We start from the raw sequence: 57,671 nt of genomic DNA, 5'->3' as shown, positions 1-57,671 counted from the left end.
AATTTCAGGACTCCCCACTCGCCAACACCAGCAGGACGGTCCAAGCACTGAGGGCTCTTCCCGCTGTCGATACGAATCAAGAAGTCTTTCATCTTCATCCGCTGCCACCCATGAGGGTTGGCCACCGGATCACCGAACATGTCGAGGAAGATGGACCGGGCGAGGTCGTCGAGGAGGGCGATGGCCTCGCGGCGCTTGGACCTCAGGGTGTCCACCTGGTCCAGTACGGCGGCGACGCGGCGCTGCTGGCCTACCGGGGGCGCGAAAAACTTCGCCGCCAGCAGATCCCCCTTGTTCACATGCTTCATGGTCGCGCCATGCAAGTGACGCTCGGACTCTTTGAGCGTGCGATCGATCGCGTATCGCAGATACCTCTTGTCGACGCGGCCCAGGTCCGGCTCCACGCGAAAGATGTGCTGGTTGAGAACAGCGGTATCCGGCTCGCCCCATTCGAAAACACCCAGCGTGGCCGACCAGGAAACCAGGAGATCGCCAGGATGCACCTTCACGGCATCCGGCACAGCTCTCTGAGTTCGGTTGTAATTCTTCTTGGGATCGGTAAGGTTCTGAATTCTGATAATTCGAGACCCGGCCTCACTCCAGTCGGATTCCTTGAAGCAGACGCCATTGGTAAATGTCGCAACTTCGTTGAGGGTAACAAAATTCCCTGTCATGACAGCAGACCCTTGAGCTCTTCCGCGCCCTTGGAGATTTCGGCATCGAGGCGTTCCAGATCGGCCAGGATCTCCAGGGGCAGGCGTGTCTGGATCTCCTCGTGGACGACTTCCTTGTAGCGGTTCAGAGAGAGGTCGTACCCCTGTGCCGCAATGTCCGCCTTGGGGACGCAGAAGCTCTGCTCAGTCCTTGCACGGTCCCGCTCCGAGGTGTCCCGGTCGAACCAGCGGGTCAGGACGTCCGGCAGGTTGTTCTTCTCGTGCTCCTCCTCGCTCAGAGGCACGTCCGCAGGCATCGGTCGGACGCCGAGGCGGTCTTCCGGGAGAAGCTCATTGCGCTTGTCGTCCAGCGAGAGGCCATCGGCCTTGACGTCGTAGAACCAGACGTCATCCGTGCCACCACTGTCGGTACGTGTGAAGAAGAGGATGGCCGTCGAGACACCGGCGTACGGCTTGAAGACGCCGCTCGGGAGCTTGACCACTGCCTGGAGCTGCTGCTCCTCGACGAGCATGCGGCGCAACTCCTTATGCCCCTTCGTGGATCCGAAGAGGACGCCGTCGGGGACGATCACCGCCGCGCGGCCACCGGGCTTGAGGAGGCGCAGGAACAGAGCCAGGAAAAGCAGTTCCGTCTTCTTGGTCTTGACGATCGCCTGGAGGTCCTTCGCCGTCGACTCGTAGTCGAGGCTGCCCGCGAAGGGCGGGTTGGCGAGGATCAGGGAGTACTTCTCGGCCTCGCCGGCTGCCGACTCCGCGAGGGAGTCGCGGTATCGGATGTCCGGGTTCTCCACTCCGTGGAGCAGCATATTCATCGAGCCGATGCGGAGCATCGTGGAGTCGAAGTCGAAGCCGTGGAACATCGACTCGTTGAAGTGTTTGCTCTGCTCCACCCCGAGCAGGGCTTCTCTGTGCGTGCGCTTGACGTACGAGGCCGTCTGGACCAGGAAGCCCGCCGTGCCGCAGGCCGGGTCGCAGACCTCGTCCCCCGGGCCGGGCCGGGTCATCTCGACCATCAGGTCGATGATGTGCCGAGGCGTACGGAACTGGCCGTTCTGGCCGGCCGAGGCGATCTTCGCGAGGAGGTACTCGTAAACATCGCCCTTGGTGTCGCTCTTGTCCATGCCCAGGTCATCGAGGAGGTCGACGACCTTCGCGAGGAGGTTCGCGCTCGGGATGGTGAAGCGGGCGTCCTTCATGTGGTGCGAGTACGTCGAGTCGTCGCTGCCCATGCGGCGCAGGTACGGGAAGACGCCTTCGGCAACCAGTCCATACATGATCTCGGGGTCGCGGACCTTGAAGTTCTGCCAGCGCAGGTCCTGCTGGTCCGCGTCGAAGAACGGGTCGGGATCAGGCGTACCGGTGGCGTTCGCCTTGCGGTCCCTGACCGTCTGGAGCTCGTCCAGCCGCTTGGTGAAGAGCAGGTAGGTGATCTGCTCCATCACCTCCATCGGATTGGAGATGCCACCCGACCAGAACGCGTCCCAGACGCGCCCCACCTTGCTCTTCTGTTCACCGGTAATCACCCTGCGAGCTTACTTCCGCCCGCTGACACCGGGGATCACTTCACTCGGGCCCCGCCCCCGTAGGCCGCCCCACGCGAGGCACCGCAGGCGCCGTGAACGCCCGGAGGCCGGGTTCCCCGTGGGGGCCCGGCCTCCGGCGTACGTACGACTGTTACGCGGCCAGCTTCGCCAGCGCCGCGTCCACCCGGGCCAGGGTCTTCTCGCGGCCCAGGATCTCCAGGGACTCGAAGAGCGGCAGGCCGACCGTGCGGCCGGTGACGGCGACGCGGACCGGGGCCTGGGCCTTGCCGAGCTTCAGGCCGTGCTCCTCGCCGGCGGTGAGGATGGCGTTCTTCAGGGCGTCCGCGTTCCACTCGGCGTCGGCCAGCTTGGCGCGGGCCGTCATGAGCAGGGCGTCGGAGCCCTCCTTCATCGCCTTGGTCCAGGACGCCTCGTCGGTCGTCGGCTCGTCGAGGAAGAGGAAGTCGACGTTGGCCGTGATCTCGGAGAGGACCGTGAGCCGGGTCTGGGCGTGCGGGGCGATCGCGGCGAACACGTCCGCGTCGAAGGCCTCCGGGGCCCAGGGGGCGAACGGTGCCTGCAGCCAGGGGCCACAGGCCTCGGTGAAGGTCTTCACGTCGAGCCGGCGGATGTGCTCGGCGTTGACGTGCTCGCACTTCTTGAGGTCGAAGCGGGCCGGGTTGGCGTTGACGTCCTTGATGTCGAACGCGGCGACCATCTCGTCGATGTCGAAGATGTCGCGGTCCTCGGCGATCGACCAGCCGAGCAGCGAGAGGTAGTTGAGCAGCCCCTCGCGCAGGAAGCCGCGCTCGCGGTAGAGGTTGAGCGAAGCCTGCGGGTCGCGCTTGGAGAGCTTCTTGTTGCCCTCGCCCATGACGTACGGCAGGTGGCCGAACTCCGGGGTCTGCTTGGCGATGCCCAGCTCGATGAGCGCGCGGTACAGCGCGATCTGGCGCGGGGTGGAGGAGAGCAGGTCCTCGCCGCGCAGGACGTGGGTGATCTCCATCATCGCGTCGTCGACCGGGTTGACCAGCGTGTAGAGCGGGGCTCCGTTGGCGCGGACGATGCCGTAGTCCGGCACGTTCTCCGGCTGGACGGTGATGTCGCCGCGGACCAGGTCGGTGAAGGTGATGGCCTCGTCGGGCATCCGGAAGCGGACGATGGAGGCGCGTCCCTCGGCCTCGTACGCGGCCTTCTGCCCGTCGCTCAGGTCGCGGCAGTGGCCGTCGTAGCCGGACGGCTTGCCGGCGGCGCGGGCGGCGTCGCGGCGGGCGTCGAGCTCCTCGGTGGTGCAGTAGCAGTGGTACGCGTGGCCGGCGGCGAGGAGCTTCTCGGCGACGTCCTTGTAGATGTCCATGCGCTGCGACTGGCGGTACGGGGCGTGCGGGCCGCCGACCTCGGGGCCCTCGTCCCAGTCGAGGCCGAGCCAGCGCATCGCGTCGAGGAGCTGGTCGTACGACTCCTCGGAGTCGCGCGCCGCGTCGGTGTCCTCGATGCGGAAGACCAGGGTGCCCTGGTGGTGGCGGGCGAAGGCCCAGTTGAAGAGAGCTGTCCGGACCAGGCCCACGTGGGGGTTGCCGGTCGGGGAGGGACAGAAACGTACGCGAACCGCTGCGTTAACCACGCTTGATCACCTTGTTGGTGAGAGTGCCGATGCCTTCGATGGTGACGGCGACCTCGTCGCCGACATGGAGGGGTCCGACCCCCGCGGGAGTGCCGGTGAGGATCACATCGCCCGGGAGCAGCGTCATGGCTTCCGTGATGTGGACGACCAGGTCCTCGATGGAGCGGATCATCTCGCTCGTCCGGCCCAGCTGGCGTTGCTCGCCGTTGACCGTGGCCTGGATGGCGAGGTCGCCGGGGTCGAGGTCGGTCTCCACCCAGGGGCCCAGCGGGCAGGAGGTGTCGAAGCCCTTGGCCCGGGCCCACTGCTTCTCGCGCTTCTGGGCGTCGCGGGCGGTGACGTCGTTGGCGCAGGTGTAGCCGAAGATGACGTCCTTGACCCGCTCGCGCGGCACTTCGCGGCACATCCGGCCGATGACCACGGCCAGCTCTGCCTCGTAGTGCACCTCGTCGGAGAAGGAGGGGTACTCGATGGCGTCGCCGGAGCCGATCACCGAGGTGGTGGGCTTGAAGAAGGCGACGGGAACGTCGGGGACCTCGTTGCCGAGCTCCGCGGCGTGCTCCGCGTAGTTGCGGCCGATGGCCACGACCTTGTTGGGGAGCACGGGCGGCAGCAGCCGGACCTTGCTCAGCGGGACCTTGGTCCCGGAGAGCTCGAAGTCGGCGTACGGGATGCCCTTGATGATGTCGAGGACGAGACCATCGGGCCCGTCGCCCTCGACGGCGCCGAAGGCGACATTGCCGTCGATGGAGAACCTGGCGATGCGCACGGGAAGCTGTCGCCCCTCACTTGCTGGCTGACTGAAGACTGACGCTCCAGGCTAGCGCGGGTGAGGAGCCGGGCCGCGCGTATTACTCCGCGGCGGCCGTGGTGGCCGCGGGGGCGGTCATCAGGATCGTGCGGCGCGGGTTGGCCGTCTGCGTCGGCAGGTCGACTGCGTGTTCCGGCTGCTCCGGCGTGTGCAGCGCTTCGGCGTCCTTGAGGTGCGCCAGCGTGGTGCGCCGGGGGTTGGCAATGTTGCGGAACATCATCGTCGTCTTCATCTGCCGTACGGACCCTGTCTCTGGGGGCGCCACCCGAAGGGGCACCGGTTGTCGGTTTTGCCATCCCTGTAAAGCGTCAGGCTAAACATCCGATTCCCTCGGCAGACCTGGAAGAGACGGCGATCATCATGTGAGTTTGCTCACGAAGTGGTCGACAATTGCCCCAATTCGGGCCGCCCGTACGACTGAAGGAAACGGACATTGCATCTCTGAATGATCCATTCCGCTCCTGATCATGGCGACTGGGACACCCCTCACCCTCACCTGATTCACCATCAATAGTCCGTTATGTCACCGAACGGCCTCCACCGCTTGTTACGCCTCCATCACACCGCGTCACTCAGGTCACAGCCAGGTACCTGGCCCTTGTTGGAGATCCTGCACTGTGCTGGAATTCCACGCACCGCCGCGGGTTTCAAGACGGCGCGCAAGGGCGCAACGCAGCGCCGAGTGGCGGCGGGAAGGGGAAGTGCGCCGGTCACTCACGACCACCATGGGGAAGTACGACGCCCCACGACGCCGACACCGTTCCGTCCGTTCATGACGGAGGAGCGCCTGGTCCAGAGGTTGCGACGCTAGTGCAGGGACGTTTCAAGAGGGATGGCAGCGCTGCGGCGGAACAGGAGCCGCGCGGCGGGACCGGCCGCGGTTCCTCGCCCCAGCACGCCCAGAACCCCGGACCGGCCGCGGCCGGTGACCACAGCGACCGCACGCAGCGCTCCGGCGCGGCGGCGGGCAGCGGCTCCGATCCGATCACCTCGCTCAAGCCGCGGGGCCCGGTCAATACGGGATCGCGGGTAGCTCTTCGTAACTGGCGCATCAGCACGCGTCTGGTCTCCCTGCTCGCCCTCCCCGTGGTCGCCGCGACCACGCTGGGTGGTTTCCGTATCAACGACTCCATGAACGACATCCAGCAGCTGGAGCACATGCAGCTGCTGACCCAGATGACGAAGCAGGCGACCTCGCTGGCCCAGGCTCTCCAGGAGGAGCGCGACCGGTCGGCCGGACCGCTGTCCAACGGAACGCCGGCGACCGACTTCAAGGTCTCCGAGCCGCGCAAGAGGACCGACCGCGCCAAGAAGGCCTTCTTCGCGGCGACGAACGACATCGGTGACACCTCCGGTGACGAGGCCCTGGAGAGCATCCACTCCAGCGTCCAGCAGATCGCCGCGCAGCTCGGCTCCATCCGCGACATCCGCAAGCAGGCGTACGCCAAGGACAGTCCGAGTCTCCAGACCGTCGACGCGTACAGCCAGCTGATCACCTCGCTGCTGAGTCTCTCCCAGGACATGGCGCAGGCGACCAGCAGTCCGGAAATGATCAAGCGGACGCGCGCGCTGGCCGCCTTCTCCTCCGCCAAGGAGTACGCATCGGTCCAGCGGGCCATCATCGCCGCCTCGCTGCCGGCCGGCGACGACAAGCAGCCCGACCTCGACCGCAACGACCAGCAGTTCGGCCTGGCCGCCCAGCGCAAGGAGGAGGCAGCGCTCAACTCCTTCGAGGCGATCTACACGACCACGGGCAAGAGCCCCGATGAGCTGACCTCCTCGCTGAACGAGGGCCACCCGGACATCAAGGCCGCCGACACCTACGCGAGCAAGCTGCTCGAGAACCCGGCGGGCATGAGCGGTCCCGCGGTGCGGCGCTCGTACATGAACTGGTACGACCAGGACACCAACAAGATCCAGGCCATGAAGCTGATCGAGGAGACCCTCCTCAGCGACATGGAGAGCAAGGCGCGCGAGCTTCGCGACGAGTCCCAGCGCGAAGCGATCATCAGCGGTGCGCTCATCCTGCTGGTGCTCGGTGTCTCGCTGGTCGGCGCGTTCGTCGTCGCCCGGTCCATGATCCGCTCGCTGCGCCGGCTGCAGGACACCGCGACGCGCGTCGCCCAGGACCGGCTGCCCGAGCTCGTCAAGCAGCTCTCCGAGGCCGACCCGCAGGACGTCGACACCTCGGTCGAGTCGGTCGGTGTGCACTCCCGGGACGAGATCGGCAAGGTGGCCGCGGCCTTCGACGACGTGCACCGCGAGGCCGTCCGCCTCGCCGCCGAGCAGGCCCTCCTCCGGGGCAACGTCAACGCGATGTTCACCAACCTCTCGCGCCGTTCACAGGGCCTCATCCAGCGCCAGCTCTCGCTCATCTCCGAGCTGGAGTCGCGCGAGGCCGACCCGGACCAGCTGTCCTCGCTCTTCAAGCTCGACCACCTCGCGACCCGTATGCGCCGTAACGGCGAGAACCTCCTCGTCCTCGCGGGCGAGGAGCCGGGGCGCCGCTGGACCCGTCCGGTCCCGCTGGTCGACGTGCTCCGTGCCGCCGCCTCCGAGGTGGAGCAGTACGAGCGCATCGAACTGGCCGCGGTGCCCGCCACCGAGGTCGCAGGACGCGTCGTCAACGACCTCGTGCACCTCCTCGCCGAGCTGCTGGAGAACGCCACGTCGTTCTCCTCGCCGCAGACGAAGGTCCGGGTCACCGGTCACGCGCTGCCCGACGGCCGGGTGCTCGTCGAGATCCACGACACGGGTATCGGCCTCTCCCCCGAGGACCTCGCGGCGATCAACGAGCGGCTCGCCTCGCCGCCCACCGTGGACGTCTCGGTCTCGCGCCGCATGGGTCTGTTCGTGGTCGGCCGGCTGTCCCTGCGTCACGGCATCCGCATCCAGCTGCGTCCCTCCGACTCCGGTGGTACGACCGCGCTGGTCATGCTCCCGGTCGATGTCGCGCACGGCGGCAAGCAGCCGGTTCCCAAGCAGGCTCCGGGCCAGCAGTCCCCCGCTCCCGGGGGCCTGCTCGCCGGCGGCGGCGCCCCCCGCCCCGGTATCGACGCTGCGTCCTCGGCTCCGGCCGGGCGGCTCCCGGCGGGTCCGGGCAGCACGCGTGGCCAGGTCGGTGCGGGGTCCGGTCCCCGGGCCGCGCTGCCGGCCCGCGACACCGGCGCCGGCCGGCCGCAGAACCAGCCGGGCCAGCCCGGTCAGCCCGGCCAGCAGAACTCCGGTTTCCAGAGCACCGGGATGCCCGGCACCGGTCCGCAGGGCCGGCAGCCGCAGGACGGCTCGCGCCAGGAACCGCCGCGTCAGGGCGGCGGCCTCTCCGGTGCCTTCGGCGGCGGCGCCCGGCTGGGCGCGCGTGGCCAGGGCGACGGCGGCCGTACGGACTCGGGTCAGCCCAGCCTGTTCGACCAGCGGCGCCCGGAGCAGAACGGTCCCGGCCGCCAGGCCCCGCAGCCCCAGCAGGCCCGTCACAACCAGGGCGGCCCGGGCGGCTTCCAGCCCGGCGGCGCCGGTCAGAACGACCGCCAGCTGCCCCCGGTCGGCGGCCCGCGTGCCGAGCTGCCCGGTGGCAACCCCCAGCCGCAGCGCCCCCAGACCACCAGCTGGGGCACCGATGAGCCGTCCGCACCGCGCTACTCCCCGCTCGACGCGCCCCGCGGTCATGAGGAGCCCGACTCCACCGGCCAGTTCCAGCAGCCGCTGAACCCGCCGCCGCTCGGCCCCCGCCCGCCGATGGACGACCGGCAGGGCCCCGGCTCCACCGCCGAGTTCGCCCGCCCGGACTTCTCGGCACCCGCCCCCGCGCCGCAGTACGGGCCCGGGCAGCTGCCGCAGACCCCGGACCAGACGAGCACGTCGCAGTTCGCCCGTCCGGACTTCGGCCGCCCGCAGTCCGCACAGGACCAGGGTCAGCCCGCGCCGCGCCAGCGCGACCGCGACAACGGGGACTTCGGTGCCCCGCGTCCGCCCGTCGCGCCGGCCTCCGACGCTCAGTACCGGCCGGTACTGCCGCAGCAGTCGCAGCCCGAGGCGCTTCCGCCGGCCCCGGGACCGGGTGACGGCCGTACCCCGCTGTACGACACCCTGGAGACGAACTGGTTCCACGGTCCGCAGCAGGGCGGCCAGCAGCCGCCGGCCGCGCCGCAGGCGCCCGCCTTCCCCGAGCGGCCCGCCGAGGAGCGTCCCGCTCCCGCGGCACCGCGCCGCGGTGCGGGCGACGCCACCACGAGCTCCTGGCGCGCCTCGCCGAACGACGAACTCGTCCGGCAGGCGGAGCGGGTGAAGAAGCCCGCAGCAGGTGGAATTACCACGTCCGGTCTGCCTCGCCGGGTTCCTCGTGCCAATCTGGTGCCGGGTACCGCCCAGCAGCAGAACCACCAGTCCGGTCCCCAGGTGTCGCGTGCGCCCGATGATGTGCGCGGGCGGCTCACCAATCTCCGCCGGGGCATCCAGCAGGGACGTCAGGCCAACAGCGGCCCGTCGACCGGCAGTTTCCCACTCGGCCCCACTCACCAGCAGGAGCGTTAGTTGAGCCCGATGAGTCAGGCCGCGCAGAATCTGAACTGGTTGATCACCAACTTCGTGGACAACACCCCTGGGGTGTCGCACACGGTGGTGGTCTCCGCAGACGGCCTGCTGCTGGCGATGTCCGAAGGTTTCCCGCGTGATCGCGCCGACCAGCTGGCGGCTGTCGCCTCCGGTCTGACCTCGCTGACCGCGGGTGCCTCCCGGATCTTCGAAGGCGGCGCCGTCAGCCAGACCGTGGTGGAGATGGAACGCGGATTCCTCTTCCTCATGTCCATCTCGGACGGCTCCTCACTGGCCGTACTGGCCCATCCGGACGCCGATATCGGTCTGGTCGGGTACGAAATGGCTCTGCTGGTGGACCGGGCGGGCACTGTCCTCACCCCGGACCTCCGCGCCGAGCTCCAAGGCAGCCTGCTCCACTAGGCGGCCGTGAACCGGTGACACAGACAACTACACCAGGTATTGCACCCCGCCCTCGCCCGTCCGGCCGCTTACAGCCCCTCACCGGCCCCTTCAGACGGCAAGCCGACACCCTGCTGTCACGCCCGGAGGATTCATGACCCCGCCACCCGCCTCACCCGATCCGTACGGAGCGTTGAACCACGCGTCGTACGAAGGTGAAGGCGACCAGCCGCTGGTCCGTCCGTACGCCATGACCGGCGGCCGGACCCGACCGCGCTACCAGCTAGCGATAGAGGCGCTGGTCAGCACCACGGCTGACCCGGCGCATCTGGGAACACTGCTCCCCGAGCACCAGCGGATCTGCCACCTCTGCCGTGAGGTCAAGTCGGTGGCCGAGGTGTCGGCCCTGCTGTCGATGCCGCTCGGTGTGGCCCGGATTCTCGTCGCGGACCTGGCGGAAGCCGGCATGGTGGCCATCCACCAGCCGGGCAATGGAGAGGCCGGCGGCGCGCCGGATGTGACACTGCTCGAAAGGGTGCTCAGTGGACTTCGCAAGCTCTAGCGGCGGTGCCGCCCGGGCCACCACCTCGGCGAAGATCGTGGTGGCGGGCGGCTTCGGCGTGGGTAAGACCACGTTTGTCGGTGCCGTTTCGGAGATCAATCCGCTGCGTACCGAAGCCGTGATGACGTCCGCCTCCGCGGGCATCGACGACCTCACACACACCGGCGGCAAGACCACCACGACGGTGGCCATGGACTTCGGCCGCATCACCCTGGACCAGGACCTGATCCTGTACCTCTTCGGTACGCCGGGACAGGACCGTTTCTGGTTCATGTGGGACGACCTGGTACGCGGCGCCATCGGCGCCGTCGTCCTCGTCGACACCCGTCGCCTCGCCGACTGCTTCCCCGCCGTCGACTACTTCGAGAACAGCGGGCTCCCCTTCGTCATCGCCCTCAACGGCTTCGACGGACACCAGCCCTACACCCCCGACGAGGTCCGCGAAGCCCTTCAGATCGGACCCGACACCCCGATCATCACGACCGACGCGCGGCATCGTGGCGATGCCAAGAGCGGTCTGATCACGCTGGTGGAGCATGCTCTGATGGCGCGGCTCAAGTAGGCACAAGTCGGTATTGCCTTACGGCAGTTACAGTACTCACACGGGGGTGGACTGTGTCCTTTGACACGATCCACCCCCGTGTTCATAACGTTTCGAAAGAGAATTGCCCCACGGCCAACACCCGATGCGCACGCTCGGTACCACTGCGCTCACATGAGCCCCGCCTTTTGACGGGGCTCGTTCTTTATGCCCGTTTTATCTGAGGTGTGGGCCACTCGGAATGACTCATTCCGACTGTTTGGAACGCGACCGGTCCCCGTGCTGCAATTCGACGAACTCCCCAGTAGTACGGCCCTGAACAAACACGGCACAACGTAGGTGCCGACGCCGAGAGGTTGTTGGTCGAGTGAGGCGTAACAACGAGGGCTCCACGGCGCAGCCGGAGCGGGGCAACTTCACCCCGCCGCCGCGCTCCGCGGCGCCGTCCGCCGATGTGTCCGAAAGGACTCCGGCCGGTGGCAGCACCAGCAGGCTGTCCCCGCGCAACTGGCGGGTGCCCACCCGGCTGAACGCGATCCTCCTGATCCCGGTGCTGGTGGGCCTCGTCATGGGCGGCTTCCAGGTCAAGGGGTCGGTCGACACCTGGCAGGAGGCCCAGGACGCCGAGAAGACCGCACTGATCGTGCGCGCGGCGGCCGAGTACGGGCAGGCCCTGCTCAACGAGCGTGACCTCACCGCTCAGCCACTCCTGTCGAACAAGCGCGACGCCGAGGTCGTCACCCAGGTCCGGGCCACCACCGACGCCGCCGCGGAGAAGTTCGACGCGGCCGTGAAGAACATGCCCGCGAAGCAGGGTCTGGAGCGCCGCCTCAAGCTGTTCAAGCTGGAGGAGCCGAAACTCCCCGAGCTGCGCAAGGCCGCCTACACCGCCGCCATGGACCCGGTGAAGACCGAAGAGGGTTACGTCCAGGTCCAGCACTCCCTCATGGAGTTCTGCAACGAGCTCGGCCTCGGCACCGGCAACGTCACCAGCTACGGCCGTACCGTGTACGCGATCGAGCTGGCCAAGGCTGCAGAATCGCTTCAGCGCTCCATCGGCATGCACCTCCTGGTACGGCCCAGCCGCGAGGGCGGCAAGTTCAACGACCAGGTCAAGGCCTTCGGCTCGTACAACTATCTGGAGCAGATCGCCCTGGGCGAATTCGTCTCCGGTGGTACGGAGGCCGACGCCGCCCGGCTGAGGCAGGTCATGGCGGACAAGGCCGCCGAGGGCGCCGCCAAGCTCAAGTCCGCCAAGGAGCAGGCCGACGCGGCCGATGTGCCCTTCGTGGCGCCGCCGACCATCGACGGCTCCGTCTACGACGGCATGGCCCAGGCGATCGGCCAGGGCCTGCGCCCGGACCAGCTGAAGGCGAAGGGGATCACCCCGGAGACCTGGATGGCAGCGGCCACGGCGAAGTTCGACGGCTACACCACGGTCGAGGACGAGCTCGTCGACAAGGCGGTGACCGAGGCCGCGGACATCTCCTCCAGCGCCCGGACCGACGCCATCGTCAACGCCGCGATCGTGATCGTCGCCCTGCTGGCCGCCTTCGTCCTGGCCGGGCTCATGGCCCGCCAGATGAGCCGCTCGATGCGCCGGCTGCGTACCGCCGCCTTCTCCATCGCCGAGCAGCGGCTGCCCTCGCTGGTCGACCAGCTGTCCCGGGCCGACCCGGGCCGGGTGGACACCCGGGTCCAGCCGATCCCGATCAACAGCCAGGACGAGATCGGCGAGGTCGCCCGCGCCTTCGACCAGGTGCACCGCGAGGCGGTCCGGCTGGCGGCCGAGCAGGCCATGCTGCGGGGCAACGTCAACGCGATCTTCACCAACCTCTCGCGCCGCAACCAGTCGCTCATCGAGGGCCAGCTGACCCTCATCACCGACCTGGAGAACAACGAGGCCGACCCGGACCAGCTGGAGAGCCTCTTCCGGCTGGACCACCTCGCGACCCGCATGCGCCGCAACGGCGAGAACCTCCTCGTCCTCGCCGGCGAGGAGCCGGGCCGCCGCTGGAACCAGCCGGTGCCGCTGGTGGACGTCCTGCGGGCCGCCTCCTCCGAGGTGGAGTCCTACGAGCGCATCGAGCTCTCCGGCGTACCGGAGACCGAGATCCACGGCCAGTCCGTCACCGACCTCGTGCACCTGCTGGCCGAGCTGCTGGAGAACGCCACCACGTTCTCCTCCCCGCAGACCAAGGTGCGCGTCACCGCGACCCGGCTGCCCGACAGCCGCGTGATGATCGAGATCCACGACAAGGGCATCGGCCTCACCGCCGAGGACTTCGCCGACATCAACCACAAGCTGGCCAACCCGCCGACCGTGGACGCCGCGGTTTCCCAGCGCATGGGCCTGTTCGTGGTCGGCCGGCTCTCCGACCGGCACGGCATCCGGGTCCAGCTGCGCCCCTCGGGCGAGCAGGCCGGAACGACCTCCCTGGTCATGCTCCCGGACGCGATCACCCACGGTGGCGGCGGCGACAGCGCTCCCGCGCAGGACGACTTCACCGTCTCCTCGATCATTCCGGAGCAGCAGCAGTCCTTCGAACCGCTGCCGCAGCAGCCCCGGATGCGTACGGCGGCGGAGCTCGGTTTCGACGACTCGCGCTACGAGGAGCCGTCCGCGGACCCCGTCGAGCTCGACCCGGTCGGCCGCTCGCTGATACGCGAGGAGCGCCGTGCCGCGCTGGAGGCGCAGACCGGCGGCGAGCGCCCGCCGTTCCCGCAGCAGCAGGAGCAGCAGCAGTCCTACGGCGAGATCTCGTACGGCGAGGACACCTACGCCGCGAACCAGTACGCCCAGGACCCCCAGCAGGGCGGGCAGCAGGAACAGCAGTACGAGACGTCCTCGTACGAGGGCGCCTACGACCCGTACCGCGGTGGCGAGGGCTATGGCGAGCAGCCCGACTACAGCCGTCAGGGCGGCTATCCGGAGGCGGCATACGCGGCCCCCGAGATGGCTCAGCAGGGCTACGGCGAGCAGTACGCCACCCCGCCCCAGCAGCAGGAGTGGGCAGATCAGGCTGGGTACCAGAGCGCCTTCGAGCCAGTGGCCCAGGCCGAAACGGAATCTGCCGCGAGTGCTCCCGCCGAGCCGCAGGAACGCGTAGGCTTCGACCGTTCGGGCCCCGTCCCGAACGCCGGCCACGATCTGACCGAAGCCGGTCTGCCGCGCCGGGGCGGTCAGCAGCACTGGCAGCCCACGGGCAGCGGTAACGACCGGCCCGCCACCGCGCAGCAGCAGCCGCAGCAGGAAACGCCGCAGCAGCCGTCGCCCGCGCAGCAGGACGGGGACGGCAGCGAGGACTGGCGCTCGGCGAACGACGAGCGCTGGAAGCAGGCCGAGAAGCTCCGGGAGCCGAAGGCGGGCGGGGTCACCCCTTCCGGTCTTCCCCGGCGGGTGCCCAAGGCCAATCTGGTCGAGGGAACAGCCGAACAGACCCAGCAGGGCGGCCCCCAGGTCTCCCGCGCGCCGGAGGACATACGTGGCAGGTTGAGCAACCTGCGACGTGGCGTCCTGCGGGGACGTAACGCGGGTTCGGACACAAGTGATACCTACAACCAGGAGCGTTAGTGTGAGCCCGATGAGCCAGGCGGCGCAGAATCTGAACTGGTTGATCACCAACTTCGTGGACAACACCCCTGGGGTGTCGCACACGGTGGTGGTCTCCGCAGACGGACTCCTGCTGGCGATGTCCGAAGGATTTCCGCGCGACCGTGCCGACCAGCTGGCGGCCGTGGCCTCCGGTCTGACCTCGCTGACCGCGGGTGCTTCGCGGATCTTCGAGGGCGGAGCGGTGAATCAGACAGTTGTGGAGATGGAGCGAGGGTTCCTCTTCATCATGTCCGTTTCCGATGGATCTTCGTTGGCCGTTCTTGCACACCCGGATGCCGATATCGGTCTGGTTGGGTACGAAATGGCACTTCTGGTCGATCGCGCCGGCAGTGTCCTCACCCCGGACCTGCGCGCCGAACTTCAGGGAAGTCTTCTTAACTAGTAGACAGACAGTGCGTTTTGCGGCACCGCGCCATAAGGTGCGGTGGCGCGGACCCACTGGGATCGGGACCGGCAGGCGGAGGAGGAATCGTGGGTACACCCCCAGGCGGGCACCAGTTCAATGGTGGCCGGCAGGTACCGGGTGAGCACGGGGACGATCGCTTCAACTTCCCCTCCACACCCGGCAGACAGGGCGCGCAACAGCCTTATCAGCCTTATCAGCCATACCAGCCCTACCAGCAGCCGCAGCAGGCTCAGGGTTCGGACTGGCCGCAGCAGCCGCAGCAGCCGCACCGGCCGCAGCGCCCGCACCGGTACGACTCCCCGCAGCCGCCCCGCATTCAGCCGGTGCAGCCGCGGCGGGCGCCTGAACCGGCGCCGGTCGCACACAATCCGCTGGTTCGTCCGTACGCCATGACCGGTGGACGGACCCGACCGCGCTACCAACTCGCCATTGAGGCGTTGGTCAGTACCACGGCCGATCCGTCCCGGCTGCAAGGGCAGTTGCCCGAGCACCAGCGGATCTGCCGGCTGTGCTTCGAGATCAAGTCGGTGGCCGAGATTTCGGCCCTGCTCTCGATCCCCCTAGGCGTTGCCCGGATCCTCGTAGCCGACCTGGCAGAGGCCGGACTCGTCGCTATCCACCAGCCCGGCGGCGACGAGTCCGCCGGCGGCCAGCCAGATGTGACACTGCTCGAAAGGGTGCTCAGTGGACTTCGCAAGCTCTAGCGGCGGAGCGGCCCGCTCCACTACCTCGGCGAAGATCGTGGTGGCAGGGGGCTTCGGCGTGGGTAAGACCACGTTTGTCGGTGCCGTTTCGGAGATCAATCCGCTGCGTACCGAAGCCGTGATGACGTCCGCCTCCGCGGGCATCGACGACCTGACGCACACCGGGGACAAGACCACCACGACGGTGGCCATGGACTTCGGCCGCATCACCCTGGACCAGGACCTGATCCTGTACCTCTTCGGTACGCCGGGACAGGACCGTTTCTGGTTCATGTGGGACGACCTGGTACGCGGCGCCATCGGCGCGGTGGTACTGGTCGACACCCGACGTCTCGCCGACTGCTTCCCCGCCGTCGACTACTTCGAGAACAGCGGGCTCCCCTTCGTCATCGCCCTCAACGGCTTCGACGGACACCAGCCCTACACCCCCGACGAGGTCCGCGAAGCCCTTCAGATCGGACCCGACACCCCGATTCTGACGACGGACGCGCGGCATCGGGCGGACGCGAAGAGTGCGTTGATCACGTTGGTGGAGCATGCGCTGATGGCCCGACTGCGGTAGGGCCCTCCCGGGCTCAGGATGTACGTGAGGCCCCGCGCTCCCTTGCCTGGCATGGGAGTGCGGGGCCTTTCGTGTGTGCGCCCGGCCTTCGGCCGTGCTTTGTCCTCAATCGCCGGACGGGCTTGAAGTGCCGTGCCTACGGGGTCAGTGGGTGCTGACCTTGATCACGTAGCCGCGGCTTGCTGTCGGCTGGCCGGAGCCCTGGTACGCCGTGACCGTGAACCGCGCCGTTCCCGCCCTGGCCGGTGTCCCCACGATGCCGCCGGTGTCCGCGTTGAGTACGAGGCCCGCGGGCAAGCTCCCCGAGGTCACCGCGTACCGCGTGGTCGCCGGTGTGTTGGTCTTCACCGTCGCCTCGTACAGGGCTCCCTCGGCGGCCACGGGCAGCGGTCCGGCGTCGAGCTCCGGAGTCGGGGCGACGACGGCCTCGGGGGCGCCGACCGGCTTGCCGTCGGCGTCCAGCTCCTGCAGGGACCAGCGCTTGCCCGGCTCGACCACGCTCAGGTGCCAGTTCGTCTTCAGGTCGTGGAACTTCGCCCGCTGCTCCGCGGTGAACGCGCCCAGGTTGCGTGCCGTCTCCCACTGCTGGATGGCGTCGAGCAGCCGGGTGGTGTTCTCACCGCCCGCTTCGAGGCGGGACACCGAGCTCTGGAACCCCGTCCCGGCGTTCAGGCCGGCGCCCCGGGCCAGCTTCCACTCCATGGAGAGCAGACTGTCCGAGCCGTTGAGGCTGATCCAGCCGAGCATGCCGGGGAGGTAGTTCGCCTGGAGGTACTTGTTGTTGGCGAACACCTGCTCCATGGAGGTGCTGCCGACCTCACCCCAGCTGGCCCGGGTCAGCGCGTCCCAGGTGTTCGAGGTCATCCGGCTGGTCTCGGAGATGAATCCGTCCTTGGCGTCGACGCGCCGGAACGTCTTGTTGACCAGGTGAGCCATGCCGTAGGCGCCCCAGCCGGACTCCGATGCCGACTCCAGGCCGTCCCACGACATACCGGTGATGCCGGTGGTGTTCCAGGCGGTGGTCAGCCGGTCGCTGATCTCGTCGAGAACGGCGTGGCCGCCGATCGCGCCGCCGTAGCTGTTGGCCATGACGCGGGCGGTGTGGCCGCCCTCGGGGTGTGCGGCCGCGACCGAACCCCATCGCGCGCGCTGCACGCCGGTGAGCTTCCACTCCTTCCCCACCTGCTCGGCCGCTCCGTAGCTGACGAACTCGTCCCCGATGCGCAGGATGCTGTAGCTCGCTCCCGCGGCGAGCAGTGCGCCGTCGTCGAGGTACACGGTGGTGTCGCCGGCCGTCAGCGGACGGGTGAGCGAGGCGGTGCCTCCCGTCGCGAGCCGGTTGTCGGCAGGCGGCTCGAGGTAGTCGTCGCGCGGGAACCAGGCCCAGTCGTAGGGCTCGTCGCCGGTGCTGATGAAGTCCGACAGGGTGTGCACGCCGAGCTGCACACCGTTGGCCCGCGCACTGTTCACGGCCGCCGCGGCCCCGGCGTCGCTGCCGCCCAGGCTGGAGTCGAACTGGTAGTGGCCGCTCGACTTCCACGGGCCGTAGCTGCTGGTGAGTGAGTAGATGCGGTTCATGCCGGCCGCCTTGGCGAACCGGGCCGCCGCCGGAATGTTGCCGGTCTCCAGGTCCCCGAGCACCAGCCATGACTGGCTGCTCGCCTGGGAGGCCTTCTGCCACTGCCCGTTCAGCTTCGGGTAGGGCAGCTTCTCGCCCTTGGCGATGTTGGACAGGATCGTCGGCGTCGCCTCGGGGGATGCTCCGAAGAGTGCGATCTTGGAACCGGTGATCCCGCCGTCGCGGCCGGGCAGCGGTCCGACCGGGATCGGATAGCCGCGCACCTTGCGGTGGCGTTCCTTGGTGTAGTCGAAGGTGAAGGCGCGCAGTACGGAACCCCAGGGGGTCACGCCCGCCGCGCTCCACTGTTCCAGGGAGCCCACACTCACATGGTCCGGATCCTGGTTGACCTCGCTCTCCCAGCCCATGTCCTGGTCCTCCTGCGGCCAGGCGCCCTCGGTACGGTCGGTCAGCGGGCGGAGCCCGATGGCGAAGTCGTCGTCGCGGACCACGCCCACCGATGTGCCGACCGTCTCGGAGATCGACGTGGCCAGTGGCCCCCAGAGCAGGGTCTGCACGTCGACGCCCTTGGGCACATCGACGGCGACCGCCTCGAAGGTGGTGTAGCCGCCGGGCTGGGTGACCAGCCGCACCTCGACCTTCCAGTGCGCGGCCTTGTTCCGGAACGTGAGCGTCCGGCCCCCGGGTCCGGAGCGGCTGACCGAGGTCGGCCTCTGCTGCTTGCCGTCGACGACCAGGCTGACCAGGGATGCCGCACGGCCGGACGCGAGGTGGTCGACCCCGGTCCTGACGTCCTCCAGGCCCACGACCGTCCCGGTCCTGTCCAGCTCCAGATCCAGATAGCCGGCCCGGATCTCGATCGACGGGGTCGCTCCGCCGGGCCGTGCCTGCGCCGCCTGCGCGCCGGCCGCGGGCAGGACGCCGGCGGTCAGCATCACCAGCGCCACGGAACCGGCCGTCCGCCGATGCCGTTCGGACCTCCTGCGAGGGGGCTGCGATCTGACTACGCGTTCTGAGAACCGCATGATGTTGCTCCTGTCACTCTCGACGGAAACTTCGGTACCGGCCGCTCGTGCCGGTCATCCCTTCGTGGCGCCACCGGTCAGGCCACGGACGAACTGCTTCTGGAAGGCGAGATAGAAGGCCAGGACGGGCAGGGTGGCGAGCAGCATGAACGCGAACACCGCCCCGAAGTCCTGCTGGTAGGGGCCGATGGAGCGGAAGATCCCGACCGTCACGGTGTTGCCGGCCCCCGGGCCCAGGACGAGCAGCGGGGTGAGGAAGTCGTTCCAGACCCAGACCCCGAGGAAGATCAGCACACTGGCCGACGCGGGCCGCAGCAGCGGGAAGACGATCTGCCAGAAGATCCGGAACCGGCCGGCCCCGTCGACCGCCGCGGCCTCTTCGAGTTCGCGCGGGATCGAGCGGATGAAGCCCATGAAGACGAACACGGCGAACGGCAGGTAGTACCCGACGTCGACCAGCACGGCGCCCGGCATCGTGTGCAACAGACCGATGGCGTCCAGGATCCGGGTGATCGGCAGCATGATCACCGCGGGCGGGATCATCAGGCCTGACAGCATGACGCCGAGGACGACGCGGCTCCACCAGCGGCCCGACCGCACGAGGTGGTACGCGGACATCGCGGCCAGCACGGTGGTGATGAGGATCGTCGCCGCGGTCAGGCTGACGGAGTTGACCAGGCCGTACCAGAACAGCCCGTCCGGCCGGTTCAGCACGTGTTCGAGGTTGTCGAGGGTCGGCGGGAGCGGCAGCGCCAGCGGCGAGGTCACGACCTCCGAGCTGGGTTTGAAGACGTTGACCAGCGCCACGTAGAGCGGCAGGCAGAAGACGGCCGCCACGCCGGTGGCCAGCAGCGGCCGTATCCACGGCGTTCGGGAGTTCACAGATTCACCTCTCGGCGTTGCAGGAGCCTGAGCACGGTCACGCTCGCGACCGAGACGACGACGAGCATGATCCCGGCCATCGCGGACGCCATGCCCGGACGTTGCTCGGAGAAGGCGGTGCGGATCACCGTGAAGGCCACGGTGGCCGTGCCGTCGGTGCCGGGGCCGCCGTTGGTGAGAACGGCGATCTGGTCGTAGACCTTGAAGGAGCTGATCATCAGCATCACGGTGTTGATCGTCAGCGAGGGCGCGAGCAGCGGCCAGGTGATCGCGCGGAACTGCTGCCAGGGGCCGGCGCCGTCGAGGCTCGCGGCCTCGTCGAGCTCGGCGGGGATCCCCGCGAGCCCGGCGAGGTAGACCACGACGGCGAAGCCGAGCAGCTGCCAGACCATGATTCCGGAGACGGAGTAGATCGCGTACGACGGATCCGTGAGCCAGCCCGGCGGGTGGTCGACCCCCAGCGAGAGGAGCGCGCTGTTGAGCAGGCCGTCGTCCGCCAGGATCGAGCGTCCGATCACCGACACCACCACGGCGGAGAGGATCACCGGGGTGAAGTAGACACTGCGGAGCAGGCTGTAGAGCCGGCCCTGCCGCCGCAGCAGCAGGGCGATCGCGAGTCCGAGCACGTTGGTCAGCAGCACCACGATCACCGTGATCACCACGGTGTTCCACAGGGAGTGCCGGAACTCCTCGTTCCCGAGGAGGAATCCGTAGTTGTCCAGGCCTACGAACGAGGTCGTGGGGCGGGTGGCGCGCTCATCGGTCATCCCCGTGTAGAGGGTCCACAGGATGGGCGCCAGGACCATCGCGGTGAAGATCGCGAGGGTCGGCAGGACGAAGACGGCGCCGGTCCCCACCGACGACCAGGTCCACGTGCGGCGACGGTGCGGCCCGCCCGCGCGCCCGGACGGGGCCGCGGCGGCCTGCGGCCGGACGGGCCGCGAGGTCTTTTCGGCGGCTACGGTCCCCCTCCGGGCGAGCGAGGGGCGCGTCACTTCGAGAGCTCCTTGAACTTCGAGTTCAGCGTCGAGACGAACGTGTCCACGTCCGCACGGCCGTTGAGGAGATCGTTCAGTGCCGCGTCGACCTTGGGGATGAAGCCCGACGGCAGGGCCGGGACACCGCTCTCGTTCCCGAAGCTCGGCGTCACGGTGCCGTCGGCCTGGGCCTTCTCGTAGAGGTCGAGGGTGGTGTTGTACAGCGGCGGCAGGCCGGCCGGCGGCTTGTAGCCCTTGAGGGCGACGAACAGGCCGTCGTACTTGGCCCCGCCGTCGGCGTTCAGCTTCGAGAACTCGACGGCCCACTGCTTGGCCTTGGCGACGTCGGGGGACTTGGCGCTCACCGACACTCCCCCGCCGGTGTACACGGGCAGGACGAGCGAGCCGTCCTGTGTGGGCATCGGGAAGGCGCCGAACTCCTTCTGCTGCGCCTTGTCCGGGGACGCCGGGAACCACGAACCCATCGGGTACATGGCGCCCTTGCCCTTGAGGAAGTCCTCCTGCGCCTGGGCGTAGGTGGCCGACAGGTTGTCGACGTTCTCCTTGCCCGCCAGTGCCTTCATCTTGGTCGCCGCGTTGACGAACAGCGGGTCACTGAAGTCGGTCGCGCCCGCGGTCAGCTTGTCGAGCCACTTCGGGTCCTTGGCGTAGACCTCGTCGGCCACCAGCTGGGCGAAGGTCCATCGCGGGCCGAGGCCGTCCGGTGCGCCGCCGCCGATGACGAACGGCTTGATCTTCGCCGTCTTCAGCTTGCCGACCGCGGCCAGCAGGTCGTCCCACTTCTTCGGAGGGGTGGCGATGCCCGCCTTCTCGAAGTCCGCCTTGCGGTAGTAGATCTGCCAGGTCTGCGAGTTGGTGGGCAGCTGGTAGATCTTGCCGCCGAAGCTGTTCGCGGCCGGGCTGGTCCAGTCCGCGAGTTCCTTCTTGTCGAAGCGGGCGAGCTTGCCGCCCTCCGCCAGTCCGGCCGGGTCGATCGCGACCATGATGTCGGGCAGCGCGCCGGTCGAGTCGAGCTGGCGCGTGTACTCGTTGCGCTGCTCGGCACTGGGCGCGACGAGCTTCTTGATCTTCACCCCCGGCACCTTGGCGCTGGTCCTGGCGATGATGTCGTCCCAGTAGGAGGCGGTCAGGTTGGGTGTCTCGAAGGTGAGCAGGCTCAACGTCACGTCGTCGCCCGAACCGTCCCCGCCTTCGCTCCCGCCGCCGACGGCGCAGCCGGTCAGCGCGACCAGGCCCAACGAAACCGCTACTGCACCCCAGTTGGCCCGCTTGATCATGAGGCCCTCCTTGCTGGTCGAACCCACCGGGGGAGGTCGCTCGGCCAGAATTTAGATAAGTAAGTTTCTTTTCAATATTGCTGTTGCGGCGTCAATTTAGATACCGTGCCGCCGTGAGTCAAGACATCGGTGCAACCCGGGGCAGCACGGCTCCCGCCGGCCGTGCGGGCGATGCCCACCTCCTGCGCAAGCTCAATCTCTCGGCCGCGGTGCGGGCCTTCCTCGACACCGCGTCGCTGACGGTCAGCGACGTGCGCGCGATCGTCGGGGTCTCCCGCCCCACCGCCGAGGACCTGGTGGCGACGCTGCTGGACGAGGGCTTCGTCCGTGAGGCGCTCGACCGTCCGGACGGCGAACGGTCGGCGGGACGGCCGGCCCGGCGCTACGAGGTCGTGGCCGAGAACTTCGCCGTCGTCGGAGTCGACATCGGCGCCCACAAGGTGGCCGTGGTCGTCTGCGACCTGCTCGGGAACGTCCTGGCGGTACGCAGACGCGGCGTCGACTCCGGCATCGGGCCGGCCGGGCGCATCGGGGCGGCGGCGCGGCTGGCCGAGGCGACCCTCCGGCAGACCGGCACGGACCGGGAACACGTCCGGTCGGTGGCCTGCGGCATCACCGGCGTGGGCGCCAACGGCTCGGAGGTGATGGACATCCGCACCGTTCCCGCGGGCCAGGACCTGGACGTCTACTCACTCCCGGGCTTCGACCGGATCGACGTGGTGTCGGAGGTGTCGGCGCGCTTCGGGCGCGACGTGCTGGTCTCCAACGACATCCACCTCGCGGCGGTGGCCGAGCAGTGGCGGGGCGACGCCGGGGCGAGCGACCTGGTCTACATGCACGCCGGCCGCCGCCTCGGGGCCGCGATCGTCATCAACGGGCAGATCCACAACGGGCGGCACGGTCTGGCCGCGTCCGTCGGCTCCATGAAGATCCTGGGGTGGGCCGAGGCGATGGCGCAGCTCGACCGCGAGAGCCGCAAGCTCGCGGGCTCGGCCGCCGAGGAGTCCACCAGCGGCAATGTCCGGGCGCTCTTCGAAGCGGCCGCGAACGGCGACCGCACCGCGGTGCGCACCGTCGACCGCGTCGCCGAGGCCCTCGCCCTGGGCGCCTCCGTCCTGGTCCACGCCGTCGACCCCGATCTCGTCGTGCTCGGCGGCGGTCTGTCGCGCGCGGGGGACGTGCTCGCCGGCCCCTTCGAGCGGCACTTGGCCGCGACCTCCCTCAACAACCCGGAGTTCCGTGTGTCCCTGCTCGGCGACGAGTCCGTCGCCCTCGGCGCCGCGCGGCTGGCGCTCGACGACCTCAAGGAACGCCTGCTCGCCGTGCAGGCCTGATCCACCTTCCTCTCACCGCACCAGGAGTCACCGAATGATCGAGCCCGGACGCGTTGCCGTGCCCGCGCCCACCGCCCCCGTGTCCCTCTCCGGACGCGGCGGGACCGAGACCACGACGATGGTCCTGCTGCCGAGAGCGGACGGCCTGCCCGACATCGGGTGGGTGGGGGTTCCCCTGGCGGCGGCGGACGTCCGGTCCCTGACGGTCCCGGCCTCGGTCGAGACCACGGCCTGGAACTCCTGGCTGACCGGCTCGCCCGTCAGCGTGCTCCCGGAGCACGCGCGCGGCTACCTCGGACGGCCCGCGCTGCTCGGCCACCGGGTCGGCCCCGAAGGCCCCGGGAGCGACTGGTCCACCGCGTTCGGCCCCGGCTCGGTGCGGTGTGACGACGGCTCACTCGTCGTCCGGGCCACCGACGGGGCCGCGGGACTCGCACTGCGCTTCGAGGCCGAAGCCGTCCCGGGGGGAGGGCTGCGCCTCCGGCACCTGCTGACCAACACCGGTACCGGCCCCTACGTGGTCGACGCGCTCGATGTGGTCGTCCCCGTTCCGGCCGGCGCGGGCGAGATCCTCGACTTCACCGGGCGCTGGGCCCGCGAGCGGCAGCCCCAGCGCCGCGCCCTGGCGGACGGTCAGTGGGTCCGGGAGCACCGCCGCGGCATGCGTGTCCTGGACGGCACCGGCCTGGTCGTGGTCGGCACCCCCGGCTTCGGATACGGCGAGGGTGAGGTGCTCGGTGTCCACCTCGCCTGGAGCGGCAACCACCGGTACACGGTCGAGCGGCTCAGCTCCGGCACCGCCGTCGTCCGGGCCGGCGAGCTGCTGCACCCGGGCGAACTGGTGCTCGCCGAGGGCGAGACGTACGAGACTCCCTGGGTGCATGTGACCGCGTCCGCGCGCGGCCTCGACGGGCTGGCGGACGCGACCCATCAGTACGTCCGGTCGCTCGCGGCCCATCCGTCCTCGCCGGCACCCGTCATGTTCAACCCGTGGGAGGCGGTCTACCTCGACCACGACCTGGAGAGGCTGACCGCGCTGGCCGACATCGCGGCCGGACTGGGCGCCGAGCGTTTCGTGCTCGACGACGGGTGGTTCGCGGGCCGCGTCTCCCTCGACGACGGCCTGGGCGACTGGACCCCGGACCCTCAGGTGTGGCCGCACGGGCTGGCACCGCTGGTGGACCGGGTGCACGAGAAGGGGATGGAGTTCGGGCTCTGGTGGGAGCCGGAGGCCGTCAACCCGGACTCCGCGGTCCATCGCGACCATCCCGACTGGATCCTGCGCACGGGCGACCGGACGCCGGTGCTGGAACGCAACTGCCACCTGCTCGATCTCGGCCGGGAGGACGTACGGAACCATCTGCTCGACGCCTTCGGCCGGCTGGCGGCGGCGCACCGGATCGACTTCGTCAAGTGGGACCACAACCGCGACCAGATCGACGGCGGCGAGTCGCGCGGCTCCGGCCGGCCCGCGTCACGGCGCCAGACCCTCGCCTTCCGCGAGCTCCTCGACGAGCTGGCCCGCCGCCATCCCGGCATCTCGTGGGAGAGCTGTGCCTCGGGAGGCGGCAGGATCGATCTGGATGTACTCGAACGGGTCCAGAGCGTCTGGGCCTCCGACGTCACCGATCCGCTGTCCCGCCAGCCGATCCAGCACTGGAGTGCCCAGCTCGCCCCGCTGGAGTACCTCGGCGCTCATGTCGCCGCGCCGGTCTCCCACCAGACCGGCCGGGCCAGCAGCCTGGACCTCCGCGCGGCCACGGCCTTCTTCGGCCAGTTCGGCGTCCAGTGGGACCTCACGAAGGTGCCGGCCGGGGAGCTGGACCGTCTCGCGTGCTGGATAGGCCTCTACAAGCGCCACCGTGCGCTCCTGCACACGGGGCGGCTGACGCGTGTCGCGCTGCCCGACGGTCTGCTCGCGCACGGAGTGGTCGCCCCGGACCGGTCCCAGGCGCTGTTCTCCTATGCCCAGCTCGACGAGACCGTGCCCGTGCCGCCCCGGCTGCGCATTCCGGGACTCGACCCGGACCTGGCCTACCGCGCCTCGCTCGTCGCGCCGGCCGACCCGTCGGTGGCCTGGGAGGTCACGGGCGTCCAGGCCTCCGGCGCGGCGCTGGGAGCGCTGGGGCTGCCGGGTCCGGCGCGGGCACCTCAGAGCGCGGCGCTGGTGCACCTGCGCGCCGTCTGATCCGGCCGGCGCGGGCGCGAGGCGCCCGGGCCGGCCCCGGAGGTCAGCCCTGCCAGCTGTGGGGGGCGCGGAAGCCGGGGGTGCGCTCCAGCCGGCGCCAGCCGGCCGCGTTGCGGCCCCGGTGGGCGGGGGCGTCGGCGGGCTGGGCGGCCGCGCGGGCGAGCAGGACCGCGGTTATGGCGGCCAGCTCCTCGGGGTCGGCAAGACCCTTCTCGACGCGCAGCACGGACTCGGCGGCAGTACTCATGAATGTCTCTCCGTCTTCTCGGCAGGTCTTCGCGGGGCTTGCAGGGTTACTGCGGGGCCGCGGACTACTGCGGGGGGTTGCCGTGCTTGCGGGCCGGCAGGTCGGCGTGCTTGGTGCGGAGCATCGCGAGCGAGGAGATCAGGACCTCGCGGGTCTCGGCAGGGTCGATGACGTCGTCGACCAGGCCGCGCTCGGCCGCGTAGTACGGGTGCATCAGTTCGGCCTTGTACTCCTTGACCATGCGGGTGCGCATGGCCTCGGGGTCCTCGGCGTCGGCGATCTGCCGGCGGAAGATGACGTTGGCGGCACCTTCGGCGCCCATCACCGCGATCTCGTTGGTGGGCCAGGCGTAGGTGAGGTCGGCGCCGATGGACTGGCTGTCCATGACGATGTACGCCCCGCCGTAGGCCTTGCGCAGGATCAGCGAGATCCTCGGCACCGTCGCGTTGCAGTAGGCGTACAGCAGCTTCGCGCCGTGCCGGATGATTCCACCGTGCTCCTGATCGACGCCGGGCAGGAAGCCGGGTACGTCCAAAAGGGTGACGATCGGGATGTTGAATGCATCACACATCTGGACGAACCGGGCGGCCTTCTCGGATGCCTCGATGTCCAGGACACCGGCCAGCGCCTGCGGCTGGTTGGCGACGATGCCGACGACCGAGCCGTCCAGGCGGGCCAGGGCGCAGATGATGTTGCGGGCCCAGCGCTCGTGGATCTCGAGGTAGTCGCCTTCGTCGACGAGCTCCTCGATGACCTTGTGCATGTCGTACGGGCGGTTGCCGTCGGCCGGAACCAGGTCCAGCAGGACGTCGCCGCGCCGGTCGGCCGGGTCGTCGCTCGCGACCGTGGGCGGGTTCTCCCGGTTGTTGGAGGGGAGCATCCCGATCAGGTAGCGGACCTCGGCGATGCAGGTCTCCTCGTCGTCGTACGCGAAGTGCGCGACGCCCGAGGTCTCGGCGTGCACATCGGCGCCGCCGAGGCCGTTCTGGGTGATCTCCTCACCGGTGACCGCCTTCACGACGTCCGGTCCGGTGATGAACATCTGCGAGGTCTCACGGACCATGAAGACGAAGTCGGTGAGGGCGGGGCTGTAGGCCGCGCCGCCCGCGCACGGGCCGAGCATCACGCTGATCTGCGGGATGACACCGGAGGCCTTGGTGTTGCGCTGGAAGATTCCGCCGTAGCCGGCGAGCGCGGACACGCCCTCCTGGATACGGGCGCCGGCGCCGTCGTTCAGCGACACCAGCGGGGCACCGGCCGAGATGGCCATGTCCATGATCTTGTGGATCTTGGTGGCGTGGGCCTCACCCAGAGCGCCGCCGAAGATCCGGAAGTCGTGCGCGTAGACGAAGACCGTACGGCCCTCGACCGTGCCCCAGCCGGTGATGACACCGTCGGTGTACGGCTTCTTCTCCTCCAGGCCGAACCCGGTCGCCCGGTGCCGGCGCAGCTGCTCGACCTCCTTGAACGATCCCGGGTCCAGGAGCAGCTCGATGCGCTCACGCGCCGTCAGCTTGCCCTTGGCGTGCTGCGCCTCGGTCGCCCGGTCACTGGGGCCGCGCCGGGCCTGCTCGCGCAGTGCCAGCAGTTCGGCCACACGGCCACGGGTGTCGCTCGGCTCGCCCTGGGTTTCGTCCACAACGGTCATGTATCGACCCTACGAAGCCGGACAAGAAAATCCTGCCGTCGACTCCGCACAGTCTCCTGCCCGGTTTACTGGTGGAGCCTGACAGAAGCGCTGGGCCATGCAGGCGAAGTACCAGCCCGTACCCGTCGTCGTTTGTGGGAGTTCCACAAGGGTTCACTGTGGTCTGCCGCACACTCCGGTCAGCCGGGGGATGTTGTCGGGCTGGGCGTCCTGGACCTTCTGGATGCCCTCCAGGCGGCCTCGTACCGGGTCCCCCGGATGCGCGACCGTCAGCAGTACCGCTTCGTAGAACGCGTCCCGCACCGCGGCCGGCATGACATCGGACGCGTCCAGGCACAGCGGCACCCGCTGGTCCGTGAAGCGTCTGCTGATCTCCTTGTCGACCGCCCCCGGCTTGGCCGGGACCCCCGCGTTCGGGGAGAACACCCCGCCCTTGCGTCCCCAGTCCTCCTGGCCCTCGCGCGAGGCGAGGTGGCGGATCAGCTCGCGGGCCGCGCTGCCCCGGCCGAAGAGCGCGGCGAAGTCGGCCGAGACCTCGTGGGCCTTCACCGTATACGGGCCCCCGGGCAGCAGCCGCGACGAATCGGTGAAGGCCGCCTTCTCCCCGTCGTCCCCGTAGAAGGCGCGCGCGAAGGACCCCTGGTGTTCGAGTGCACAGCCGCCGCCGAAGAGCAGCCCGTGCCCCCCGTACGGCCCCCGGTGGTCGGCCAGCAGCGCACGTTCCGCCGCCTCCGGGTCCTGGGCGAGCAGGCCGGCCCAGGTGGTCCAGGCCTCGGCCACCGGGTCCGCGGTCCAGTCCAGGTCGCCGGTCGCCCAGCGCGCGTACAGCACCGGGCCGGCGCGCTGAAGGATCAGGTCCTCGATCCAGTCGCTGCCGGGCCAGCCGGACGAGCCGTCGTCGGCCATGCCCATGCACCACGCGCCCAGCGGCGCGGGGCGGGGCTGCGGAGCCTCGCCCTTGCGGTACCAGACGATGGACTTGAGGTCGGCCTTGAGCGGGACCCACAGATCGTCCGCTATGTCCTTGGCCCCGGGCTGCCAGGGATTGCCGTACTCCTCGGACTCGTACAGCCCCTTCAGTGAGCGCAGGCGCTTGTCGGCCGCGTACTCGACGAGCTCGCCGACGCCCGGCAGGATCGCGATGTCCGGCGGATTGCCCGCCTGGACCTCCGCGAGCAGTACCTCGCGGGTGGCGGCGGTGCCCTGGTAGGTGTACGGAATCCCGAACCCGTCCAGGACGTCCTTGAACCGCTGCTCCTGGCCGTCGGTCCACGGGCCGAGGATCGTCACCCTCGGTTCGGCGTCGCTGCCGCCGGGGGCCGCGAGTCCGCAGCCGGCCGCGGTCAGGAGCAGCCCGAGTACGAGCAGGAGTGGGCGGGGCGGCCAGATCATTCGGCCCTCCAGTAGTCGGCGTTGAGCCGGCGGCTGATGCCGGCGACCGGCAGCAGGACGATCAGCGCGCCGCCGCCCAGTGCCCCGTAGTAGGTCCAGCTCTGCCAGCTCTGGGCCGCCAGCCGGCCGCGCAGGTCGGCGGAGTTGACCGTGACGTACCGCTGGTCGTCGGCCAGGTCGGTGTGGGCATGGGCGCGCCTCTCGATCTCGACGAGCCGGCCGCGTGCGGTGTCGAGACGTTCCTGGGTGGCGGTGGTCGCCCACAACGGGACGACGGCCAGGGCGACGGTCGCCAGCAGCGACAGCAGCAGCCACGGGTCGAGGCTGCGTCCGCATCGGCGGCGCAGCACCCACAGCGCGCTGAGCGTGGTCAGGGCCATGAGCAGCAGGCCCAGTTCGGCGACGGCCCAGCCGGTGCGCTGGAGCGTGCCCATGGAGCTGATCCGGCTCATCCGCTGCATCTGGTGTCCCTGGAGGACATCCAGACGCGGGACGACTCCGGTGCCGGGCCGGCTGAGGAGACGGTAGGCCTCCTGCATCTTCTGCCGCTGCATCAGGTCGTCGTCCACGTACTTGACCGCCCCCGGGGTGATGGAGCTGCTGTACGAGGTCAGCACGCCGGTGACCGTCTCGAGCACGCCCCTGCCGCGTACCCCGTCGATCTGAACGTCGGAGAGCCGGGAGAGGCCCTGTCCGGCGGCGGACAGCTGGTTCTCGTAGCGGGCGCCGGGGCCGACCACCTTGTCGATGCCGGCGCGCACCGACTTCCGGGCCTCGTCGTGGGCTTGCAGCAGCGCCAGCTGGGTGGCGGCGGCCCCCTGGACGGCGGGTGCGGCGCGGGTGCGCATCTCCCCCGCGGCGTTCTGCACCTCCCGGTAGGAGACGACCAGGGCGGTCATCGAGACGAGCGCGGTCACCACCATGACGGCCAGGTGCAGTTCGAGCAGGCGCCTGGTGCGTGAGCCGCTCGGCCGACGGCTCCGCAACGAGCTCATCCCTCGGGTCGGCCGGGTCATCACAGGCTCCTCCCGCAGGCGATGCAGAACCGGGCGTGCGGTCCGGCGAGATGGCGGCAGTGCGGGCAGGCCACCGGCTTTCCGGTGGCCTGCCCGGGCAGTTCGAGCAGATGGCCCGATGCGATGTGCAGCCGGCCCCGGCGCACGGTGCCTCGGTCGACGGTCGGGCCGACCCGGACCAGTCCCCGGGGACCGTCGACGATGTCGGCCACCTTGCGGACGTCCTCCAGGACCCAGACGGCGCCGATCTCGGTGGCCAGCCTGACCGCGAGGCCGAACTGCTGCTCGGCCTCGGCCCGGCTCATCGGGTCGAGGGCGCCGTAGCCGCGGTTGAGAGCGGTGCGCATCTGGGTGGCGGCGTTCATCGCCTGGAGCGTGCCGCCCCCGTCGCCGGTCGCCCCCGCGCCCACGGCGACGCCGGGCGGCAGCCAGCGCGTCAGCAGCGGGGCGGTGGTGTCGCCGACGGAGACGGTGGCCAGTTGCAGCAGCACGCCGAGCGGGTCGGTGCTCGCGTCGACGTGGAGGGTGAGGAGGTAGTCCCGGGTGCCCGGTTCCCACTGGTGGGTGGGGAAGCCGATCCGGTGCGGCTCCTGCGGGCGCGGTTCGGGGGCGAGCCGTTGCTGGCGGGGTGCGGTCTCGGTCAGTTCGACAGCGCTCACGGCCGGGCGGGCGGTCACCACGACGGGCAGTTCGGGGCTGCGGACCCGGCGCAGGCGCCGCAGCGCCTCGGTGACGGCGGGGCCGAAGCGGTCGGGGGCGTGCTCGGCGGAGCCGTGCAGGGTCTCGGCGACGGCGAGCAGGGGCGCGGGGTCCCAGTCCGCGCCGACCGCGATCACGTCCGCGGTGAACGCGCCCGCGCAGACGGCGAGTTCCGTCCGCAGCGCGCCGCTGTCCGTATCGGTGTCGTCCGCCGGGTCGTGGCCGCTGCCGTCGGTGACCAGCAGCAGGTGGCGCAGCGGCAGCGGGCGTTGTGCGAAGAGTGCGCGGGCGGCGGCCAGCCAGGCCGGATAGCCGGGCGGCGGCCGGTCGTCCGCGGCCGGGGCGATCCGGCCCGCGCTGAACGCGGCCCGGCGCTTCTCCATGGTGTCGGCCAGCGCCCAGCGTCCGCGCAGCGGGTAGCAGCGGGTCGGCTCCCCGCCCGCGTCGGCGCCGCCCAGGACGGCGAAGGAGATCCCGTCGGGCAGGGCGCGCAGCGCGGTGGCGAGGGCCGCCGCCGCGGTCTCCCGGTGCGCCGCGGCGACGTCCAGTGCGATGACGACGGCGAGTTCGACGGCGGGTACCTCGTCGCGGGGTCCGATGCCGATGGCCCTGACCCGCAGGTGCGCGTCGATCCGGGCGTCGTGATGGGGCTGCTGATCACGCCGGACGTCGACGGACACCTTGAACTCCAGCCCGGACGACGGGGCGGTAGCGCCCATGGGACTTGCCTCCAGCGGTTACGGAGCGGGGGTGCGGGTGGGACCCGGCCCCGGTCTCCTCGGTCAGAGGCCGGCCGAAGGCCGGTTCAGAAGCGGGTCTGCGGGCGGACCGCGTGGGAGAGGTCGATCAGCCGCTCGTACTCGGCCGGTCTCTGCCGCTGCCGGGCCAGCCACCGGTAGCACTGTTCCAGCTCCACCCGCACGGCCCGCTCACCGGGCACGGGCGGGGGCGGCAGCCCGATCCGCAGCCATCCGCCGCGCCGCGCAGGCCCGCCGGCCGCCGCCCGTACGGCATCGAGCTTCCACTCGTACAGTTCGGTCCGCAGCAGCCAGGCGGGTTCGTCGCCGGCGACCACCGGGGCGGGCGAGCCCGGCCCCGGGGCGAGCACGGCGAGGCAGGCGTCGATCGCGGCCTCCTCGGGCAGCGGCCGCTCCCCTGCCGCGAGCCGCGCCGCCCGGATGCGCAGCGCGGCGATGCGGGCGACGGTGTGGTCCCGCGACTCGTCGGGCACCAGGTCGAGGACGTCGATCGCGGCGGCGCGGTCGCCGCGTGCCAGGGCGAGCCTGGCCAGCCCCAGTGCCGCGCCGACGTGCGAGGGGTTGCGGGCGTGCACGGCCCGCAGGAGTTCGTACGCGGAGGGGCCGGACGCGGGCCGGCGGTCCGGGCCGAGCTGCTCAACGCAGTACGCGAGCGCGAGCTTGGCCGCGTACTCGCCGGGCAGTGCCCGGTGCACGGCGGAGAAGTGCTCGAGGGCTGCTTCGAGCATCGGCTCCCGGTCGTCCTCGATCACATCGGCGCTGCGCAGCGCGACGAGCCCCCGGTGCCAGCTGAGCCGCCACTGCCGGACCGGCCCGGGTCCCGGTATGGCGGCGGCGGCCGCCACCTGTTCCCGGGCCGCCTCCAGTGGTCCGCGGCCCTCCTGTCCGAGCAGCAGCCGGGCGTTGTGCAGGCAGATCTCCACCGACCGCTCCCCCTCGGCGGGCTGGGCGAGCGGCTGCCCCGGGTCGTAGCTGCTGACCCCGAACCGGGCGGCCTGCGGGTCCCCCGGGTAGGGCCGCGGCACCGGCAGGCGGCGGGCGATCTCGGTCGCGGTGGGCCGGCCCGGGTCGAGCGCGGGTGCCTGGGGCGTCTCCCCGCGGCCGTAGAGCGGGCGGTGCAGCCAGTGCGCGTAGTCGGGCACCGATCCCAGGCGGGCGCCGAGCAGTTCGGTGGACGGGGTGAAGTAGGCGGACGGTTCGGGCTGGTCGCGCTTGCCGCGCAGGGCCCGGATCTCGCGCAGCACACCGCGCAGTTGCCCGGCCATGTCCTCGGCGGAGGCGAACCGGCGCTCCGGGTCGTGGGCCGTGGCCCGCTCGACCACCAGACGGAACGAGCTGATGCCCAGGCCCGGCACGTCGTCGCCGACCGCCCAGCCGGCGAGCTCGGCCAGGGTGACGCCGACCGTGTGCACGTCGTGGGCGACCGTGAGGGGTTTGGTGCCGTCCATCTCGGGGGCGGCGAACCACGGGGTGATCACGGGCGACGGGTCGGTGGCCCCGGCCTTGCGGACCCCGCCGAGGTCGATGACCTTGATGCCGTCGAGGTGGTGGATGACGTTGGACGGTTTCATGTCGCCGTACAGGAAGCCCATGCCGTGCAGATGGGCGAGGGCCTCCAGGATCTGGCAGCCGTACGTGATGACGTGCTCGATGTCGAGGACGAAGGCGCCCTGCCGGGTCGATTCGACGACGGCCGAAAGGGTCCGGTCGCCGACGTCCTCCATGACGATGTAGCCGCCGGACACGGTGCCGTCCGTGTTGCGGGTGGACACGAAGTCGCGGATCTGGACGATGCGTTCGTGCCGGATGGCGACCAGGCTGCGGCGCTCCTCACCGGCCTGGGCGGCGCCGCGTTCCGCGTAGCGGTTGAGGAGTCCCTTGACCGCGACGAAGTCCTCCAGGTGGGTGTCCTCCGCCAGGTAGACCCAGCCCTGGCCGCCGTGCGCGATGGGGCCGCGGATCCGGTACTGGTCCTGGAGCGGGGGCCCGTCCTTCGTGAGCTCGGGGCGGTAGGAGTACGGGGCTCCGCACCGGGGGCAGTGCCCCTCGTCGGGTGGCGGGGCGGCGGTGTGCGGGGGGACGAACGCGGTCCCGCAGGCCTTGGCCGAGCATGTCATCACGATGCGCACCGGCTGTTCGGCGGCGCCGAGGCGCTCGGCCGGGCTGCCCGGGTCCATCAGCGGCAGTTCGAGAAGTCCGGCGGGGCCGTACTCCTCGGGGGCGGCGGGCAGCGGCGGCAGTCCGGGGGCTGTCTCGTCGCGGCCGCAGGTGTCGCAGTAGCCCGTGGACTGGACGGCCCCGCCGCAGGGGGCGCCGGTGAAGCGGCGGTGCGGACAGGGGATCCTCATGGGCGCTCCCCCGGGCCCGGGGCGGTGCGCTGGCCCGGCAGGTCCGGCTGCCCGGGTCCGCGCGGCCGGTCGAGATCGTCACGTAACTCCCGTAACAGCTCTTTCAGTTCGGCCAGCCGGTCCTGTGGGTCGGCCAGCGACCGCAGTTCCCGCAGCCGGCGGCGGCGGGCGGCGGCGGCGACCGCGGGCCGCGGGACCAGTGAGGCCGAGTCGACCATGCCGCGCAGTCCGGACCATTCCCGCTCGATGTGCTCGACCCGGCGCACCAGCGCCTCGGCCTGCTCCTCGACCGCAGGCACCAGCAGCTGCCGGGCCACCTCGGCCAGTCCTTCGCCGGCGGCGCTGCGGAACACGATCAGCAGCCGGAATCCCAGGGTCCGCACGCGCGCCAGCAGCGGTACGAGAGAGGCCGGGTCCGGGTCCTCGTCCAGGCCGATGACGGCGAGCACGGGGCCCGTGCCGGGCGCCCTGCCGCCGTCCGAGCGGTCCGGTGCGGTGCCGCCCTCCAGCAGCCAGTCGCGGTAGGTGTGGCGCTGGTACGACGGCGGCCGCAGCTGTGTCACCAGGGTGTCGACGAGGTCCCGGGGCCGGGTGGCGCCTCCCCGGTGGACGAGGTGGGCGCGGTGGAGCTGGTGCTCCAGGGCGCGGTCGCGGCCGGTGCCGCGCCGGACGACACCGAAGCGCACGGCGGGCTCGTCACCGCCCGCGAACCAGTCCCGCAGCCGCCGGTCGAGCCCCCGGTCCCAGCCGTCGGGGCCGCTCAGTTCGGCGACCAGGGGCACGAGTTCGGCGATCCGGGCGATGGGGATCATGTACGAGAAGGCCAGGTCGTTCTCGACGGGCGTCGCCAGCTCCAGATCGCCGCGCCAGCTGACGACCAGGCCGACGACCTGCTCGGTGCGCGGGCCCTCGTCCCGTGTCTGGACGGCGGCGCCGCTGAACCCGGGGCGCACCACCTCGGCGTTGGCCCCCGCGTCGATCTGCACCCACTGGCCGTGCGTGCCGCTGATCCGGCCGGTGAGCCACATCCCGTCGTCGAAGGCCTGGGAGTACCCGCCCAGCCACACCTCGCGCCCCCGCTCCGGTTCCCGGCCCAGCGGTGCGGGCGCCGCCTGGGGGCGGGGGCTGTCCAGGGCGAGTACGGCGACGTCCTCGCGGGAGGACCCGTCCAGGCCCGGCAGCCAGCCGCCGGGGGCGACCCGGGCGCCGACCGCCGGGATGCCGGGGTTCTCGGCGAACTCCACCCACATCCGGGCGTCCGGTTCACCGACGACGTGCGCACAGGTCAGCATCCGGTCCTGGGTGAGCAGCACCCCGGCCCCGCACACGGGCCCGTCCGCACCGCCGCGGCGTAACCGGAGCCGCCAGTCCGCTCTCAACTCCCCCATAGCGCCCGAGCGTACGCGTGCGACGGTCATCGTTCCCAGACTCCGCGCACACTCGGGCCCCAATGGGTTACCGGACGTCGCACCTCAGCGTGGCGCCCGCCGTGCCCGGGTCCACGCCCAGTACCAGCCGGCGGCCGGTGGCGCGGACCTCGATGCCGGTGTCCGCGGAGACGACCTCGCGCACCGGCCGGTCCCAGACCACCTCGAACGGGGTGCCGCTGCGGTCGGGCCCGCTGACCCGGAGCGTCGTGGTGCCCCTGCTCTCCCGTACGAGCACACTGGCGGGCCCGGTCGCGGAGAGCCGCCCCGCCGCACCCGGCTGCCAGAAGTTCGCGGCGGTCAGCCCGAGGGAGCGCACGACCACTCCTTGCACGGCGGCGGTGTTGGCGAGCAGCGTCAGCCAGTCCCCGTCGGCCGCGCGGGCGGCGACGGTGCGCCGGGAGGCGCCGGGCATCAGGAGGTAGAGGTACGTGGCGTCGGCCGGGTCGGTGCCGTGGTCGAGCCAGAGGGTCTGCCAGTGCCGGGTGCGCTGCTCGGCGGAGCTGGTGGTGTTGATGTCGGACCAGGCGCCGGTCCTGGCCTCGCGCAGGGTGTGCAGGGCGGCGCCGCCGGGCAGCACCCAGCCGCCGTGTCCCTCCAGATGGGCCCAGCGGGGGCGTTCGCGGTCGTCGACGGTGAGGGCCTGGCTGTCGTCCGGGCCGAGGTTGCGGTTGTCGACGACCGTCTCGACGGGGACCCCGTCGGCGGCGGTGATGCCGGCGCCGAGGCAGATGACCGTATCGGCCGCGCAGAACCAGGACTTGCGGGCCTCCAGGGTGGAGCCGAGGCCCTTCACGTGCTGGCCGACCGCCGCGAACTCGCCGTCGTGCGCCCCGCCCGCCCACTGCACGGCCGGCCGGGGTTCGCCCCATTCGCCGCCGGCCCGGTCGGCGAGGCGCTTGGTGGAGACGGTGGTGCCGGGCAGCCGGTACCAGTCGACGGTGGGCCAGAACCAGTCGGTGTACTGGCCGCCGCCCTCCCGGCCCTGCCACCAGTAGAGCATTCCTGCCCCGGTGTGCCAGCCGCGCGGGTTCTCGCCGTTGCCGCACTCGTACGCGCTGATCCGCTCCGAGGACATGGCGACGTTCGCGACCCAGCCGGGCCGGCGGTGCACGGCCCGGTCCATCGCGGCGAACAGGGTGTGCCCGACGGGTTCGGGCGCGGCCGGGACGGGGGCGGCCGCGGCCGCGTGCAGCCGGGACAGGTCGGCGACGCCGAACTGCGGGGCGGTGAGGACCGGGGTGGTGGTGTCGCGTTCGATCCAGCCCTTGACCATGCCGTTCCACCGGTCGCGCTCGGCGGCGGACGCGCCGCCGGCGAGCAGCGCGATGGCGGCGATCAGCCCCTGGCCGTGGAAGTGGTCGCTGCGCATGACCTGGAGCTCGTCGCTCTTGAGGAGTCCCCGGCTGATGGCACGGCCGTTGACGCTGTCCATCATCAGACCGTCGTGGACGAGCGGGGCGTAGGCGTGCTCCACACTGTCGAGGATGATCTGCCGGCCGGGGTCGGTGACCGCCCAGGTGGAGCCGGCCAGCAGGGCGAAGAGCCGGCCGAGACCGTCGAGCATGACCTGGCCGTACGTGCCCGAGTAGGCGACCCAGGTGTGCTGGACGAACGAGCCGTCGGCGTAGAGGCCGTCGCCCTTCGTCACGTACGGGAAGACGGGCGAGAGGGCGTCGCGCGCGAGTGCCGTCCTGGCCGCGTCACGGCCGAGGATGCCGCGCAGGGCGACGGAGCGGCACAGGTCGACCCGGTTGGCGCCGGTGGAGGTGCCGCTGTAGTCGGTGAGCATGGTGTCGGGGATGAAGTGGTCGACGGCGGCGCAGGCGGCCTGCACACGCTCCTCGCCGAGGTGGGGGTGGAGGACGGCGACGATGTCCATGAGCAGCCGCGGGCTGCCGATCTGCCATTCCCACCAGTTCCCGTACCGGGTGGTGGTGGGGTTGTAGACCGTCGCGGAGAGGTGGTCGAGGCCCCGGACGATGTCGGCGAGGAGGCCTTCGTCGCCGGTGTGGCCGGTGCCCTGCTGGGCGTACGCCTGCGTCATCGTCCACAGCCGGGCGTAGCTCCAGGTGATGCCTGACGGCGGGTCGAAGGTGTGCCCGGCCCAGAGGGAGTCCGCGGCGGGGGCCATCGTCGCGCGGAATCCGGCGGCGAGTTCGCCGGTGCCGGCGAGCCGGGAGGCGTAGGGCTCGGTGGCGGGGTCGTATCCGGTGCCGAGGGAGAGGTCGTTCCAGCGCAGCCGGAGCGTCTCGAACTCGTCCTGTGCCGCACGGGCCGCCGGGGCGAGCGCCAGACCGAGTGCGGTGGCGCTGCCGGTGGCGAGGAAGGTGCGGCGGGACCAGGCGGGCAGAAGTGACACGGACTACCTCCGGTGTGCAAGTGGGGGAAGAGGGGCCGGGCGGTGGCTGGTCTAGCACGCGCCCGGGGGTACGGGAAGGGGGCGCGGGAACGGGAAGGGGGCGGGGCCGACTGCGGCCCCGCCCCCCTGGCTCATGGAGCCGTTCAGCTTCCGCAGTGGAAGCGGGCGCTGCCCCAGTCGGCGTGGTCGTTGCCGTTGCCGTCGCCGCCGTCACCGACGATCAGCTCGACGTACTTCGCGCCGGTCACGTCCGCGGTCAGCGACCAGGCGGTGTCGGCGGCCTTGCGGACCGGCGACTTCACCTTCTCCGTGCCGTCGGCCGTCACGGAGAACTGCACGCTGCCCGCGCTCTTCTGCACGTCGTCCACGCCCACCTCGGCGGTGAACGAGGTGCACTTGCCGCCCAGGTAGTAGCGGACCTTCGCCGGTGCGTGGCTGCCGAGACCCTTGGCGTACACGGTGCCGCCGATGGTCAGCGCGGTGCCGTCGCCGGTGCCGGTCTCGCCGTTGGAAAGGTCGCGCTCGACCGGGCCCCAGCCGTTCTCGGAGGCCGTCCAGTCCAGGTCACTGGCCCAGCTGTCCGTGGTGGGCGGCGGCGGCAGGGTCCGTACGGAGGTCTGCGCACCGAGCGTCCGCTGCCCGCCGCCGACCGTGTACGTGGCCTCGGAGCTCAGCGGGTACGTCTGGTACTTGGCGTCCACCGGCGGGGTGACCTGCCAGCTCGCGGTCACCTTCGCGCCGGCCGCGACCGAGTCGAAGGTGACGGCGCCCGCGGGCTCGGCCTTCCAGCCCTCGGGAAGGGTGAGGCCGACCGAGACCGCGGTGGCCGCGGTGGCCTCGTAGTTGGTGAAGCTCGCCTCGACGGTGTTGGCCGTGCCCGGCTCCAGGGTCTCGGCGGCCGGTTCGAGGGCGAGCGTGCCGCAGGCGGCCTGCTCACCGGCGGGGGCCGCGCCGAGGTCGGTCACGGTGAAGCCGTCGATGACGAAGTCGGCGCCGTCGGGGGCGTCGCCGCGCTTGCGCAGCCCGGTCCAGGTGTCGCCGCAGCCCGCCGTGACGGTCTCGGTGAAGTGAGCGGTGGTGTGCTGTGCGCCGATGGCGGTGGTCCGGGTCTCGACCGGGTCGGGCTCACCGTCCGCGGTGATCCGGTCGTAGCCGTCGACCCATTCGTAGGCGCCGGCGTGGCTGGACTGGTAGTCGTACTCGACCTTGTAGCGGTGGCCGTCGGCCATCGGCACGGTCCAGGGAGCGGTCCGGTAGACGATCCCGGTGTTCTCCTCGTGGGCCTTGAGGGACTCCTTGCCGCCGAGCACGTCGTCGATCAGCTTCCCGTTCCAGCCGGCCTGGGTGTACGGGGCGTGCAGCTGCGAGACGCTGGTGCGGGGGTCGGTGGAGCCGCCCGCGTCGCCCTTGAGGAAGGGTCCCCAGCCCTGGTCGACGTCCTCGAAGTCCTCGTGGACGACGGTGTTCTGCTTGGTGGCGGGGGCGTTGGCGACGATGCGCACGTCATCGGCGCGGACGGTCGCCGCGCTGCCCTTGGCGGCTTCGATGCGCAGGGTGGTGCGGCCGTTGGCGGGGGCGGTGAAGTTCACCTTCGCCCGCTGGAAGTACGTGCCGTGCCAGTCGGACGCGGCGACGTAGTCCCGGGCGGTGGAGCGGTCCACGGCGACGGACTTCCCGCCGGCCGACAGTGTGGTGTGCCGGGACTTGCCGGGCTGGACCTCGATGAGGGCGGACGCGGTGTAGCGCGCGCCGGGCTTCAGTCCGCCGATGCTCTGGGAGAGCGCGGCCGTGCCGGTGCCGGACAGCTTCGCGCTGTTGCGGCCCTGGCTGTCGGTGTCACGGGCGGCGGTGCCGGTCTTCGACCAGGCGTTCAGCCCGTTGTCGTTGAAGCCGGGGTCGTCGACGAGGGTGCCCTGGCCCCACTGGACGTCGGCGGCCTTCGGCGCCTTCTCCGGGTAGAGGACGTACGGCTGTCCGGCCTCGGCCGTCAGCGTGATCTTCCCGTCGACGGGCCGGACCGTGCCGGTCTTGACGCGGCCGTTGTCCGTGAGCCTGTAGACGGAGTACGTGCCCGTGGAGGGCACCGCCCAGCTGCTCGTACCGCCGGACTTGCTGTAGTGGTACAGCTTCTTGCCGCCGTCCCACGGCAGCAGGTAGTCGGTGCCGCTGAGCACCTTGCGGCCGTGGTCGTAGAAGGTGCGCCTGCCGTCCTCGACCGTGCCGCTCACCCCGCCGGTGAAGGTGACGTCGTTGCCGTCCCAGCGGGTGATCTTCTGGTGCTGGAGGTACTTGGCGGGCAGGTTGCGCTGCCAGATGTTGTCGGAGAAGGAGTTCCAGTCGGTCTCGCCGGTCCAGCCCTCGAACTCGTCGATGGCGGTCTGGCCGAGGACCGGGTCGTTGTTCCAGACGTCCCTCTCGTCATTGCGGATGAACCGGATGATCTTCGAGTTGAGGCCCTTGTTGGTGGCGCCGCCGTAGTCGAGGTCATTGGCCCAGTGCGACCAGAGCGAGCCGCGCTCGAACTTGTCGGCCCATTCGCTGGAGACGTTCCAGCCCTGCGTCTGGAGGGACTGGAGGGTCTTGTCGGCGATCCAGCCGTGCGTGTAGTAGACGTCGATGTACAGCATGCTGAGGTTGCTGTCCGTCTCGTCCCGCAGCCGCTGGAAGCGCTTGGCGAGGTCCCCGCTGTTGATGTCGCGGCGCTGGTCGATGTAGTAGCTCTGGTTGAGCCAGTTCCAGCCGGGCTTCGTCTTGTCGACGAGCTTCTCGTCGAAGGCCTTCGCCTCCGGGTAGGCCTCGGTGGCGTTGACGTGGACGCCGAAGGTGGCGCCCCACTTCTTGCCGTCCTTCAGGAGCTCGTTGAGGTCCTTCAGCCCGCCGGCGCGCTTGTTGTAGTTGCCGCCGTAGTCGGGGTGGGCGGAGTCGTGGCCCTCGGAGGCGTACCCCTTGAGCAGCGCGAGCTGGCCGAGGCCGTCGGTGGACAGCGAGATCCGCTTGACGTCGTCGAGCGTGCGCAGGAAGGGGTGGGTGGCCTGGCTGGCGAAGTTGAACGGGATGTGGGTGACGACCCGGTCCGGGGTGTCCTTGCTGCCCGGGGCGACCACGCCGATGGAGCGGAAGGCGACGGCGCCGTCCTGCCAGTCGACGCTCTTGTCGCCGTTGGCGTCGGGGGTGACGACGACCTTCGCCCAGGGCAGGTTCTCGCCGCTCTCCGGCTTCGGCGCGCCGTCGCCTCGGTAGGTCCACTGGCCGGACCAGACGCCGACCCGGGTGGAGCCGTCGTCGGCCTTGCGGGCCTGGTGCCAGAAGCGGGCGTCGTCGCCGCCGGTGGCGCCGGAGGGCTTGTCGTACGAGGAGTTGGACTCGACGGCGGCCGCCAGTGACCCGGTGTTGACGATCGCGTACGTGGCACCGACCGGCGCGGCGTCGGCCGCGGTGTCACCGGTGACCTTGGCGAAGACGTCGGCGGTCCTCGTCGAGTCCGGGTCGAGCTTCGTGAACGCGGTGGCGGCCCCGGCGTCGGTGCTGGCGACGGAGACGAGGTCGTGGCCGGGGATGTCGATCGTGCCGACCCGGAACGCCTCGGTGTCGCGGACGGCGGTCACCTTGAACGTGGTGGCGCGTCCGGAGACGGAGAGCGAGGCGTCGATCTCGACGCCGGGCAGATCGGTGAGGACGAGCGTGTAGAGGGCGGCCGATGCCGTGATGACGGGGGCGGCCTTGAGCTGCACGGGGTGGGAGGTGCCGTTGAGCGTGATGGCGGTGACCGGCCGGGTGCTGCCCGAGAGCTGGTCCCCGGAAGCCAGGTCGGTGTACGTGAGGACACGCGGGAAGTCGTCGGCGACGGCGACGGCGAGCTGCGCCGAGCGGATGACGGCGGCATCCGCCGGGACGGCGGTTTCGGCCGCGGCGGGTGAGGGGGCGGCGGCTGAGGCGGGGAGTGCGGTCCCCACCAGAGCCAGGACGGCGGCTGAGGCGGCGGCGGCAGCGCCCACCGAAGTAAATCTTGGCGACATGTGCTCTGCGTAGTCGCCCTGTCCGCACACCGTCAACGAGGGACGGCCCCGAGGGCCTCTCCAGTCCAACAACCTCCCTGCGTAAGTCCAAGTACGTCCCCCGCGGTCGCGCCCGGGTCGTCCCGGACCTCGCATTCAGGTTGTGATCACGGGGGACGGGATTTCTCGCGCCGAATCTGCGGGAGACGGTCGTGGCCCCGGCAAGTGACTGTCCAAGGCGTCGAGTTGTGAAGACTCCAAATTTTTGAGAGCGCTCTCAGTCACAAGTCTTGACGCTCGCCCCGTGCCTCGCGAGAGTGGTGCGCACCGCGGACGGGCCTGTTCCGCCTCCCCGCCCGATCCTGCCGCCCGCGGCCCCGGCTTCCCCCCTGCCCACAGCCCCCTTTCCCCTCCTCCCCCACACCCCCCACCCCCACTCCCTCACCGCCACACCCCCTCACCCCCACCTCCATTCCCCCACCCCCCACGTCTCAGGAGTCCCCTCGTGATTTCGCGCAGAAAGTTCCTGACCGGCGGCGCCGCCGCCTCCGCGACCGCCCTCACCTATCCCCTCTGGGGCAGCGCCCTCAGCCCGAGCGCGTCGGCGGCCGCGGCGACCTGCGAACTGGCCCTGGAGAACAAGTCCCTGCCCGGCCGGGTCAACGCGTACGTGACCGGCCATGAGCAGGGCACCGACCGCTGGGTGCTGCTGCGGGCCGACGGCAGCGTCTACCACCCGGACTCCCCCGGCGCGCCGCAGACCCCGCTGCCGGTCGACTGCGCCATCCCGCTCAACGCGGCGGGCGGCGCGCCGGTCGTCCTGACACTGCCTCAGATGTACGGCGCCCGGGTCTACTTCGTCCGCGACGACACCCTGGACTTCTACCTCAACCCGGGCCCCTCCCTGGTCGAGCCGGCCTTCGCCACGCCCACGGACGCGAACTACGGGCGCACCTGGTCGTTCTGCGAGTTCACCTTCAATCCGCAGCAGCTGTACGCGAACATCAGCTACGTCGACCTGGTGACGGCGCTGCCGATAGGCCTGAAGCTGGAGGGCGACACCACGCACACGGTGGCCCCGCTCCCGGACGGCGCCGTACAGCGGATCGCCGACGGCCTCATCGCCCAGGCCGCAGCCGACGGGCAGCCCTGGGACAAGCTGGTGACGCGCGGCGCGGACGGCGGCGTGCTGCGGGTGATCTCGCCGCAGAACCTGATGGCACCGTTCTTCGACCGCCCGGACCAGATGCCGTTCCGCGACCTGTTCACCGCGCAGATCGACGAGGTCTGGGAGAAGTACCGCTCGACCGATCTGCGGATCGACCTCCAGGGCGGACGGGGCGTCTTCACCGGGCGGGTCAGCGGCGACACCCTGACCTTCAACGGCGGGCACACCTTCATCAAGCCCGTCTCCAAGGACATCTTCACCTGCAACCACGGGCCGTTCACCAACAACCCGGCGGACTCCGACGACAAGAAGGGCCTGCTGGCCCGGCTCGCGGCCGGTTTCAACCGCTCGATCATGCTCAGCCACCCCGACCAGCCCAACGGCACCACAGTGGCCGACTACTACCGGGGCGCGGTGACCAACCACTGGTCGCGGATCGTGCACGCCAACAGCCCGATCGGCTACGCCTTCCCCTACGACGACGTACGCCCCGACGGGGAGCCGGACGTGTCGGGCGCCGCGAACGACGGCAACCCGCGACGGTTCACGGTGAGCGTCGGCTCCTGACCCCGTCCGGGACATGCGTGTGCCCCCGTCGGCGGATTCCAGGACGGGGGCACACTCATGTCGCGGGGAGGTATCAGGCCGGGGAACCCACCCCGAGTTCGCGCCGTGCCCGGGCCGCCGCGCCGACCGGTACGGCGTCGGCGCCCAGGCCGGACCTGACCAGCCGGACGGGGTGACCGCTCACCGGCGGTTCGGCGGCAAGCGCCGCGAGGACGATCGGGCTCAGCAGCGGCCAGGCGTGGCTGACCCCGCCGCCCACGACCACCGTCGTGATGTCGACGACGCCCGCCGTCATCACGATCGCCCGTGCGATGCCCGCGCCGGCGGCCCGGTACACCGCGAGGGCGTCCTCGTCACCACGCTCCGCCGCCGCCGCGACCTCGCGGGCGGTCAGCCGCCGGCCGGTGCGCTCCTCGTAGCGGGCGCCGATGGAGCGGCCGGAGGCCAGGGTCTCCAGATGCCCCCGTCCGCCGCACGAACAGAGCAGATCGCCGAAGCCGGGAATGTGACCGATCTCGCCGGCCGCGCCGTGCGGGCCGGTGAACAGCGTGCCACCGCTCCACAACGCGCCGCCGACGCCGGTGCCGAGGGTGATCCCGAGTACGTCCGCCTCCCCACGGACCGCGCCGCCCGACGTCTCCCCGTACAGGAAGGCGTTGACGTCGTTGTCCAGGAAGGCCGGGACTCCCAGCGCTTCCTCGACGGCCTCCGTCACCCCGAAACCGGCCCAGCCGGTGAAGGAGTCGCTGGCCACCAGGATGTGGCCGGTGGCGGAGTCCACGACGCCGGCGGCGCCGACCCCGCACCCGGCGAGCCGGCCCGGGGTGCGCTCCAGCAGCGGGGCCAGCACGTCCAGGGCCGCGCCGATCATGGCCGGGCCGCCGTGAGCCGCCGGGGTCGCCGTCCCGGCACGGTCGAGGACGGTCAGGTCGTCGTCGCACAGGACCACCTGCGTGGTGGTGCCGCCGATGTCCACGCCGGCGAAGAGCCTGCGGTCGTACGGGTTCATGCCTGGACCTCCGTCCGGCCGGCCGTGACGGCGGCCAGGCGCTCGGCCCTGCGGCCGCGCTGGATCACCGGGTCCGGCACCGGTACGGCGGCCAGCAGGCCGCGCGTGTAGTCGGTCTCCGGGTGCAGGAGGGTCGCCCCGGTGGGGCCCTGCTCCTGGATCCGGCCGCCCCGCAGCACCACGACGCGCTGCGCGAAGTGCTGGACGACGGCCAGGTCGTGGGAGACGAAGAGGCAGGCGAAGCCCAGCTCGTCCTGGAGCTCGGAGATCACTTCCAGTACGGCCTGCTGCACGCTCACGTCGAGCGCGCTGGTGGGTTCGTCGGCGACCAGCAGCCGGGGCTCCAGGACCAGCGCACGGGCCAGGCTCACCCGCTGGCGCTGCCCGCCGGACAGCTCCCGGGGTGCCCGGTCGGCGGCGTCGCGCGGCAGCCGGACCCGGTCGAGGATGGCGGCCACCTTGTTCCGGCGGTCCTTGGCGGTCAGGCCCCGCTGGTGGACCCTGAGCGGCTCGGCGACGCACTCGCCGACCGTCATCCGGGCGTCCAGCGACGCGACCGGGTCCTGGAGGACCACGCCGATGCCGGCCCGCAGGGACCGGCGGGCCCGGGAGCGGACGCTTCCCAGGTCGGTGCCGAACAGGGAGACCGTGCCGGAAGTCGGCGCGATCAGACCGAGCGCCACCCGGGAGGCGGTGGACTTCCCGGAACCCGACTCGCCCACCAGCCCCAGGGTCTGGCCGGCGTGCACGGCGAAGGAGACACCGTCCAGAGCCCGCACGGCGTTCCTGCCGCGGCCGAAGTCCACACAGATGTCCCGGAGTTCGGCCACCGGCTCGGTGTCCTGGTCCACGTCGGAGGCGACCGGGGCCGCCGCGCCCGCCTCGGCCACCGACAGCCGGGGCACGGCTGCCAGCAGACGGCGGGTGTAGTCGTGGGACGGCCGCAGGAGCACGTCCTCGACCGGTCCCGTCTCCACGATCTCGCCGTGGTACATCACGGCGACACGGTCGGCGAAGTCGGCGACGACGCCCATGTTGTGGGTGACCAGCAGGACGCCGGTGCCGGTCTCGGCGGCGAGCCGGCGCAGCAGGTCGAGGATCTCGGCCTGCACCGTGACATCCAGCGCGGTGGTCGGCTCGTCGGCGATCAGCAGGGCGGGGTTGTTGGCGATGGCCATCGCGATGACCACGCGCTGGCGCTGCCCGCCGGAGAGCTGGAAGGGGTAGGCCGTGGCCCGCTTCTCCGGTTCGGGTATGCCGACCTTGCGCAGGAGCCCGACGGCCTCGGCGGCGGCGTCCTTGGCGGAGATCTCGCGGTGATTGCGGATCACCTCGGCGATCTGCCTGCCGACCCGGGTCAGCGGGTCCAGCGCGGTGGCCGGCTCCTGGAACACCATGGAGGCGGTCCTGCCGCGCAGCGACGCGAGGTCGCTCTCGCGGGCGCCGACCACCTGGGTGCCCGCGATGACGGCGCTGCCGGTGGCCCGGGCGTTGCCGGTGAGCAGGCCCATCGCGGCCAGCGCGATGGTGGACTTGCCGGAGCCCGACTCGCCGACGAGGGCGAGGGTCTCACCGGGTTCGACGTGCAGGGAGACACCCCGGACGGCCGGCACCTCACCGGTCTCGGTGGTGAAGACGACTCCGAGGCCGTCGAGTTCGAGAATCGGCCCGGCCTGCGGTGCGGCGGGGCTCTTGGTGACGGTCATCCGCGTCCCCTCACGTCGAATGCGTCGCGGAGCCCGTCCCCGATCGCGTTGAACGCCCACACCACCAGGATGATGGCCAGGCCGGGCGGAACGATGAGCCACCAGTAGCCGGAGTACGCGGCGGTGAGACCGGCCGACAGCATGCCGCCCCAGTCGGTGGCCGGCGGCTGGACGCCCAGGCCCAGGTAGGAGACGTAGGCGATGAGCAGGATGGCGTCGGCGATCTGGAAGGTGGCCGCGACGATGATGGTCGAGACCGAGTTCGGCAGGATGTGCCGGATGATCGCCCGGCCGTGTGTCCCGCCGATCGCCCGGAGCGTCAGCACGTAGTCGCGGTTCTTCAGGCTCAGCGTCTCCGCCCTGATCAGCCGTGACGGCACCAGCCAGGAGACGAAGCCCAGGATGACGATCATTCCCGTCAGGTCCAGGGTGGTGATCGCCGAGACCACCAGCAGGATGAAGAGCGCCGGGATGGCGATCCCCGCGTCCACGACCCGCATCATGACCGCGTCGACCCAGCCGCCCGCGTAGCCGGCGACGGCGCCCCACAGGGTGCCGATGACGGTGGCCAGGACACCTGCGGCGAGACCGACGATCAGCGACACCTTGCCGCCGTACATCAGCCGGCCCAGTACGTCGTGGCCGACGGCATCGGTGCCCAGCCAGTGCGAGCCGCTGGGCGCGAGGTTGACCTGGTCGAGCATCGTGTGGGTCTGGTCGGTGGAGTACACCAGCGGACCGACGAAGCAGAACAGGAAGAAGAAGGCCACGACGCCGAGCCCGACCACGGCGAGCCGGTTGCGCCGGAAGCGGCGGACGGCGAGGCGGGAGCCCGACGCCGTGACCGCGGTGGCCGTGGCGGGCACCTGGCCCGGCTGGATGACGGCGCTCATGCCCGGCCTGCCTTCACTCGGGGGTCGATGACACGCTGGACGATGTCGGCGAGGAGCGTGCCGGTCACCGTGGCGACCGCGATGACGAGCACGCAGCCCAGGAGCACCGGGTAGTCGGAGGACTGGGCGGCGGTCCAGAACAGCAGGCCCATACCGGGGTAGTTGAAGAGCTGCTCGACCACCAGCGCACCGCCGAACAGCACCGGCACGTAGTACCCGAGCATGGCGACCACCGGCGTCAGCGAGTTGCGGAACACATGCCGCCACAGGATGGCGCGGGAGCGGGAACCGCCGGCCCGCGCCGTCCTGACGTAGTCCTCGGAGAGGTTCTCCAGGGTGGCCGCCCGCATGTAGCGGCTGAACACCGCGATCATCGAGGCGGCGCCCGCGACCACCGGCAGGACCAGTGCCTGCGGATCGGAGATCACCTGGGCGAGCGTGTCACCCTGCGGTGCCTGGGAGGGGAACCACGGCAGCATCTGGCTGAACACCAGAACCAGAACCAGCCCGAGGAAGTACACGGGTGTGGAGTAGGCGATGAAGCTCAGCGTGGTGATGACGTAGTCCGCCGGCTTGTTGCGCCGCATGGCCTGCCACATGCCCAGCGGGATCGCCAGCACCAGGCCGACGATCGCCGACAGGACGGTGAGCACCAGGGTCTTCGGCAGCCGTTCGGTGATGAGCTGGGACACCGGCTCGTTGAGGGTGTACGAGGTCCCCAGGTCACCGTGCAACAGCTGGTTCAGGTAGTAGAAGTACTGCACGGGCAGCGGCTTGTCGAGGCCCTGTGCGTGGTTGAAGGACGTGATCTGCTGCGGGGTGGCCTGCGGGCCGAGGATCCCGCGTGCGGGACCCCCGGGCAGGGCGTGCAGCAGACCGAAGACCACGATCGTCACGATGACGATCACCACGAGGGCCTGGAGGACCCGCCTGATCAGGTAGGAGGAAGTGCTCATGTGTTTTCCGGTCGCTTCGGCTCAGTGATGCGCATGGTCGGCAACCGGGCTTACTTGTTGGTCCACTTCCACATGGCGGGGTGGAAGTTGGCCAGCGAGTCCTGGGAGAAGCCGCCGAGGCCGCTCTTGACCACGGAGACCTGGTAGTCGGGTTCCGGCAGCCAGATGACCGGAAGGTCCTCGGCCAGCGCGGCGCTGTACTTCTGCATGGCGACGGGGGAGGAGTCGGTGGTGGTCTCGCTGATCAGCTTGTCCACGGCGGTGTTGGAGTAGCTGCCGAAGTTGGAGGCGCCGCCGGTGGCGAAGAGGGAGTCACCGCTCGGGTAGGCGGGGAAGTACCAGCTGCCCGCGCTGCCGAAGAAGGAGAGCTGCCACTTGCAGCCGGAATCGCCGGCGGTGCACTGACCGGCCTGCGCGAGAACCGAGTTGACCGGTGCGGTCTTGATGCTGAAGCCGATGCCGGACTTGGCGAAGGACGACTGGAGGGCGCTCATCAGGTTGTCGGTCACGGTCGAGCCGGACTGCGACAGCACCTGCATCCGGAACTTCGTGCCCTTGTCCACGCCGGCGCCGCACTGGTCGTCGCCGCTGCCCGGGTCGGTGCAGACCATGGTGCCGCTCTGCTCGGTCCAGCCGTGGTCGGTGAGCAGCTTCTTCGCCTTGGCGGTGGAGAAGGGGTACGGGTTGTTCTTCTGCTTCTCGGAGACGAAGGCGGAGGTCTGGCCCTGCGGGACGGGGCCGTAGGTGGAGACGGCGGTGCCGTTGAAGATCACCTTGGAGAGGGTCGTCTGGTCCACCGACATCTGGATCGCCTGGCGGGCGTAGAGCTGCTTGAAGACCGGTCCCATGGTGGGGTTGTTGAAGTTGTACGGCATGTACGTGATCGCCCAGCCGGCCCACGGCTTGACGGTGTAGCCCTTGGCGGTGAAGGACGCTTCCTGGCTGAGGTTGGTGGCGTTGATGTAGCCGTAGTCGACCGTGCCGGCCCGCAGTGCGTTCTCCTCGGCGTCCGCGGTGGTGAACGGGAGCAGGTTCACCGTCTTGATGTTGGCCTTGCCGCCGCCGTCGTACTTGGCGTTGGCCGACAGCTGCACCTTGCCGGCGGTCGAGAACGTCTTGATGGTGTAGGGGCCGCTGACCGTCTTCCAGAGCGGGTCGGTGGCGTAACCGGAGATCTTCTTGGCGGCCGTGTTGAGGTACGTCCAGACCTTCTTGGCGCCCTCGGTGGTGAGGTCGAGGTCCGACACCTTGCCCGCGTCGCTCGTCTTGTCCCAGACGTGCTGCGGCATCGGGCGGATCATGCTCAGCTCGTTGGCGAGCATCCACTGCGTGTTGTACGCCTTGTCGAACGTGATCGTGAAGTGCGTGTCGTCCACGATCTTCAGCGAGGTCCAGTTGTCCGGCGCCTTGCCCGGGCTGTAGCTGGCCCAGTCCTCCCGGTTGGCCTTGACCAGGTTGAACCAGAACTGCACGTCGCGCGAGGTGATCTTCTCGCCGTCGCTCCAGTGCCGGTCGCCGAGGGTGATCGCGACGCTCTTGCTGTCCTTCGCGAAGTCGGCGCCGGTGGCCAGCGAGTTGTTCTTGTTCCAGCCGACCTTGCCGGTGGATCCGTCGTACGCGATCAGCGGCTCCCAGAGGGACTGGGATATCGAGGAGTTGTTGGTGTTCAGGTGCTCGGCGGTGCCGACCGGGAGGATCCAGTTCGGCGTGAAGTTCGCCGGCAGCGCGTAGTTGATGCTGTCCTTCGAGCCGGAGCCGGACGAGGTCGTACCGCCGCCGGAACAGCCGGACAGCAGAACGGCCGCCGTGGTGGCGACGCCCGCGGCGAGGGCCCAGCGGCGGCTGTTCGCCGTGCGGGTCAGGATCATGACTCTCCTCGGAGTGAAAGGGCCCGCAGCCGCTCAGGGGGGTCGGCGCTGCGTTCACGACAGCTAACGCCGCTGTTGTCGAAGAAACAAACAAGAATTAATAACAAGTAAGTTACTGCACTTTCGACGAAAGTCCTCTCGCCCCATTCCTCCCGACAACTTGGGGCACTTTGGGGTGATATAAGGGATTTTACGGGTGACGTACTTCCTTCACTACGCTGTTCCCCTGTGCGAAGTGCGGGCGTATCGTCTTCGCCACATACCCCGTTGCGGAAGTAACTTTGTACATGACTGGAATAAGTGCGTGGGACCGCAAGGCCACGAAAGGGACCCCGTCCCTCGCCGTGCGTGTCCTGGAACTCATCGCGTCGGGCGAGGCGACGTCACGTACCGAACTCGCCGAACGCCTCGGGGCCGCCGCCTCCACCGTCTCCCTCACCGTGGGCCACCTGGTGGACCGCGGCCTGGTCGCCGAGGAGGGCACCCAGTCCTCCACCGGTGGGCGTCCCCGCAAAGCGCTGAGGATCGGGAGCCGTGACGAGTTCGCCGTCGCCGCCGACCTCGGCGGCCGGCACGCCAGGATCGGCGTGGTGCTTCCGGGCGGCGGCCTGAGCGACGTCTCGACCGTCCCCTTCCTGATCGCCGACGGACCCGAGGCGGCCCTGCCGCGGCTGGCCGAGGCCCTGGAAGCGCTGGCTCAACAGCGCGGACCCGGCAGCCTGCGCGGGGTCGGGCTCTCGCTGCCCGGACCCGTGGACGTCGTCTCGGGGTCGGTCGTCCGGCCGTCACGGATGCCCGGCTGGAACCGTTTTCCGGTCGCCGCCTGGCTGGAGGAGCGCTTCGGAGTCCCGGCGGCCGTGGACAACGACGCCAACTGCATGGCGGTCGGCGAACACACCGTCCGGCTCGACGGGCACGCCCAGACGATCATGGTGAAGATCGGATCCGCGATCGGAGCGGGCGTGATGGCCGAAGGGCGCCTCTACCGCGGCGCGACCGGCGCCGCCGGGGACATCACCCACATCCGGATCGACGCCGGTGCCGGCATCCCCTGTTCCTGCGGCAACACCGGCTGTCTGGAAACCGTGGCGTCCGGCGCCGCGCTGGTCCGCATCCTGCGCGAACGCGGGGTGGACGTGAGCAGCACCGAGGACGTGGCCCGGCTGGCCGTCGACGGCGATCCGCTGGCCACCCGCGCGGTCCGCAGGGCCGGTGACTACCTGGGCCAGGTGCTGGCCGCCAACGTCAACTTCTTCAACCCGGACGCCGTCTACCTCGGCGGCATCCTCTCCACCCTGGAACAGTTCGTCGCCGCTGTGCGCAGCCGGCTCTACGAGAGCTGCCACCCGCTCGTCACCGAGCACCTCACCATCGAGCGGACCAGGCTCGGCGCCGACGCCGGGCTGGTCGGCGCCGGCCAGTTCGCCCTTCAGCGCGCCCTGACCCACGCCCTGCACGAGGTGGGCGGAGCCGACCGGTTCGGCACTCTCACCCCCCGTCACCTCTGACGCCCGACCCCTACGAGGAGCCATGTCGCAATCCCGCACCGCAGCATCCCGCCCGGTCATCGTCATCGCAGGGCTCGGCATCGAGTCCTCCACCTTCTCCCCCGCCCGGACCCGGGCCGCCGCCTTCCATCCCTCGCGCGGCGCCGAGGTGCTGGACCGTTACCCCTTCCTGGCCCCCGGTGAGGAGCTGCGCGAGGCGGCCGACTGGCACGGCGCCCTGGTCGGCAAGTCGCTGCCGGGCGGCACCGTCACCGCAGCGGCCTGGACCGAGCTGACCGACGAGCTGATCGAACGGCTCGCCGCGCTGCCCCGCCCGGACGGCCTCTGGTACGACATTCACGGCGCGATGACCGTGGAGGGCATCGACGACGCCGAGGTGGTCCTGCTGGAACGCATCCGCGCCACCGTCGGCCCCGACGTCATCGTCTCCACCTCGATGGACCTGCACGGCAACGTCTCGCGCGAACTCGTCCACGGCAGCGACCTGATCACCTGTTACCGGATGGCGCCCCACGAGGACCACATGGAGACCAAGGAGCGGGCCGTCCGCAACCTGGTGGAGCTGCTGGCCTCCGGGGCGCCCCGTCCGGTCAAGGCCTGGGTGCCGGTACCGGTGCTGCTGGCCGGCGAGCAGACCTCCACCCGGATCGAGCCCGCCAGGAGCGTGTACGCGGCGGTGGACGACGTCGAGGCCATGGGCGGCGTGACCGACGCCGCCATCTGGGTCGGCTACGCCTGGGCCGACGAACCCCGCAACCGCGCCGCGGTGGTGGTCACCGGCACCGACCGGGCTGCCGTGTCGGCCGGTGCGGAGCGCCTGGCCCAGGGCTTCTGGAAGGCCCGCGACGGCTTCGAGTTCGTCGCCCCGACCGGCACCTTCGACGGCATCCTGGACGAGGCCCTGGGCTCCGCCCAACGCCCGTACTTCATCAGCGACACCGGGGACAACCCGACCGCGGGCGGTTCCGGTGACATGACCTGGGGGCTGACCCGGCTGCTGGCCCGCCCGGAGTTCAAGGAGGCCGACGGCCCGGCCGTCATCTACGCATCGGTGCCGGGACCGGCCGCCGTCGCGACGGCCGTCGCCGCCGGTGTCGGCGCCACCGTCACGGTCACCGCCGGGGCGGAGGTCGACGACCGGCACGCGGGCCCTGTCACCCTGACCGGCACGGTGCACTCCGTGCGGCACGGCGACCGCGACGCCCGGACCGAGGTCGTGATCCGGGTGGGCAGCGTGTACGCGATCCTCACGGAGCTCCGCAAGCCCTACCACCACGAGCACGACTTCACCGACCTCGGCCTCGACCCGAGGGGCTCCGACATCGTGATCGTGAAGATCGGCTACCTGGAGCCCGAGCTCTTCGACATGTCGGTCGGCTGGAAGATGGCGCTCACCCCCGGCGGTGTGGACCAGGACCTGGTGCGCCTGGGCCACCACCGCATCCGCCGCCCGATGTTCCCGTTCGACCGCGCGATGGCCGACCCGGACCTGTCGGCCCGCGTCATCCCCGCCTCCGACCAGCCGCTGACCGGGGACGACGAGTGAGCGCACGTCCCGCCCTGGAGATCGCGGTCACCTCACCGGCGGGCGCCCGCGTCGCCAGGGAGAACGGCGCCGACCGGGTCGAGCTCTGCACCGCGCTGGAGCTGGGCGGCCTGACTCCGTCGGCCGCGCTGGTCGAGGCGGTCGCGGCGGAGGGGCTGCCGGTGCAGGTGCTGGTCAGGTGCCGGCCCGGCGACTTCGTCCATGACGCGCAGGAGATCGCGCTCATGGCCGCCGAGGTGCGGTCCGTCATCGCCTCCGGCGCCGCCGGGGTGGTTGTCGGAGCGCTCACCGCCGACGGCACCCTGGACACCGTCGCGGTCGCCCGGCTCGCCGAGGCGGCCCGCGCCGCGGGCCGCCCGGTGGACGTCACCCTGCACCGCGCCATCGACCAGTCCGCCGACCCGGTGGCCACCGCCGCGCTCCTGCCCTCCCTCGGTCTGACCCGGGTCCTCACCTCGGGCGGCGCTCCCGCCGCGGCCGACGGGCTGGCTGCGATCGCCGCGATGGTCACCGCCGCCCCGGGCGTGCAGGTGATGGCCGGCGGCGGCGTGCGCCCTGCCGATATCCCGGCGCTGGCCGCGGCCGGCGTCGCCTCCGTCCACCTCTCCGCCAAGACCCGCGCGCCGCGCCGGCCCGGCGGCACCTGGATACCGCTCGGCGCGGGCGGAGCGTCGGCCGAGCAGGACACCCACTTCGTCACCGACCCCGAGGTAGTCGCTCAGGCGCGACGCGCACTGGAGGCGGTGGGCTGACCGCCTCCCCGCGCATGACGGCGCCCCCGCCCTTCCCGGGCGGGGGCGCTGTCATGCGCGGGGCGCGAAAGCTGTCAGCAGCCGCCGCAGTTGTAGTACGTCACGTCCCAGTGGTTGCCCTCGTCCGCGTAGACATTGCCGGATCCTGACTGGTACTGGGGCGCGCCGTCGCCGCGCAGGCCGATATAACTGAACACGCCGTGCACGTAGTTGGTGAGGCAGGTGGTCTTGGCGAAGTCGAGCTTGTAGCCGTTCCAGTGCGAGTACGTTCCGCCGGCGTGGCCGGTCTCGGTGCCGCCGGTGATGTTGAGCGCGCAGCCCGTGGCGCTCTTGAGGGTCTGGGCCCCCTGGGCGGTCGGCAGGTTGAGCTGGTCGAACGAGGTGCAGGTGGCGACATTGCGGTCGGAGCACCCGCCGGAGGACGACCAGGTGACGCCGGACGAGCTGAATCGGGAGGTCGCCTGGCTGTGGGTGAGCTTGGTGACGGCGAAAGCGTCCGTCGTACCGGTGACGACACCGATTCCGGGGGCGAAGAGGACACCGAGGACGAGGGCGAGGGCGGTCAGGACGGGGCGCAGCGTCATACGGGACACCATGGGGGGACTCCTCCTGTGCATGACAATGGGGCAGAGTGATAGTGCCCGAGTTCTACGCGCGTCCGCCAGAGGGCCGCATGTGACGGCCGGGTGAATCCACGGCGCCGCGCGTAACAGCCTGGACCCTTGATGTTGAACTTTGAACAAAATGGGTCTACAGTGAATCTCGTTGAAGGTTAAACAACTACTTCGAGCCCCGCTCGATCACGTCCCCGAGGAGGAGCCATGGCTCTGTTCAACCGCAAGAACAATGACGCCCCCGCCACCACCGCCGCCGTCGACCCGGCCCTGGCCGCCCTCACCGGCGACTACGCGATCGACGCGTCCCACAGCAGCATCGGCTTCACCGTCCGTCACGCGATGGTCACCAATGTGCGCGGCTCCTTCGGTGAGCACGAGGGCAGCCTGAAGCTGGACGGCGGCAACCCGGCCAACTCCGCCGCCTCGATCGACGTCAAGATCGCCAGCGTGAGCACCGGCATCGCCGACCGCGACGGCCACCTGGTCAGCGGCGACTTCTTCGACGCCGAGAAGTTCCCCCTCATGACGTTCCGCTCGACGGCTGCCGAGCAGCTCGGCGGCGACAAGTACCGCGTCACCGGTGACCTCACGATCAAGGACGTCACCCGCCCGCTCGCCATCGACCTGGAGTTCAACGGCTCCGCGACCGACGTGTACGGCAACGAGCGCGTCGGCTTCGAGGGCAGCGCCGACATCCTGCGCTCCGACTGGGGCCTGACCTGGAACGCGGCGCTGGAGACCGGCGGCGTGATGGTCAGCGACAAGGTGAAGCTCAACTTCGACATCTCCGCGATCAAGGCCGCCGCCCCGCAGGCCTGATCCACCGGGACACCCGGAACCGAGCGCGCCCGCCTTCCGCCCTTTCCGGGGCGGACGGCGGGCGCTCGGCGTGGGGAGGCGGTGCGCCTGCCCCGCCATGAGCCGGCGGGTACGGCGGTCAGCCCATGCTCTTGGCGCCGTCGATCGACTCCCGGATGATGTCGGCGTGACCGGCGTGCTGAGCGGTCTCGGTCATGACGTGCAGCAGTACCCGGCGCGCCGACCACTGCAAGTCGGCCTCGAACCACGGAGCCTTGGGCAGCGGGTGGCCGGCGTCCAGGTCGGGCAGCGTGGCCACCAGTTCGTCGGTCCGGCGCGCCACCTCGGCGTAGTCCGCCAGCACGCCCTCCAGCGTCTCGCCGGGCAGCATCCGGAATTCGTCGGCCCGCCGCGCGAAGTCGGCCTCGGTCATGGCGGTGAAGTCCGGCATCGCCGACGGGCCGTCCACGATGAAGCCCGCCCAGCTCCGTTCGACCGAGGTGACGTGCTTGATGAGACCGCCCAGACACAGCTCGCTCGTCGTGGTGCGCAGCCCCGCCTGCTCGTCGGTGAGGTCACGGGTGGTGAAGCGGAGGAAGTGCCGGTGCTTGGCCAGGCTGTCCAGCAGCTCGGCGCGCTCGCCGGTGACGGCCGTGACATCGGCCATGTCGCGGGTGGTCGCCTCGTTGACAGTCATGATCTCCGCCTTCTGTCGTTCGTGTTCGCCGGTCAGGGAAGACGCTAGAGGCCATATAGGTCAGTTCCCGACCTGAACCATGCGCGCCCCCGGACAGGCCCGGCCCTCCCCGAACCGGACCACGATCCGGCGTACGTGGTCCGGCATACGTGGTCCGGCGTACATGGTCCGGCACCGACCAGCCGCCCCATGGCACCAGCCGTCAGCGGCGGCGGACCTTCAGGGCGTTGTCCGTACGAGTGGTGGGCTTCCCGTCCGGGTCGTTCTGCACGCGCTCGTGCTCCGCGCTGAGCAGCACCTCCCATTCCCCCTCGGGGAGTTCGAGGGAGGCCAGCACCTCGTCCGTGGTGGGGAGTTCCATGTCGGCGTGGTCGTGCTCCCAGGCCGGGAAGCCGGCATGGCCGACGATCAGGAGCACACCGCCGGGAGCCACCGCCGCGGTGGCCCGGCGCAGGATCCGCTCGCGCGGAAGGTCGCCCATCGAGTGCAGGAACTGCGCGGAGACCAGGTCGTACTCCCCCTCGGGGAAGGAGACCCCGAGGTCGTGGAACTGCCAGTCGATACGGTCTGCGACCCCCGCCTCGGCCCCGTGCTCGGCGGCCCGGTCCAGGGCCACGCGCGAGATGTCGGTGGCGGTGACCTGCCAGCCCACGCGGGCGAGCCAGACCGCGTCGGCCCCCTCGCCGCACCCGAGGTCCAGGGCGCGCCCCGGCGTCAGCCCCTCCACCTCGCGGACGAGCATCGTGTTGGGATTCCCGGACCAGATCCGGTGGCTCTCGCGGTAGCGCTCGTCCCACAGTTCCGCGTCGGACGCCTTGGCCGCGTCGGAGGCGCTGCTGTCGGTTGTCATCGTGTCTCCTGCAATCCGTGACGGCGGCTTCCGGACGTCCGCTCGCAGACCTCGCGCTCGGCCTCGGCCGAGAAGGGGCTGCGGCGGGCCTCGACCGCACGGCGGGTGTCGTCGGCGACGAGGTCGGCGTTGATGGCGGCGGCGGCCTTCAGCCCCGCCCCGGCGGCACCGATGACCTGTTCCATCAGACTGGTGACGTTACCGGCCGCCCACACACCGGGCACCTCCGTCGCCCCGGCCGGATCGGCCGCGATGTACGTACCGACGGTGTGACCGGCCACCTCCAGCGGGGTGGCGCGCAGGCCGAGCCCGTCGAGCACCCCGGAGCGCGCGGTGAACCTCGGCTGGATCACGACGGCCTCGCGCGGAACGACCCGGCCACCGGCCAGCCGCACCCCGGTCAGGCGGTCGCCGCTCACCTCAAGACCGGCCACCTCCCCGTCCACCACGGCCACGCCCCGCGCCGCCAACTGCTCGTACTCCTCGTCGCTCGGCTCGGGCGCGTTGTGCAGGAAGAGGGTGACGTCGGCGCTCCACTGCCGCCAGAGCAGTGCCTGGTGCACGGCCAGCGGGCTGAGGGCCACAATGCCGATCGCCGCGTCCCGGACCTCCCAGCCGTGGCAGTACGGGCAGTGCAACACGTCCTGCCCCCAGCGCTCGGCAAGGCCGGGGATCGGCGGCAGTTCGTCGACGAGCCCGGTGGTGACGAGGAGGCGCCGCGCGGTGACGGCGGTGCCGTCCCCCCGCACGACGCGGAACCCGGCGCCACCCGGCAGTTTCTCCGCCGCCGTGACCTCACCCTCGACGAACTCGGCCCCGTACTGGGCCGCCTCCTTGCGGCCCACGGCCACCAGCTCCGAGGGCGGGGTGCCCTCGCGCCCGAGGTAGTTGTGCACGTGGGAAGCGGGTGCGTTGCGCGGGCTGCCCGCGTCGATCACCAGCACCGAACGCCTGGCCCGCCCCAGGGCCAGCGCGCCGCTCAGGCCGGCGGCCCCGCCACCGATCACCACCACGTCGTACGTCTGCGTCATGTCGCTCATGCGAAACACCTCCATCTACGGAAGATGGTGCGCGCAGGGTCCGGATTCGGCAAAGATCCTTGCCGAAGCAGCAAACTCAAACCAGACGACCTTGCCGGGACTCCGCTCCCCCACGCCCCACGCATCGGCCAGCACCGAAACCAGCAGCAGCCCGCGCCCGCCTTCGGCGTCGGGACAGGGCTCCGCGCGCCGGACGGCCGGGACCTCGCCGTCACCGCTGTCATGCAGCTCGACACGGAGCCTGCCGCCTCCACCCCGCTCCCAGTAGAGGTGAATACGGAACCCGCGCCCCGGCGGCACCCCATGGACGAGCGCGTTGGTGGCGAGCTCGCTCACGCAGAGCAGTACGTCGCCGACATCCACCCCGCACGCCCAGTCGACCAGCGCCTCGCGCGCGAACCTCCGTACGAGCGGGATCGACCGACGTTCACGCCGGTAGAACGCCTCGCGGAAGGAGGGGAGTTGAGTTGTCTCGTTCATGAGACGAAGGTCACACACCGTCACTACGGTTGATCAGTGCGTCAGGTCGTACAACGCGGCCGTACGACCCCTGACGGGTCATCCGG

At 70.6% G+C, this 57,671-nt stretch carries 43 protein-coding genes (1 of these 43 only partly in view); 15 read left to right on the top strand and 28 right to left on the bottom strand.

From position 1 onward, the window contains the following. The 5 genes from OG782_RS27110 to OG782_RS27090 form a co-directional block, all read right to left on the bottom strand. A protein-coding gene (locus OG782_RS27110) for a restriction endonuclease subunit S (RefSeq protein ID WP_406455239.1) crosses the window boundary here: on the bottom strand, positions 1-674 show its 5' portion. Its footprint begins 514 nt before the window's first position; 674 of the gene's 1,188 nt are visible here — the first part of the coding sequence; its start codon is at positions 672-674; its stop codon lies beyond the left edge, outside the window. Beyond that, entirely contained in the window at positions 671-2,197 is a 1,527-nt protein-coding gene (locus OG782_RS27105) for an N-6 DNA methylase (protein WP_406455237.1), read from the bottom strand. Before OG782_RS27105 ends, OG782_RS27110 begins: the two co-directional genes overlap by 4 nt. Positions 2,198-2,348: 151 nt before the next feature. After that, a complete protein-coding gene (gltX, locus tag OG782_RS27100; RefSeq protein WP_406455235.1) occupies positions 2,349-3,821 on the bottom strand; it encodes a glutamate--tRNA ligase in 1,473 nt (490 codons plus the stop codon). Continuing rightward, positions 3,814-4,590: a fumarylacetoacetate hydrolase family protein gene (locus tag OG782_RS27095; protein ID WP_406455233.1), complete on the bottom strand. Its 777-nt coding sequence runs from the start codon at positions 4,588-4,590 to the stop codon at positions 3,814-3,816. The genes gltX and OG782_RS27095 overlap by 8 nt, the downstream gene beginning before the upstream one ends. Before the next feature lie 82 nt (positions 4,591-4,672). Then, entirely contained in the window at positions 4,673-4,864 is a 192-nt protein-coding gene (locus tag OG782_RS27090; protein WP_389697249.1) for a hypothetical protein, read from the bottom strand. 578 nt (positions 4,865-5,442) lie between these two features. On the opposite strand from OG782_RS27090, the gene OG782_RS27085 reads away from it, so the two are divergent. The 8 genes from OG782_RS27085 (at position 5,443) to OG782_RS27050 (ending at position 15,955) form a co-directional block, all read left to right on the top strand. Continuing rightward, positions 5,443-9,162: a nitrate- and nitrite sensing domain-containing protein gene (locus OG782_RS27085; RefSeq protein ID WP_406455230.1), complete on the top strand. Its 3,720-nt coding sequence runs from the start codon at positions 5,443-5,445 to the stop codon at positions 9,160-9,162. 9 nt (positions 9,163-9,171) lie between these two features. Further along, the gene (locus OG782_RS27080; protein WP_006127850.1) at positions 9,172-9,585 is read left to right on the top strand and encodes a roadblock/LC7 domain-containing protein; all 414 of its coding nucleotides are present in this window, start codon (positions 9,172-9,174) and stop codon (positions 9,583-9,585) included. A gap of 133 nt (positions 9,586-9,718) precedes the next feature. Then, positions 9,719-10,126 (top strand): DUF742 domain-containing protein, encoded by a 408-nt coding sequence (locus OG782_RS27075; RefSeq protein ID WP_073738726.1) that lies wholly within the window; start codon positions 9,719-9,721, stop codon positions 10,124-10,126. Further along, positions 10,107-10,688: an ATP/GTP-binding protein gene (locus OG782_RS27070; RefSeq protein ID WP_073738725.1), complete on the top strand. Its 582-nt coding sequence runs from the start codon at positions 10,107-10,109 to the stop codon at positions 10,686-10,688. Before OG782_RS27075 ends, OG782_RS27070 begins: the two co-directional genes overlap by 20 nt. Before the next feature lie 346 nt (positions 10,689-11,034). Then, positions 11,035-14,241 (top strand): nitrate- and nitrite sensing domain-containing protein, encoded by a 3,207-nt coding sequence (locus tag OG782_RS27065; RefSeq protein ID WP_406455228.1) that lies wholly within the window; start codon positions 11,035-11,037, stop codon positions 14,239-14,241. A gap of 10 nt (positions 14,242-14,251) precedes the next feature. Next, the gene (locus OG782_RS27060) at positions 14,252-14,665 is read left to right on the top strand and encodes a roadblock/LC7 domain-containing protein (RefSeq protein ID WP_018551717.1); all 414 of its coding nucleotides are present in this window, start codon (positions 14,252-14,254) and stop codon (positions 14,663-14,665) included. An 89-nt stretch (positions 14,666-14,754) separates the two neighbouring features. Next, entirely contained in the window at positions 14,755-15,393 is a 639-nt protein-coding gene (locus tag OG782_RS27055; protein ID WP_406455225.1) for a DUF742 domain-containing protein, read from the top strand. Next, positions 15,374-15,955: an ATP/GTP-binding protein gene (locus OG782_RS27050; protein ID WP_014048542.1), complete on the top strand. Its 582-nt coding sequence runs from the start codon at positions 15,374-15,376 to the stop codon at positions 15,953-15,955. Before OG782_RS27055 ends, OG782_RS27050 begins: the two co-directional genes overlap by 20 nt. 144 nt (positions 15,956-16,099) lie before the next feature. On the opposite strand, the gene OG782_RS27045 is transcribed toward OG782_RS27050, so the two are convergent. The 4 genes from OG782_RS27045 to OG782_RS27030 all read right to left on the bottom strand — a co-directional run bounded on the left by OG782_RS27045 (position 16,100) and on the right by OG782_RS27030 (position 21,716). Continuing rightward, positions 16,100-18,469, bottom strand: coding sequence for an Ig domain-containing protein (locus OG782_RS27045; protein ID WP_406459304.1), 2,370 nt, complete (start codon positions 18,467-18,469; stop codon positions 16,100-16,102). Between the two features lie 144 nt (positions 18,470-18,613). Then, positions 18,614-19,441 carry a carbohydrate ABC transporter permease gene (locus OG782_RS27040; protein WP_406455223.1) on the bottom strand — a complete coding sequence of 276 codons (828 nt, stop codon included), beginning with the start codon at positions 19,439-19,441 and terminating at the stop codon, positions 18,614-18,616. Beyond that, complete coding sequence (locus tag OG782_RS27035; RefSeq protein ID WP_406459302.1) at positions 19,438-20,247, bottom strand: carbohydrate ABC transporter permease; 810 nt, start codon at positions 20,245-20,247, stop codon at positions 19,438-19,440. The genes OG782_RS27040 and OG782_RS27035 overlap by 4 nt, the downstream gene beginning before the upstream one ends. Positions 20,248-20,432: 185 nt before the next feature. Continuing rightward, positions 20,433-21,716, bottom strand: a complete 1,284-nt coding sequence (locus OG782_RS27030) for an ABC transporter substrate-binding protein (RefSeq protein WP_406455221.1) — start codon at positions 21,714-21,716, stop codon at positions 20,433-20,435. 113 nt (positions 21,717-21,829) lie between these two features. On the opposite strand from OG782_RS27030, the gene OG782_RS27025 reads away from it, so the two are divergent. Both OG782_RS27025 and OG782_RS27020 read left to right on the top strand, forming a co-directional pair. Next, positions 21,830-23,050 carry an ROK family protein gene (locus OG782_RS27025; RefSeq protein WP_406455219.1) on the top strand — a complete coding sequence of 407 codons (1,221 nt, stop codon included), beginning with the start codon at positions 21,830-21,832 and terminating at the stop codon, positions 23,048-23,050. A gap of 34 nt (positions 23,051-23,084) precedes the next feature. After that, entirely contained in the window at positions 23,085-25,238 is a 2,154-nt protein-coding gene (locus tag OG782_RS27020) for an alpha-galactosidase (protein WP_406455217.1), read from the top strand. Positions 25,239-25,281: 43 nt separating this feature from the next. Here OG782_RS27020 and OG782_RS27015 read toward each other — a convergent pair whose 3' ends face one another. The 9 genes from OG782_RS27015 to OG782_RS26975 form a co-directional block, all read right to left on the bottom strand. Further along, positions 25,282-25,485, bottom strand: coding sequence for an acyl-CoA carboxylase subunit epsilon (locus OG782_RS27015; protein ID WP_406455215.1), 204 nt, complete (start codon positions 25,483-25,485; stop codon positions 25,282-25,284). A 64-nt stretch (positions 25,486-25,549) separates the two neighbouring features. Further along, positions 25,550-27,133 (bottom strand): acyl-CoA carboxylase subunit beta, encoded by a 1,584-nt coding sequence (locus OG782_RS27010; RefSeq protein WP_406455213.1) that lies wholly within the window; start codon positions 27,131-27,133, stop codon positions 25,550-25,552. 153 nt (positions 27,134-27,286) lie between these two features. Next, positions 27,287-28,525, bottom strand: coding sequence for a carbohydrate ABC transporter substrate-binding protein (locus OG782_RS27005; RefSeq protein WP_406455211.1), 1,239 nt, complete (start codon positions 28,523-28,525; stop codon positions 27,287-27,289). Next, positions 28,522-29,541, bottom strand: a complete 1,020-nt coding sequence (locus tag OG782_RS27000; RefSeq protein WP_406455209.1) for a hypothetical protein — start codon at positions 29,539-29,541, stop codon at positions 28,522-28,524. The genes OG782_RS27005 and OG782_RS27000 overlap by 4 nt, the downstream gene beginning before the upstream one ends. Beyond that, the gene (locus OG782_RS26995; protein ID WP_406455207.1) at positions 29,541-30,959 is read right to left on the bottom strand and encodes a hypothetical protein; all 1,419 of its coding nucleotides are present in this window, start codon (positions 30,957-30,959) and stop codon (positions 29,541-29,543) included. The genes OG782_RS27000 and OG782_RS26995 overlap by 1 nt, the downstream gene beginning before the upstream one ends. Before the next feature lie 86 nt (positions 30,960-31,045). Then, positions 31,046-33,346, bottom strand: coding sequence for a tetratricopeptide repeat protein (locus tag OG782_RS26990; protein WP_406455205.1), 2,301 nt, complete (start codon positions 33,344-33,346; stop codon positions 31,046-31,048). Continuing rightward, complete coding sequence (locus OG782_RS26985) at positions 33,343-34,734, bottom strand: serine protease (protein ID WP_406455203.1); 1,392 nt, start codon at positions 34,732-34,734, stop codon at positions 33,343-33,345. Before OG782_RS26985 ends, OG782_RS26990 begins: the two co-directional genes overlap by 4 nt. 67 nt (positions 34,735-34,801) lie before the next feature. After that, on the bottom strand, positions 34,802-37,126 hold the full coding sequence (locus OG782_RS26980; protein WP_406459300.1) for a polysaccharide lyase 8 family protein: 2,325 nt from the start codon (positions 37,124-37,126) through the stop codon (positions 34,802-34,804). Between the two features lie 152 nt (positions 37,127-37,278). Then, positions 37,279-41,151 carry an endo-alpha-N-acetylgalactosaminidase family protein gene (locus OG782_RS26975; RefSeq protein WP_406455201.1) on the bottom strand — a complete coding sequence of 1,291 codons (3,873 nt, stop codon included), beginning with the start codon at positions 41,149-41,151 and terminating at the stop codon, positions 37,279-37,281. 484 nt (positions 41,152-41,635) lie between these two features. Here OG782_RS26975 and OG782_RS26970 point away from each other — a divergent pair, with 484 nt between their 5' ends. Beyond that, positions 41,636-42,865, top strand: a complete 1,230-nt coding sequence (locus OG782_RS26970) for a glycoside hydrolase family 64 protein (protein ID WP_406455199.1) — start codon at positions 41,636-41,638, stop codon at positions 42,863-42,865. Between the two features lie 73 nt (positions 42,866-42,938). On the opposite strand, the gene OG782_RS26965 is transcribed toward OG782_RS26970, so the two are convergent. The 5 genes from OG782_RS26965 to OG782_RS26945 are packed head-to-tail and all read right to left on the bottom strand — an operon-like array spanning position 42,939 to position 49,297. Next, positions 42,939-43,874 carry an ROK family protein gene (locus OG782_RS26965; RefSeq protein WP_406455197.1) on the bottom strand — a complete coding sequence of 312 codons (936 nt, stop codon included), beginning with the start codon at positions 43,872-43,874 and terminating at the stop codon, positions 42,939-42,941. Further along, positions 43,871-45,580 carry a dipeptide ABC transporter ATP-binding protein gene (locus OG782_RS26960; RefSeq protein WP_406455195.1) on the bottom strand — a complete coding sequence of 570 codons (1,710 nt, stop codon included), beginning with the start codon at positions 45,578-45,580 and terminating at the stop codon, positions 43,871-43,873. The genes OG782_RS26965 and OG782_RS26960 overlap by 4 nt, the downstream gene beginning before the upstream one ends. Next, the gene (locus OG782_RS26955; protein ID WP_406455193.1) at positions 45,577-46,473 is read right to left on the bottom strand and encodes an ABC transporter permease; all 897 of its coding nucleotides are present in this window, start codon (positions 46,471-46,473) and stop codon (positions 45,577-45,579) included. The genes OG782_RS26960 and OG782_RS26955 overlap by 4 nt, the downstream gene beginning before the upstream one ends. Beyond that, positions 46,470-47,429 carry an ABC transporter permease gene (locus OG782_RS26950; protein ID WP_406455192.1) on the bottom strand — a complete coding sequence of 320 codons (960 nt, stop codon included), beginning with the start codon at positions 47,427-47,429 and terminating at the stop codon, positions 46,470-46,472. Before OG782_RS26950 ends, OG782_RS26955 begins: the two co-directional genes overlap by 4 nt. A 50-nt stretch (positions 47,430-47,479) precedes the next feature. Next, positions 47,480-49,297, bottom strand: coding sequence for a peptide ABC transporter substrate-binding protein (locus OG782_RS26945; protein ID WP_406455190.1), 1,818 nt, complete (start codon positions 49,295-49,297; stop codon positions 47,480-47,482). A gap of 287 nt (positions 49,298-49,584) precedes the next feature. Here OG782_RS26945 and OG782_RS26940 point away from each other — a divergent pair, with 287 nt between their 5' ends. From OG782_RS26940 to OG782_RS26930, 3 genes are read left to right on the top strand one after another with little or no spacing between them, the layout of a single operon-like run. Next, positions 49,585-50,805: an ROK family protein gene (locus OG782_RS26940; RefSeq protein ID WP_406455188.1), complete on the top strand. Its 1,221-nt coding sequence runs from the start codon at positions 49,585-49,587 to the stop codon at positions 50,803-50,805. A gap of 22 nt (positions 50,806-50,827) precedes the next feature. Continuing rightward, positions 50,828-52,351 carry a M81 family metallopeptidase gene (locus OG782_RS26935; RefSeq protein WP_406455186.1) on the top strand — a complete coding sequence of 508 codons (1,524 nt, stop codon included), beginning with the start codon at positions 50,828-50,830 and terminating at the stop codon, positions 52,349-52,351. Continuing rightward, a complete protein-coding gene (locus tag OG782_RS26930) occupies positions 52,348-53,103 on the top strand; it encodes a copper homeostasis protein CutC (protein ID WP_406455184.1) in 756 nt (251 codons plus the stop codon). The genes OG782_RS26935 and OG782_RS26930 overlap by 4 nt, the downstream gene beginning before the upstream one ends. A gap of 74 nt (positions 53,104-53,177) precedes the next feature. Here the strand turns inward: OG782_RS26930 and OG782_RS26925 are convergent, their stop codons facing one another. Beyond that, positions 53,178-53,699: a hypothetical protein gene (locus tag OG782_RS26925; RefSeq protein ID WP_406455182.1), complete on the bottom strand. Its 522-nt coding sequence runs from the start codon at positions 53,697-53,699 to the stop codon at positions 53,178-53,180. 225 nt (positions 53,700-53,924) lie between these two features. Here OG782_RS26925 and OG782_RS26920 point away from each other — a divergent pair, with 225 nt between their 5' ends. Then, positions 53,925-54,539 (top strand): YceI family protein, encoded by a 615-nt coding sequence (locus OG782_RS26920; RefSeq protein WP_406455180.1) that lies wholly within the window; start codon positions 53,925-53,927, stop codon positions 54,537-54,539. A gap of 118 nt (positions 54,540-54,657) precedes the next feature. Here the strand turns inward: OG782_RS26920 and OG782_RS26915 are convergent, their stop codons facing one another. From OG782_RS26915 to OG782_RS26900, 4 genes are all read right to left on the bottom strand, one after another. Then, positions 54,658-55,215, bottom strand: a complete 558-nt coding sequence (locus OG782_RS26915) for a DinB family protein (RefSeq protein WP_406455178.1) — start codon at positions 55,213-55,215, stop codon at positions 54,658-54,660. 202 nt (positions 55,216-55,417) lie between these two features. Continuing rightward, a complete protein-coding gene (locus tag OG782_RS26910) occupies positions 55,418-56,065 on the bottom strand; it encodes an SAM-dependent methyltransferase (protein ID WP_406455176.1) in 648 nt (215 codons plus the stop codon). Next, positions 56,062-57,105, bottom strand: coding sequence for an NAD(P)/FAD-dependent oxidoreductase (locus OG782_RS26905; RefSeq protein WP_406455174.1), 1,044 nt, complete (start codon positions 57,103-57,105; stop codon positions 56,062-56,064). The genes OG782_RS26910 and OG782_RS26905 overlap by 4 nt, the downstream gene beginning before the upstream one ends. Before the next feature lie 15 nt (positions 57,106-57,120). Then, positions 57,121-57,585: an ATP-binding protein gene (locus OG782_RS26900; RefSeq protein ID WP_406455172.1), complete on the bottom strand. Its 465-nt coding sequence runs from the start codon at positions 57,583-57,585 to the stop codon at positions 57,121-57,123. Positions 57,586-57,671 lie beyond the last annotated feature (86 nt).

The sequence above is a fragment of the Streptomyces sp. NBC_00876 genome, from assembly GCF_045207435.1.
Lineage (GTDB): Bacteria > Actinomycetota > Actinomycetes > Streptomycetales > Streptomycetaceae > Streptomyces.
Note: the sequence above shows the minus strand (reverse complement) of the source record. Positions and strands in the feature narration are given on the sequence as shown.

What these genes read in the sequence shown, in the direction of transcription:
- OG782_RS26965 (WP_406455197.1), bottom strand. Translation starts at nt 43,874, where the DNA reads ATGAACCCGTACGACCGCAGGCTCTTCGCCGGCGTGGACATCGGCGGC.
- OG782_RS27060 (WP_018551717.1), top strand. Translation starts at nt 14,252, where the DNA reads ATGAGCCAGGCGGCGCAGAATCTGAACTGGTTGATCACCAACTTCGTG.
- OG782_RS27035 (WP_406459302.1), bottom strand. Translation starts at nt 20,247, where the DNA reads ATGGTCCTGGCGCCCATCCTGTGGACCCTCTACACGGGGATGACCGAT.
- OG782_RS26990 (WP_406455205.1), bottom strand. Translation starts at nt 33,346, where the DNA reads ATGAGGATCCCCTGTCCGCACCGCCGCTTCACCGGCGCCCCCTGCGGC.
- OG782_RS26920 (WP_406455180.1), top strand. Translation starts at nt 53,925, where the DNA reads ATGGCTCTGTTCAACCGCAAGAACAATGACGCCCCCGCCACCACCGCC.
- OG782_RS26915 (WP_406455178.1), bottom strand. Translation starts at nt 55,215, where the DNA reads ATGACTGTCAACGAGGCGACCACCCGCGACATGGCCGATGTCACGGCC.
- OG782_RS27045 (WP_406459304.1), bottom strand. Translation starts at nt 18,469, where the DNA reads ATGCTGACCGCCGGCGTCCTGCCCGCGGCCGGCGCGCAGGCGGCGCAG.
- OG782_RS26995 (WP_406455207.1), bottom strand. Translation starts at nt 30,959, where the DNA reads ATGGGCGCTACCGCCCCGTCGTCCGGGCTGGAGTTCAAGGTGTCCGTC.
- OG782_RS27020 (WP_406455217.1), top strand. Translation starts at nt 23,085, where the DNA reads ATGATCGAGCCCGGACGCGTTGCCGTGCCCGCGCCCACCGCCCCCGTG.
- OG782_RS27015 (WP_406455215.1), bottom strand. Translation starts at nt 25,485, where the DNA reads ATGAGTACTGCCGCCGAGTCCGTGCTGCGCGTCGAGAAGGGTCTTGCC.
- OG782_RS26900 (WP_406455172.1), bottom strand. Translation starts at nt 57,585, where the DNA reads ATGAACGAGACAACTCAACTCCCCTCCTTCCGCGAGGCGTTCTACCGG.
- OG782_RS27005 (WP_406455211.1), bottom strand. Translation starts at nt 28,525, where the DNA reads ATGATCTGGCCGCCCCGCCCACTCCTGCTCGTACTCGGGCTGCTCCTG.
- OG782_RS26910 (WP_406455176.1), bottom strand. Translation starts at nt 56,065, where the DNA reads ATGACAACCGACAGCAGCGCCTCCGACGCGGCCAAGGCGTCCGACGCG.
- OG782_RS26905 (WP_406455174.1), bottom strand. Translation starts at nt 57,105, where the DNA reads ATGAGCGACATGACGCAGACGTACGACGTGGTGGTGATCGGTGGCGGG.
- OG782_RS27000 (WP_406455209.1), bottom strand. Translation starts at nt 29,541, where the DNA reads ATGACCCGGCCGACCCGAGGGATGAGCTCGTTGCGGAGCCGTCGGCCG.
- OG782_RS27030 (WP_406455221.1), bottom strand. Translation starts at nt 21,716, where the DNA reads ATGATCAAGCGGGCCAACTGGGGTGCAGTAGCGGTTTCGTTGGGCCTG.
- OG782_RS26945 (WP_406455190.1), bottom strand. Translation starts at nt 49,297, where the DNA reads ATGATCCTGACCCGCACGGCGAACAGCCGCCGCTGGGCCCTCGCCGCG.
- OG782_RS26935 (WP_406455186.1), top strand. Translation starts at nt 50,828, where the DNA reads ATGTCGCAATCCCGCACCGCAGCATCCCGCCCGGTCATCGTCATCGCA.
- OG782_RS26925 (WP_406455182.1), bottom strand. Translation starts at nt 53,699, where the DNA reads ATGGTGTCCCGTATGACGCTGCGCCCCGTCCTGACCGCCCTCGCCCTC.
- OG782_RS26960 (WP_406455195.1), bottom strand. Translation starts at nt 45,580, where the DNA reads ATGACCGTCACCAAGAGCCCCGCCGCACCGCAGGCCGGGCCGATTCTC.
- OG782_RS26950 (WP_406455192.1), bottom strand. Translation starts at nt 47,429, where the DNA reads ATGAGCACTTCCTCCTACCTGATCAGGCGGGTCCTCCAGGCCCTCGTG.
- OG782_RS27010 (WP_406455213.1), bottom strand. Translation starts at nt 27,133, where the DNA reads ATGACCGTTGTGGACGAAACCCAGGGCGAGCCGAGCGACACCCGTGGC.
- OG782_RS27075 (WP_073738726.1), top strand. Translation starts at nt 9,719, where the DNA reads ATGACCCCGCCACCCGCCTCACCCGATCCGTACGGAGCGTTGAACCAC.
- OG782_RS26940 (WP_406455188.1), top strand. Translation starts at nt 49,585, where the DNA reads ATGACTGGAATAAGTGCGTGGGACCGCAAGGCCACGAAAGGGACCCCG.
- OG782_RS27080 (WP_006127850.1), top strand. Translation starts at nt 9,172, where the DNA reads ATGAGTCAGGCCGCGCAGAATCTGAACTGGTTGATCACCAACTTCGTG.
- OG782_RS27090 (WP_389697249.1), bottom strand. Translation starts at nt 4,864, where the DNA reads ATGAAGACGACGATGATGTTCCGCAACATTGCCAACCCCCGGCGCACC.
- OG782_RS26975 (WP_406455201.1), bottom strand. Translation starts at nt 41,151, where the DNA reads ATGTCGCCAAGATTTACTTCGGTGGGCGCTGCCGCCGCCGCCTCAGCC.
- OG782_RS26985 (WP_406455203.1), bottom strand. Translation starts at nt 34,734, where the DNA reads ATGGGGGAGTTGAGAGCGGACTGGCGGCTCCGGTTACGCCGCGGCGGT.
- OG782_RS26955 (WP_406455193.1), bottom strand. Translation starts at nt 46,473, where the DNA reads ATGAGCGCCGTCATCCAGCCGGGCCAGGTGCCCGCCACGGCCACCGCG.